We start from the raw sequence: 44450 nt of genomic DNA on the forward strand, positions 1-44450 counted from the left end.
CTGCCTGTATTGCTACGACGCGCCCTGCGTGAATGCCTGCCCGAGCGAGATCGACATCCCGTCATTCATCCGCAACATCCACCAGGAAAACGTCCAGGGCGCCGCGCAGAAAATCCTCTCGGCGAACATCCTCGGCGGCAGTTGCGCCCGGGTCTGTCCGACCGAAATCCTCTGCCAGCAAGCCTGCGTGCGTAACAACGCCCAGGAATGCGCACCGGTGCTGATCGGCCTGTTGCAACGCTACGCGGTGGACAACGCGCAATTCAGCGAGCATCCGTTCCAGCGTGCAGCGCCGACCGGCAAACGCATCGCGGTGGTCGGCGCCGGGCCGGCCGGGTTGTCCTGCGCTCACCGCTCGGCCATGCACGGTCATGATGTGGTAATTTTCGAGGCCCGGGAAAAGGCCGGTGGCCTTAACGAATACGGAATCGCCAAGTACAAACTGGTGGACGACTTCGCTCAGCGTGAGCTGGAGTTCCTGTTGGGCATAGGCGGGATCGAGATCCGCCACGGGCAGAAACTCGGTGACAACCTCAGCCTGACTGAACTGCATCAGCAGTTCGATTCAGTGTTCCTCGGCCTCGGTCTGGCTGCCAGCAAAAAACTCGGCCTGGCCCACGAAGACGCTCCGGGCATGCTCGCCGCCACCGACTACATCCGCGAGCTGCGCCAGGCCGATGACCTGACTCAACTACCCGTGGCCGATCGCTGCATCGTCCTCGGCGCCGGCAACACCGCGATCGACATGGCGGTGCAAATGGCCCGCCTCGGTGCGCGCGACGTGAATCTGGTGTACCGCCGCGGCCTGGAGGACATGGGCGCCACCGAACACGAGCAGCACATCGCCAAGGCCAATCAGGTCCGCCTGCTGACTTGGGCCCAGCCCGAAGAAGTACTGCTCGATGAGCAGGGCCAGGTCCGCGGCATGCGCTTTGCCCGCACGCGAATGGTGGACGGCCGTTTGCAGTCCACCGGCGAGACCTTCGAACTGGCCGCCGACGGGATCTTCAAAGCCATCGGCCAGGCCTTCGACGGCGCAGCGCTGAGCGACCCGTTGGCCCGTGAATTGAAGCGCCAGGGCGAGCGCATTCAGGTGGACGAGCAGCTGCGTACCAGTATCCCCGGCGTGTATGCCGGCGGCGACTGCACCAGTCTCGATCAGGATCTCACCGTCCAGGCCGTGCAGCACGGCAAGCTGGCCGCCGAAGCCATCAATGCCCAACTCATGCTCAATGTGGAGGCTGCGTAAATGGCCGATCTCTCGATAATCTTCGCCGGTATCAAAGCCCCCAATCCATTCTGGCTGGCCTCCGCGCCGCCCACCGACAAAGCCTATAACGTGGTCCGTGCCTTTGAAGCCGGTTGGGGGGGCGTGGTCTGGAAAACCCTCGGCGAAGATCCGGCGGCGGTCAACGTCTCGTCGCGTTACTCCGCGCACTTCGGCGCCAACCGTGAAGTCATGGGTTTCAACAATATCGAGCTGATCACCGACCGCTCGCTGGAAATCAATCTGCGGGAAATCACTCAGGTCAAAAAGGACTGGCCGGACCGCGCGCTGATCGTGTCCTTGATGGTGCCCTGCGTCGAAGAATCCTGGAAAGCCATTCTGCCGCTGGTGGAAGCCACCGGTGCCGACGGCATCGAGCTGAACTTCGGCTGCCCCCACGGCATGCCCGAGCGTGGCATGGGCGCGGCGGTCGGTCAGGTGCCGGAATACGTCGAGCAAGTGACCCGCTGGTGCAAGACTTACTGCTCGCTGCCAGTGATCGTCAAACTCACGCCGAACATCACCGACATCCGCCTGGCTGCCCGCGCGGCCCATCGTGGTGGCGCCGATGCGGTGTCACTGATCAACACCATCAATTCCATCACCAGCATCGACCTGGAGCGCATGGTTGCCCGTCCGATGGTCGGCAGCCAAAGCACCCACGGTGGCTACTGCGGCTCGGCGGTCAAACCGATTGCGTTGAACATGGTCGCGGAAATCGCCCGCGACCCACAAACCCGGGGCCTGCCGATTTGCGGCATCGGCGGGATAGGCAGTTGGCGCGATGCGGCGGAGTTCATCGCCCTGGGCAGCGGCGCGGTACAGGTGTGCACGGCGGCGATGCTGCATGGCTTTCGCATCGTCGAGGAAATGAAGGACGGTCTGTCACGCTGGATGGACAGTCAGGGCTACGCCAACCTGGACCAATTCTCGGGGCTGGCAGTGGGCAATACCACGGACTGGAAGTACCTGGACATCAACTACCAGGTCATCGCCAAGATCGACCAGGACGCCTGCATCGGTTGCGGCCGCTGCCACATCGCCTGCGAAGACACCGCGCACCAGGCCATCGCCAGCCTCAAGCAACCTGACGGCACTCATAAATATCAAGTGATCGACGACGAGTGCGTGGGCTGCAACCTGTGCCAGATCACCTGCCCGGTCCAGGACTGCATCGAGATGGTCGCCATCGACAGCGGCAAGCCGTTCCTGGACTGGAATCATGATCCGAGGAATCCGTATCACGTGGTGGTTTAATCAGAAACTCAGCTGAAATCAGGGTGTACCTGACAAGATCGCAGCCTGCGGCAGCTCCTACGGATCGGCGTAGATTCGCAACATCGCAGATGTACGCGCTCGGCGTAGGAGCTGCCGCAGGCTGCGATCTTTTCAGGCAACCACCACCTCAAGACTCCAACCCGATCCCCCGAAGAATCACACTGGTCACAGTCTGCACCGCCCGCTCGAACTGCATGTCCGACAGCGGCTGGTGATCGTTGAGGATCATCACCTGGTGATCGAAGTCGGCGTAGTGCTGGGTCGAGGCCCAGATCATGTACAGCAGGCTCGAGGGCTCCACTGCGAGGATGCGTTTGTCTTCCACCCACTGACGAATCTTCGCTTCCTTCATCTTCGCCCAATCGTACAGGCTGGCATCCAGCGCCTCGCCCAGGGTCGGTGCACCGTGGATGATTTCATTGGCCCAGACTTTCGAGCCATAAGGCCGGCTGCGGGAATGGTTCATCTTGGCGCGGATATAGCTGCTGAGCACCACCCGTGGATCATCGAACAGCTCGAAGCACAGTGCGTCCTGCTTCCAGACTTCCAGCAAGTCGAACAACACCGCGCTGTACAACTCGCTCTTGGTGCTGAAGTAGTAATGCAGGTTGGAGCGCGGCAATTGGACTTCCCTGGCAATATCCGCCATCGCCGTGCTGCCATAGCCCTTCTCGGCGAAGATTTTTTCCGCCGCCAGCAGAATTTTCTCGACGTTACTGCGACGAATCTCGATCTTGTGATTGCCCATGAGGACTCCCTGGCTACAGCGTTGATCAAGATTACCATCCGCTCTAGATCGGACGACAGGCGAAAACGAAACTTCGTACGCTAGACTTCCCCGCGAAAAGCCCAAGAGGCATTTCACTCCTCTCGCGCTTCATGCTCTATTAACGTTCCCGTTGCACTCATTGAAGGTGCCTACAATGATTATCAAAAAAATCCTGACCCGCGCGGCCTTGCTGGGCTCGCTGCTCGCCGCGTCTTCGGTGTTCGCCCACGCCCATCTGGAAAGCGCGACACCGGCCGCCGAGGGCACCGCTGTTGCGCCCAAGGAATTGCGCCTGATGTTTTCCGAAGGGGTTGAAGCGACCTTCAGCAAAGTCAGTCTGAGCAAGGATGGCGCTGAAGTGCCGATCAAAGGCATCGCCACCGAAGCCGCTGACAAAAAGACCCTGATCGTGACCCCGGCAGAACCACTGACTGCTGGTGAGTACAAGGTCGAGTGGCACGCGGTATCGGTCGACACTCACAAAAGCGAAGGTAAATACAGCTTCAAGGTCGGCCAATAACCCATGTCGGACATGCTGGTGCTGTGCCGTTTCCTGCATTTCGCTGTGGTGTTGATGCTGTTTGGCGCCTGGGTCTTCCGGCCCTTGCTGTTGGACCGGGCGCCGCTTACCGATGCGCTCTCAACTCTGGATCGACGCCTCGCCAGCGTGACAAAACTACTCGCATTGTTGGCCCTGATCAGCGGGCTCTGTTGGTTGCTGCTGATCACCGCCAGCATGGCCGGGTCATGGCCGGCGGCGTTTGATCTGCCGACCGTGCAATTAGTCTTGAGCAAAACTTTTTTCGGACAGGTCTGGAGCTGGCACCTGCTGTTCAATCTGTTGCTGGTCGTGTGCCTGATGACTCGACTGCAAAGCGCATTTGCGTTACGCCTTATCCTGACGAGTCTGCTATTGGCCACGCTGGCGCCAGTCGGCCACGGCGCCATGCTCGACGGTCTCGACGGCCAGCTATTGATCCTCAATCAGCTGATTCACCTGGCCTGCGTCGGCGCCTGGCTCGGCGGGTTGATGTTGCTGGTGTTGATCCTGCTACAACCGGCCGGCCAGCCGATCGGCGCGATACTGCGCCGCTTCAGCGGTATCGGTTATGGACTGGTGGCCGGTTTGCTGGTCAGCGGATTGATCAATGTCCGGGTCCTCACCGGAGTCTTTTGGCCGACGCCATTGCTCTCCGGTTTTGCGCTGATCCTGCTGATCAAGGTCGCCCTCGTCGGCGCCATGTTGCTGCTGGCGCTGTTCAATTGGCTGCGGGTGAACGACTGTGAACAGCGCCTGTCGACCCTGCGCACCAGTGTGATCATCGAGTGGCTGCTGGGCGTTGCCGCGGTGGCGGCGGTTTCGTTGCTGGGGACATTGCCGCCGATGGGGGGTTGAGTCAGGCGCGAAGATCAAAAGATCGCAGCCTGCGGCAGCTCCTACAGGGGATTTTCGGACACCTGTGATGCCAAGGTGAATACGATCCTGGCGGTCTTGCTTGCGTCAAGGCAGCTAGCGCAGTGGTTTCGCCGCAACGATGGTTTTTTTGCAAGAGCGCCCCAACTTATGCCTTGAACAGCATATAACCCGCCACAACGATGCAAATGCTCGCGAACCCCACCTGCAACCCCCTGGCCGGCACTCGGGATGACAGCCGTCGGCCCAGCAGCATGCCGACGATGCTCGCGACGATGAACATCCCGCCCGTGGCGTCAATGGAGACTCCGGCGTAGAACGCACCGATCACCCCTATCGCCGAAATCAGGCTGATCACCATCAATGAGGTGGCGACGATGCCGCGCATCTGTACATCGGTCAGTTGCTTGAAGGCCGGCACGATCAGAAAACCGCCTCCCACTCCAAGCAGCCCCGACACAACCCCGGTGACCGCGCCTAATGCGGCAAGCGTCGCCGAGCATTTCGCGGTCCAGGAGAAGCGCCCGGTCTGCTGATCGAGCATGCAGTTTTTCTGCCCCCAGGAAGCACTGCCATGGTCACTCGGCCCGGCATCCCGCGACTCGCGGCGCAACATCCGCCACGCCACGATGACCATCAGCAGGCTGAACAGCACCATCAGGGTCTTTTCCGGCAAACGATGGGCGAAGTAGATTCCCACCGGCGAGAACAAGGCCCCGAGCAAGGCGATCAGCAACGCCGCGCGGTACCGCACCAGGCCGTGTCGCAGGCCATCGATGGCACCCACCGCAGCGGCGCTGCCCACCGCGAACAACGCCACCGGTGCCGCCTGGGTCATGCTCCAGCCCAACCCCAGCACCAGTGCCGGCACCGCGAGAATGCCGCCGCCGGCACCGGTCAAGCCGAGGACCAGGCCCATTACCACGCCAAAAAATGTTGCCAGCAGCATAAAACGCTCTTGTTCTACTTGAATAAATCCGGAACAGACCCGGCCCTGGAATGGCGCCCACGATACAACTCCACAAAGGTTTGCATCATTTAAAATCACATCCAGACTAGTCAGTGTGCGGATAAAGTACTTAATCTGCGGCCACATCCCAAAAGGATCTGCCCCCATGCCAGCGTTGATTCAAGCCTTCCTGGACGAAGTATCATCGACCTACACCTACGTGATCTTCGAGCACGATGATGGGCACTGTGCGATTGTCGACCCGGTGCTCGACTTTGATCCTGTCGCAGGGCGCACCGCGACTGTCCACGCGGATCGGGTGATCGCCTTCGTCCGCGAACACCGCTTGCAGGTGCAGTGGCTGCTGGAAACCCACGCCCACGCCGACCACCTGTCCGCCGCCCCCTACCTGCGCCAGGAGCTGGGGGGCAAGATCGCCATCGGCGAATCGATCAGCAAGGTTCAGGAGGTGTTCAAGACCCTGTTCAACCTCGAGTCGGAATTTTCCGTCACCGGCACGCAGTTCGACCATCTGTTCGCACCGGACGAGGAATTCGCCATCGGCAACCTCAAGGCCAAGGCGCTGCACGTACCGGGACACACCCCGGCGGACATGGCGTACTTGATCGAAGACCAACTGATTCTGGTAGGCGATACGTTGTTCCTGCCCGATGTCGGCACCGCCCGCTGCGACTTCCCCGGTGGCAATGCGCAGCAGTTGTTCACTTCGATACGCAAGCTGCTCGCCTTCCCCGCCGAGACTCGCCTCTACGTCTGCCACGACTACCCGCCCGCTGGCCGTGAGCCGCAATGCCTGAGCAGTGTCGGCGAGCAGCGCAAAAGCAATATCCATGTGCATGACGGCGTCGAGCAGGCTGCGTTCGTCGCCATGCGCAACCAGCGCGACGCCGGGCGGGCTCTGCCGACGCTGTTGCTGCCGGCGATCCAGGTCAACGTGCGTGCAGGCAATCTGCCGCCGGCCGAGGACAATGGGGTGGTTTATCTGAAGATCCCGATCAATCAGCTCTGAATCCCCGGTCATGAGGTCAATGTCCGCGGGGGTCAGCGACAGTCGGCAATGCCCGGCGCTCTGAAGCGCCCGCCTCCGGACTCCGACATTTCCCAAAGCCATAGCTCAGCCACCGGGCGTAAGGTACCCGGTCTGACGAACACCGCCGAATAACAGGCTGTGAGATCTTCCGGCCGTAGCTCGCGTAACGCCTGTGCAGGGGTGATGCCCTTGGCAGCCGCCAACTGTAAAAATGCCTCCTCGTCGACCAGCCGTTGAAAAGCCCCGGTATTCACCACCGTCACGCTATGGGTGTTGCTCAACGGGACCTTCCACCTGGACTCCCAGCGATGGGTATGCCCATAGACAAACAAGTCGAATGGCCCCAGGGCCTCTTCGCGAGCCCTCAGGTGACGCTTGAAAATCGCCGTCCTGGGCACCAGCACGTCCACCACCAGCGCGGAGAGCACCGGGTTGCATGGGTTGATTTTGGTATACACAACGGCGTTGCGGCATAACATTTCCAGGTCTTCGGTCGACAGGGTCTTGAGCATCTCATCGAGTTCGCGGCGCAGTTCCTCGCCTTCCGGGTTGGTGTCCTGGAGTTGCTCCTTGAATGAGTCACCCTCCGGTAACGAATAGCTGAAAAGCCGATGCCCGACCTTCTCCGCCGCCGCGCGATTGAACGGCGGGTCATGGGCGCCATTAGTCGACAACGCACGGTATTTCTGGCCCGGAGTGGTTTCAAAAATGTTGAAGGCAATGAACCTGGCCAGGTCCTTGACGGTTCCACCCACACCCCGCTCGCTCATTCGATAGCGTGCTCCGGCGGTTTCCGGGTTGAGGTTATCGATCACCGGATAGCTCATCTCCTGCTCATTGAACAACTGCTGCACGAAGCGTTCTCCCCAGGAACGAATCATCAGCTGAGTGCCGTTGGAGTCGGTGGTGGTGACCTTCGGCCAATCGGCAAAGGCGTTCACATCACTGCCGATCTGCTGCCCGTGTTCGGCCACGATCCGCTTGTCTTCGGAGACCCACAGGCCACTTTCGACGAAAAACACCCGCCCGTTCTGCGCCCCGAGACGCTCGATCAACGGCGCCCGGACGGCGGGAATGAGCAAGGCCGCATCATGGTTGCCAGGCACCACATAGAGACGATTGCTGCCGCGGGTGGAAAAATCTTTCAAGGCCTGGAGATCGGCATCATGAGCCTTGATGATGCGCCGGCTCAGATCGACCAGCTCGGCGACCGAACAGCCTGCACCGGCTCCGCTGCCCTGGCAGTGAATGTCATTGGGCAACTGCCACAGTTCGAGGAAATCGCCGACGATGATCAGGTCGACCTGGTCATGTCCCTCTCTGGAAATCGCGGCCAGGAAACCTCTCAACGCCTGGCTCCACCTGAAATCCTCATAGGGATGCCAGTGCCCATCGGCAGTACGCCCCAGGCCGAAATGCAGATCGCTGACGAATACGCCAAGGCGCTCTTGCGCAGACCCTTCACCCACGACAAGCACACTGAAACACGCCAATAAAGCAGCATAGAGGCGACGCTTCATTGCGCACCTCCGGTGTGCGGGTTCGACGCGGTCGGGACAGCACACATGCGTAAGTCAGGATCACCGATGATCTGAAACTCCAGGGCCATATCCCCATAGCCGGAATCCTCGCCATAAGCATCGATGGTTTTCTGCAAGGCCTGATTGAAGATATCGATGACCCGTGCCGATGAACCGCTGGCCCGCAGCTGCCGAGCCACCTCGACAAAACTCACCGAAAGTCGGGTACCGAAATCGGAGTCCACCGGGAAAGGCGATGCCACCACCGCGCCCACGCCGCGACGCACCAGCATATCGACGAACGTCTGGCTGGCGGCCGAGATGCCCAGGGTCGAACAGGCTGCCAGAATCGCCACGCTACCCGGCGTGAAGCGCCTGCGCATGTCCGAGTCCAGGACCCGATCTGGAAGCCCCGAAGTGGAGAACGTGACATCCCCCTTGCCGTGATGGGCGAGCAGGACCAAAGCGCTGCTGGCTACGGAAGGTGGCTCGGCCTGGGTCATGAACTTGAGCAAGTCGGTGTTGTTCTGGTACCAGTTGACGCCACGTCCCTGCATCCGCCAGTCATCCTTCATCAACAGCTCTGCAGACTCGGCGCCCACGCCATCCAGGGCCTTGGGAATGGCAAAGTCCCAACCGCTGAAACAGGCGCCGGGCTGGAGCGTCGGAGCATCCTGTAATGGCTGGACCACGGTAATACGGTGAGTAAATAACTTGTCAGGCGCATCGGCTCCCAACAAGGCCAGCGGCAGATTCTGCATTTGCCCGAATGAGTCGAAATACCGCACCAGCATCACGGGGGCTTCAACACCTTGGGTCAGGCGCTGCATCGCCGCCCTTGCCCCATCGGCATTGCGCTGATCCGCCGGAGTACGACCATTAAACAGAACATTGTTGATCTGTCTGACGACCTCGGTATAAGGCTGAGGCGTCTTTAACTTCTGGCGAGTATTGGCGATAGAGGCCGGCAGCATGGAGTCCTGTCCCAGAAAATGCGGCAGATTGCCGGCAAGCTCCCACGCATAGACGGGTAACGTCTTGCCCTGACGCTGAGCCGCGTCAAACTCCGAGCGATCGACGAACACCGCCACCGTCGTTGCGTCCCCCTCGCCCTTCGGGATCGAGTCGAATAGATGCAAGGCCGCGTCTGTGGGCGAAGTTTGCCGCGCACTTTTCCCCACCTCCAGCAGTCTCTCCAACCCGGACACCAGTTCGCCGCCTCTGAGGCTGGTGTCGCATGCTTGCGAATCCTGCTGACCGACTTCGCCCACCGGCACGCTGACCACGATGTAGTCCAGAGGACGCAGCCCCGCAGCGTCCCAAATCGACAGCACAACCTGCGCGCACCCCGCCTGACGGGCAATAAGCGGCCACACCATGGGCTCATCGACACTCAACTCCTTGGCCAGGTCACTCAAGGTGATCAGGTGATTGCGCGCTTGTTCCCGCAGAGCCTGGTCATTGACCCTGGCCGGCAGGCGATCGCGCTGGACATTGAACCTGCGCGCGCGAAAATCCGTGCCCGGTGCCGGCTCGAGTATGCCGCCCATCAGCACCGGCCGAACCAGCAAGTGGATCTGGTCGCTGTCCGGCTGCGCAGTGATCTCTTCCTGCAGCAGGCTGCTGATCCCGCTACTCAATGCCCCGGGATAAATCCCCCGGCCAAGATCCAGCACAAAGTCATAGGGCTTGCCTGCAACCAACGATGTCTTGACCTGCTTTGGCGAGGATTGAAACCAGGCATTCCAGTTGATGGACCAGGGACTGCTCAGCACGCTGTAACTCAGGGTGGAGATCGGATTGATGCGCGCCTCGTACACCAGCGATCGACCAATCCTCTCGATCGCCGACGCCTGGCGCTCTGCCAATACCGTCTGCCATTGAGCTCGTACCCCCTCATCGACGCCCATCCAGGTTATTTTCGAAGACGCCTGCACCGCGTCCATGGCCTCGCGCTCACGCACGGCAATGGTCGAGGTGACATAGTCCTCGGCGTAGTTGATGACCTGGGTGATGCGTTGGCGGGTCGGCTCAGGCAATGCGGAAAAACGCGCCACCTGGTAGATGGCAATCAACCCGCTGAAGCGATGATCGCTTTGCGTGACGAATGCGGCATTGATTTTCGTCACCTGGTCCCAGGGCACCTCTGCCGCGTCAACCGCCCCGGAGGCCATGGCCGAAGCCATCAGGCTATCGGACATTTCGATGGACTCGGCACCGACGCCCGACAGATCCAGCAACCGCCAATCCTCGCTGGAAACCGCCACCCTGGTGCCCTTGAAATCCCGGGGGGAACGCCTGGGCAGTTGGCTGGCGATAACCCGCGTTCCGCCGTACCAGACGCCGCCCAACGCCCGTAATCCCTGGGCCTTGAGTTGATCGGCGAGTTGCGGTTGCAACTGTGATTTCATGAAAAATGAATAGGGTTTGATTTCCGGGAAGGTAAATGGCAGGCCGTAGATCCCGAATGTAGGGGCAAACTCACTCAAGGCCCAAACAGGGACGATGGCCAGATCCGTCTCCCCTTGCATGACACTTTTGATCAGGCTATTGGCAGACGCCACCTCACGACTTCTAACGCTTGCAACGCCCTCCAGAGCCTTCTGGATAGCAGCCGCTGCCTGGTCAAATGTCGAATTATGGGGAATGGCGATGTCAATCAGGACCGGTCGATCCTCGGCAACCACCACCAGCGAGGCGACGCATAACAACAGCGCCAGGAGCAACCTGTGCCAACCTGACCAGGAAGCTGCGCCCTTGCACTCGCAACGCTCCCTTTGGCCCATCACATCACCTCACGCTCGGCAACACTTGTCGGCATGCGCAGCCGAGGACGACTGACTCTCTTATGCACCTTTATGAATAAAGCACCACGCCGGTGTTACTGCAAAACCCCGTGATGAATGGAGCTACCCATCAAGGGAGCTACCCCGCCAGCGTCAAGCCATTGGCCGGCAACGGTAGCGCGGTCTTGTAGCGGACCTGCTTGAGGGCAAAGCTCGAACGGATATTCGCCACACCTGGAACCTTGGTCAGGAAATCCATCATGAACCGCTCCAAAGACTGGATAGTCGGCACCAGCACGCGGATCAGATAGTCCGGGTCGCCGGCCATCAGGTAACACTCCATCACTTCCGGGCGGTCGGAAATCGCTTCTTCGAAATGTTGCAGGGCTTCCTCGACCTGCTTCTCGAGGCTGACGTGGATGAACACGTTGACGTGCAGCCCCAGCAAGTCCGCATCGAGCAGTGTGACTTGCTCGCGGATCAGCCCCAGTTCTTCCATGGCCTTGACCCGGTTAAAGCAGGGTGTGGGCGACAGGTTGACCGAGCGTGCGAGGTCGGCGTTGGTGATGCGGGCGTTCTCCTGGAGGCTGTTGAGAATGCCGATATCGGTACGATCCAGTTTGCGCATGAGACAAAACCACCTGCTTTTTGTGTTTATGCAGATTTTTTATCCTCAAATAGCTTAAAGCGCAACGAAACAGAGAGAAATATTCTTCTGAGCGAGGCCTATGATTGTTGTAGGACAGGATTTCTTTTACCCAAAGAAAGATCGTCAGCTAGCGCGCCCACTACAAGAAATTCACAAGATCGAGCGTAGAAGCCATGAGCCAACCGTATGAACCGCTGCGCCTGCACGTTCCCGAACCTTCGGGCCGTCCCGGCTGTAAAACCGACTTCTCCTACCTGCGTCTGACCGACGCAGGCTTGGTGCGCAAACCCCCAATCGACGTTGAACCCGCCGACACCGCCGACCTGGCCAAGGGCCTGATTCGCGTGCTCGACGACCAGGGCAATGCCCTCGGTCCGTGGGCCGAAGGCGTACCCGTCGAGATCCTCCGTAAAGGCATGCGCGCCATGCTCAAGACGCGGATCTTCGACAACCGCATGGTGGTCGCCCAGCGCCAGAAGAAAATGTCGTTCTATATGCAAAGCCTTGGCGAAGAAGCCATCGGCAGCGCCCAGGCCCTGGCCTTGAACATCGACGACATGTGCTTCCCTACCTACCGTCAGCAAAGCATCCTGATGGCGCGGGAAGTGCCACTGGTGGACCTGATCTGCCAGTTGCTGTCCAACGAGCGCGATCCGCTCAAGGGCCGCCAGCTGCCGATCATGTACTCGGTACGCGATCACGGCTTCTTTACCATTTCCGGCAACCTCGCCACCCAATTCATCCAGGGTGTGGGTTGGGGCATGGCTTCGGCGATCAAGGGCGACACCAAAATCGCCTCGGCCTGGATCGGCGACGGCGCCACTGCCGAATCGGACTTCCACACCGCCCTGACCTTCGCCCACGTTTACCGTGCGCCGGTGATCCTCAATGTGGTCAACAACCAGTGGGCAATCTCCACGTTCCAGGCGATCGCCGGTGGTGAAGCCACTACCTTCGCCGGTCGTGGCGTCGGTTGCGGGATTGCTTCCCTGCGGGTCGATGGCAACGATTTCATTGCGGTCTATGCCGCCTCTGCCTGGGCCGCCGAACGCGCGCGCCGCAACCTCGGTCCGACCATGCTCGAATGGGTCACCTACCGCGCCGGCCCGCACTCGACTTCCGATGATCCTTCCAAATACCGTCCTGCCGACGACTGGAGCCACTTCCCGCTGGGCGATCCGATTGCGCGCCTCAAGCAGCATTTGGTGAAAATCGGTCACTGGTCCGAAGAGGAACACGCCGCCGTCAGCGCCGAGCTGGAAGCCGAAGTCATCTCTGCGCAGAAAGAAGCCGAGCAGTACGGCACCCTCGCCGGTGGCCAGACGCCAAGCGCCGCGACGATGTTCGAAGACGTCTATAAAGAGATGCCGGAGCACTTGAAGCGCCAGCGTCAGGAGTTGGGGATCTGACATGAACGATCACAACAGCAATATTCAGCTGGATACCGCCATGACCACCACCACCATGACCATGATCCAGGCCCTGCGCTCGGCCATGGATGTGATGCTTGAGCGTGACGACAACGTCGTGGTCTTCGGCCAGGACGTGGGCTACTTCGGCGGCGTGTTCCGTTGCACCGAAGGCCTGCAGAACAAGTACGGTACCTCCCGGGTGTTCGACGCGCCGATCTCCGAAAGCGGCATCGTCGGCGTCGCCGTGGGCATGGGCGCCTACGGTCTGCGGCCGGTGGCCGAGATTCAGTTCGCCGATTACGTCTACCCGGCGTCGGACCAGATCATTTCCGAAGCCGCACGCCTGCGCTATCGCTCGGCCGGCGAGTTCACTGCGCCGATGACCCTGCGCATGCCTTGCGGCGGCGGCATCTATGGCGGCCAGACTCACAGCCAAAGCATCGAGGCGATGTTTACCCAGGTCTGCGGCCTGCGCACCGTCATGCCATCCAACCCCTATGACGCCAAAGGCCTGTTGATCGCCTCCATCGAAAACGATGACCCGGTGATCTTCCTCGAGCCCAAACGCCTGTACAACGGCCCGTTCGACGGCCACCACGACCGCCCGGTAACCCCGTGGTCGAAACACCCGGCCGCGCAAGTGCCGGACGGTTACTACACAGTGCCACTGGACGTCGCCGCGATTGCCCGTCCGGGCAAGGATGTCACCATCCTCACCTACGGCACCACGGTCTATGTGTCGCAAGTCGCGGCTGAAGAAACCGGTGTCGATGCTGAAGTGATTGACCTGCGCAGCCTGTGGCCGCTGGACCTGGACACCATCGTCAAGTCGGTGAAGAAAACCGGACGTTGCGTGATCGTTCACGAAGCGACCCGCACTTGCGGTTTCGGCGCCGAACTGGTCGCCCTGGTGCAAGAACACTGCTTCCACTACCTGGAAGCGCCGATCGAGCGCGTCACCGGTTGGGACACTCCCTACCCGCACGCGCAAGAGTGGGCGTATTTCCCTGGTCCGTCCCGTGTGGGCGCGGCTTTGAAACGGGTTATGGAGGTCTGAATGGGCACGCACGTTATCAAGATGCCAGACATTGGCGAAGGCATCGCAGAAGTTGAATTGTCGGTATGGCACGTCAAGGTCGGCGACATGGTCGTCGAAGATCAGGTGCTGGCCGATGTGATGACCGACAAGGCGATGGTCGACATCCCTTCGCCGGTGAATGGCAAGGTCATTGCGCTCGGCGGTGTGCCCGGCGAAGTCATGGCGGTTGGCAGCATCCTGATCAGCATTGAAGTCGAAGGCGCGGGCAACGTTAAAGAGTCGGCTCAGCCTGCGGTCGCTGCCGTTAAAGAAGCTCCGGTTACAGCGCCGAAAGTTGAAGCCGTTGTTGAAAGCAAACCAGCTGTGGCCCCTCGCCCCGCTGCCGCGTGCCAAGGCCCGATGGTTGCTCGCGAGGCCGATGAGCGCCCGCTGGCCTCCCCGGCCGTGCGCAAACATGCGCTGGATCTCGGCATCCAATTGCGTCTGGTGCGTGGCACCGGCCCTGCCGGGCGGGTTCTGCACGAAGACCTCGACGCCTATCTGGCTCAGGGTCAGGCCCAGGGTCAGCAGCCGCAATCGACCGCTGCTGCCGCTTACGCCCAGCGTAGCGACGAAGAGCAGATCCCGGTCATCGGTATGCGCCGCAAGATCGCCCAGCGCATGCAGGAAGCCACCCAGCGCGCCGCCCACTTCAGTTATGTCGAAGAAATCGACGTCACCGCCGTGGAAGAACTGCGCGCGCACTTGAATGAAAAACACGGTGCAACCCGCGGCAAGCTGACCTTGCTGCCGTTCCTGGTCCGCGCCCTGGTCGTGGCCCTGCGGGACTTCCCGCAGATCAACGCCCGCTACGACGACGAAGCCCAGGTCATCACCCGCCTCGGCGCGGTGCACGTCGGCGTCGCCACGCAAAGCAACATTGGCTTGATGGTGCCGGTGGTACGTCACGCCGAAGCCCGCAGCCTGTGGGACAGCGCCGCGGAAATTTCCCGTTTGGCCACTGCTGCCCGTAATGGCAAGGCCAGCCGCGATGAGCTGTCCGGCTCGAGCATCACCTTGACCAGCCTCGGCGCCCTTGGCGGCATCGTCAGCACCCCGGTGCTGAACTTGCCGGAAGTGGCGATCGTCGGCGTCAACAAAATCGTCGAACGACCAATGGTGATCAAAGGCCAGATCGTGATCCGCAAGATGATGAACCTCTCCAGCTCCTTCGATCACCGGGTGGTCGATGGCATGGACGCGGCGCAATTCATCCAGGCCATTCGCGGCCTGCTCGAACAACCCGCCACCCTGTTTGTGGACTGATTATTAGTGGGGCATGCATGCAACAGACTCTGAACACCAGGCTGCTGATCATCGGTGGCGGCCCTGGCGGTTATGTGACGGCGATTCGTGCCGGTCAACTGGGCATCTCGACCATTCTGGTTGAAGGCGAATCTCTGGGCGGTACGTGCCTGAACATCGGCTGTATTCCGTCCAAGGCGTTGATCCACGTCGCCGAACAGTTTCACCAGACTCAACATCACAGCCAGCACTCGGCGTTGGGCATCAGCGTTTCGGCGCCGACCCTCGATATCAGCAAGAGTGTCGAGTGGAAGGACGGCATCGTTGATCGCCTGACCACCGGCGTTGCGGCGTTGCTGAAGAAAAACAAAGTCCAGGTCATTCAAGGCTGGGCGAAAGTGATCGACGGCAAGACTGTTGAAGTCGGCGACACGCGGATTCAATGCGAGCATCTGGTGCTGGCCACTGGCTCGAAAAGCGTCAACCTGCCATTGCTGCCGATTGGCGGGCCGATCATTTCCTCCACCGAAGCCCTGGCGCCTGATTCCGTGCCAAAACGGCTGATCGTGGTCGGCGGCGGTTATATCGGTCTGGAACTGGGCATCGCCTATCGCAAGCTCGGTGCCGACGTCAGCGTAGTCGAAGCTCAGGACCGCATCCTGCCGGCCTACGATGCCGAGCTGACGCAGCCTGTACAGGATGAACTAAAAAAACTCGGCGTGAAGCTTTACTTGAAACACAGCGTCGAAGGCTTTGATTCACAAGGAAATACCCTGAAAGTTCGTGATCCGAACGGTGACACCCTGAACCTGGAAACCGATCAGGTGCTGGTGGCCGTCGGTCGCAAACCCAACACCCAGGGCTGGAACCTCGAAGCCCTGAACCTGGACATGAACGGTTCGGCGATCAAGATCGACAACCGCTGCCAGACCAGCATGCGCAACGTGTACGCCATCGGCGACCTGAGCGGCGAGCCGATGCTCGCCCACCGGGCCATGGCTCAGGGCGAAATGGTTGCCGAGCTGATCAGCGGTAAAACCCGCGAGTTCAACCCGACCGCTATTGCTGCCGTGTGCTTTACCGACCCCGAGCTCGTGGTGGTCGGCAAGACTCCGGACGAGGCCAAGGCTGCCGGGTGGGACTGCATTGTTTCCAGCTTCCCGTTCGCGGCCAATGGCCGGGCGATGACCCTGGAGTCGAAAAGCGGCTTCGTGCGGGTCGTTGCGCGGCGCGACAATCACCTGATTGTTGGCTGGCAAGCGGTCGGTGTGGGCGTTTCGGAGTTGTCGACGGCGTTTGGCCAGAGCCTGGAAATGGGCGCTCGGCTGGAAGACATCGCCGGCACCATCCATGCACATCCGACTTTGGGCGAAGCGGTGCAGGAAGCGGCGATGCGAGCCTTGGGGCATGCATTGCACCTATAACCCCGTAGCAGCTGACGAGCAACGCGAGGCAGCGTTCGGCGGCGAAGCCGTCGCAAAACCTGCCACCGGGTTTTTTCAGACGAACCGCATCAGCCGGATTACGACGACTTCGTCGCCGAACGCAGGCTCGCGCTGCTCGCCAGCTGCTACGGATCGCTGCTACGGATCGCATTTACGGGCTGCGATTTAGCCCCAGAATGAAGTATTGTTGTACCCATCCAGAAAAACGTCAGAAGCCTTGAACCGTTGCGACGGTTGTTAAGCGATAGAGGGTGTCATGGGTAACGAAAGCATCAATTGGGACAAGCTCGGTTTTGACTACATCAAGACAGACAAGCGCTATCTGTCGCACTGGCGCGATGGCGCCTGGGACAAAGGCAACCTGACTGAAGACAATGTGCTGCACATCAGTGAAGGCTCCACTGCCCTTCACTATGGCCAGCAATGCTTCGAAGGGCTGAAGGCCTATCGCTGCAAGGACGGTTCGATCAACCTGTTCCGCCCTGACCAGAACGCCGCGCGCATGCAGCGCAGCTGCAGCCGTCTGCTGATGCCGCACGTGCCGACCGAAGACTTCATCGAAGCCTGCAAGCAAGTCGTGCGCGCCAACGAGCGCTTCATTCCGCCTTACGGCACCGGCGGCGCGCTGTACCTGCGCCCGTTCGTGATCGGCGTGGGCGACAACATCGGCGTGCGCACCGCGCCCGAGTTCCTCTTCTCGATCTTCTGCATCCCGGTCGGCGCCTACTTCAAGGGTGGCCTGACCCCGCACAAGTTCCTGATCTCCAGCTACGACCGCGCCGCGCCACAAGGCACCGGTGCGGCCAAGGTCGGTGGCAACTACGCCGCCAGCCTGATGCCCGGCTCCGAAGCCAAGAAGGCGCACTACGCCGACTGCATTTACCTGGATCCGATGACCCACACGAAAATCGAGGAGGTCGGCTCGGCCAACTTCTTCGGTATCACCCACGACAACAAGTTCGTCACGCCGAATTCCCCTTCGGTGTTGCCGGGCATCACCCGTCTGTCCCTGATCGAGCTGGCCAAATCGCGCCTGGGCCTGGAAGTGGTCGAAGGTGACGTGTTCATCGACAAGCTGTCCGACTTCAAGGAAGCCGGCGCCTGCGGGACTGCCGCAGTGATCACCCCGATCGGCGGCATCAGCTACAACGACAAATTGCACGTATTCCACAGCGAAACCGAAGTCGGCCCGATCACCCAGAAGCTCTACACAGAACTGACTGGCGTGCAAACCGGCGATATCGAAGCGCCAGCAGGCTGGATCGTCAAGGTCTGATCTGCCGGGGCCTGGCCCCATGCGGCACTCAGCCCACCCATCGCTTCGGCGGTGGGTGGGCTTTTTATTGCACGGCAATCGCCAATGCCGGGCTTGCCGGCACCTCAACACTCCGCGCTGCGGCGACCGTTAGTCGCTCTCAGGGTAATGCAGCCGGTCCCTGCACGAACATCATCTAGTCTGAGAGCAACACTCAGCTGGAGTTTGACCGATGTCGTTAGCTGATGAGCGCCTGCCCCACTCCGACCGAGGTAAGGAAACCCGGCTGTTCCTCTTCCTGGTTGCCTGCCTGTTCCCCATGCTCTCCATCGCTCTGGTCGGTGGGTATGGCTTCTTCATCTGGTTTATTCAAATGCTCTTCGGTCCACCCGGGCCACCCAACTGATAGCACCTTGTTTGAGTCTATTGGGAGCACGGACATGGATAAACCTTTGCATATTGCCAGCCTGGTGGTGCTTGCCCGTCCCGAACTGTTCGAGGCGGTGAAAGCCAACCTGCGCCTGTTGAAAGGCCTCGAACTGCATCAGGAAAGTCCTGCGGGCAAACTGGTGGTGGTGCTCGAAGCCGAAGATGAAAGCCAGATCCTCGACTGCATCCAGCAGATTGGCAACCTGCCGGGGGTACTCAATGCCGCGTTGATCTATCACGAAGTTCTCGAAGACACTGGAGAGGTCGTATGAGCATGACTCGCCGGGAGTTCGTCAAGGCTCAGGCCGCCGCTATCGCCGCCGCCGCGGCCGGTCTGCCGATTGTCACGTCCTCCAGCAACCTGATCACCGACGCCGAGATGGTCACCCTGGACTGGAACAAGGCGCCCTGTCGTTTTTGCGGTACCGGCTGCAGCGTCATGGTGGCCACCAAGAATAACCGCGTGGTTGCTACCCACGGCGACGTCAAGGCCGAGGTCAACCGCGGACTGAACTGCGTCAAGGGCTACTTCCTGTCAAAGATCATGTACGGCGTCGACCGCCTGACCCAACCGCTGCTGCGCATGAAGGACGGCCAGTACGACAAGCAGGGCGAGTTCCAGCCGATTAGCTGGGATCAGGCCTTCGATATCATGGAGTTGAAATTCAAGGCGGCGCTAAAAGCCAAAGGCCCCGAATCCGTGGGCATGTTTGGCTCCGGGCAATGGACGGTGTGGGAAGGCTACGCCGCCAACAAACTGATGAAAGGCGGCTTGCGCAGCAACAATATCGACCCCAATGCGCGCCACTGCATGGCCTCGGCGGTGATGGGCTTTATGCGTACTTTCGGCATGGACGAACCGATGGGCTGCTACGACGACATCGAAGCGACCGATACCTTCGTGCTGTGGGGCTCGAACATGGCCGAGATGCACCCGGTGCTCTGGAGCCGGGTCACCGATCGCCGGCTGAGTCAGGCGCATGTCAAAGTGGTAGTACTGTCGACCTTCGAACATCGCAGCTTCGAACTGGCCGATATTCCAATGGTGTTCAAGCCGCAGACCGACCTGCTGATCCTCAACTACATCGCCAACCACGTCATCGAAAGCGGCTCGGTGAACCAGAGTTTCGTCAGCAAGCACACCCGCTTCGCCAAGGGCACCGATGATATCGGCTACGGCCTGCGCCCGGACGATCCGCGAGAAATGCAGGCGAAAAATGCCGCCAAGGCCAACACCTGGACCGATATTTCCTTCGAACAGTTCGCCGACTTCGTCAAGCCTTACACCCTGGAACGCACAGCCAGGGAAACCGGGGTTTCCACCGAACGCCTCAAGGCCCTGGCAGAGCTGTATGCCGATCCCAAGCGCAAGGTCGTGTCATTCTGGACCATGGGTTTCAACCAGCACACCCGCGGGGTCTGGGCCAACAACCTTATCTACAATATCCACCTGCTCACGGGCAAGATCAGCGAGCCGGGCAACAGCCCCTTCTCACTGACCGGCCAGCCCTCGGCGTGCGGTACCGCCCGTGAGGTCGGGACTTTCTCCAACCGCCTGCCCGCCGATCTGGTGGTGACTAATCCCAAGCACCGCGCCACGGCGGAAAAAATCTGGAAGCTGCCGGCCGGGACCATCCAGGAGAAGGTGGGTTTTCACGCCGTGGAGCAGAGTCGCATGCTCAAGGATGGCGTGCTCAACGTCTACTGGGCGATGTCCAGCAACAACATGCAGGCCGGGCCGAACATCATGCAGGAGGTCCTGCCGGGGTGGCGCAATCCGGAAAATTTCGTGATCGTCTCGGACGTCTACCCCACCGTGTCCGCCCAGGCCGCGGACCTGATTCTGCCCAGCGCGATGTGGGTCGAAAAGGAAGGCGCCTTTGGCAATGCCGAACGGCGCACCCAGTTCTGGCACCAACTGGTCAGCGCGCCGGGCGACGCCAAATCCGATCTGTGGCAACTGCTGGAATTTTCCAAACGCTTCACCGCCGATGAAGTCTGGCCCGCCGACTTGCTCGCCAAGGCACCTGAATACAAGGGCAAGACCCTGTTCGAGGTGCTGTACAAGAACGGCCAGGTCGACCAGTTCCCGATCGAGCAACTGGAAGCCGGATACAAGAACGATGAAGCCAAGGTTTATGGTTTCTACCTGCAAAAAGGTCTGTTCGAGGAATACGCCCAGTTCGGCCGAGGACACGGCCATGACCTTGCTGATTTTGACCGTTACCACAGCGAGCGCGGGTTGCGCTGGCCCGTGGTAGACGGCAAGGAAACCCGCTGGCGTTACCGCGAGGGTTATGACCCTTACGTGGAAAAAGGCAGCGAAGTGCAGTTCTACGGCTATCCGGACAAGAAGGCGATTATTTTCGCCCTGCCCTATGAGCCGCCAGCCGAGATGCCGGATGACGATTATCCGTTCTGGCTGAGTACCGGTCGGGTGCTGGAGCATTGGCATACCGGGAGCATGACCCAGCGCGTCGAGGAACTGTACAGGGCGGTGCCGGACGCGCTGGTCTACATGCATCCGGAGGATGCCAAGGCCTTGAATGCGCGGCGTGGCAGTGAAGTAAAAGTGATCAGCCGACGCGGTGAAATGCGCGGTCGCATCGAAACCCGCGGGCGCAACAAGCCGCCGCGCGGCCTGGTGTTCGTGCCGTTCTTCGACGCCAACAAGCTGATCAACAAGGTCACGCTGGATGCCACCGACCCGATCTCCAAGCAGACCGACTACAAGAAGTGTGCGGTGAGGATCGAGCTGATCAGCGCGGCCTGAGGAGGACCTTCATGAGTTACCGCTTGCTACCCGTGCTGTTGCTCGCCACCTTCGGCCTGGCGGTCGCGGCCCAGTTCGACTACCCGCTGGACGCTCCCGGGCCGGACGGCCGTCGACCCGGCGGAATACTGACGCAAAACCAGCCAACGCCACCCATCGCGAACGACGAGAACAAGGACCTCAAACGCGAGCGCAATTACCCGGACCAGCCGCCGACCATTCCCCACACCATCCGCGGTTATCATATCGACAAGAACAGCAACAAGTGCCTGTCCTGCCACAGCCGCGCCAACAGCGCGCGCAGCCAGGCACCCATGGTCAGCATCACCCACTATATGGATCGCGACGGCCAGGCACTTGCCGCGGTCTCGCCGCGCCGCTACTTCTGCAATCAGTGCCATGTCCCGCAAAAAGAGGTCGCGCCCCTGGTGGGCAACAGTTTCGAGAACATCGACAAAGTATTGCAAGACGAAGCCAGTGCGCCAGCGAAACCCTGAGGAGAGGTCATGAAATCATTGCTCGCCCTGCTCAAGGACTACTGGGGCGTCCTGCGTCGTCCCAGCGTCCATTACAGCCTGGGGTTCCTCACACTCGGCGGGTTTATCGCCGGGGTCATCTTCTGGGGTGGCTTCAACACCGCGCTCGAAGCGAGCAATACCGAGAAGTTCTGCACCTCCTGCCACGAAATGCGCGACAACGTATTTGTCGAACTGCAGGAGACCATTCACTACAGCAACCGCTCCGGCGTACGCGCCACCTGCCCGGACTGCCACGTGCCCCACGAATGGACCCACAAGATCGCGCGCAAGATGCAGGCCTCCAAAGAGGTCTGGGGCAAGATTTTCGGCACCATCAGTACCCGCGACAAATTCCTCGGGATGCGCCGTGAACTGGCCGAGCACGAGTGGGCCAGGCTCAAGGCCAATGATTCGCTGGAGTGCCGCAACTGCCACAACTTCCAGTTCATGGACTTCACCCGCCAGAGCAAGCGCGCCGCGAACATGCATTCCACGTCCCTCGCCGCTGGCCAGGCGACCTGTATCGACTGCCACAAGGGCATCGCACACAAACTGCCGGATATGAGTGGGGTCAAGGGCTGGTAAACAGCTGCCGGTCACCCGATATGGCCAGGGTCTACAGGCTCATCGCTGGTTTTCCCGGGAACCCGGCCGTCGAGGCGCAACACTCATGAATCAGCGTTACACGGCCACCGCGATTGCTTTCCACTGGCTGATGGCTCTGGGGCTGATCGGCGCCTTCGCGATTGGCTTCTATATGCCCGATCTTGCGCTGTCGCCGACCAAGCTGAAGCTCTACTCATGGCACAAGTGGGCCGGCGTGACCCTGTTTCTGCTGGTGCTGCTGCGTCTCGCCTGGCGCTTGCTGTATCCCCCTCCACCGTTGCCGACGAGCATACCCGCGGTATTACGCTTCACCTCCGTGGTCATGCACTGGCTGCTGTATGCACTGATGATCGCGATTCCCCTCAGCGGCTGGCTGATGAGTTCGGCACAAGGTTTCCAGACTGCCTGGTTCGGGGTACTGCCGCTGCCGGACGTGCTGGACAAAGACGCCGCACTGGGTGAACGTCTGCAGGAGCTGCATGAGGTGCTTAACTACCTCTTGGTGGGCTTGGTGATCGTCCATACGAGCGCTGCGCTCAAGCATCACTTCATCGATCGCAACGACGTGCTCACGCGCATGCTGCCGCTCAGGAACAAGGGCTGACCCAGGGTATTTCAGTTAATGAAGCTCGTGCTCCGACCGGAGAGTTCTATGAATGATCGGTTCCTGCGTTCTGCCGCCCTGGTCGCCGCGCTCATGCTCGGGCCCCAGACCGGTGCCCAGGCGGTCCACTACAAGCAAGTGAATCCCGTTGCCAGCCAGATTTCCTTCACCTATACCCAAATGGGTGCGCGGGTGTATGGCACGTTCGGCAAGTTCGACGCCACACTCGACTTCGACTCGGCCAACCCCACGGCGGCCCACGCCGAGCTGACCATCCAGCTCGACAGCATCGACGCCGGCACCAGCGACGCCAACAGCGAGCTGCAGAAACCCGCCTGGTTCAACACGGCGGTGTATCCGCTGGCGAAGTTCGAATCGAGCAGCGTCAAGGTACTCGACAACAACCGCTATCAGATTAGCGGCAAACTCGCCCTCAAGGGCCGCACCCGCGACGTCAAGGCGCTGGTGGTTTTGAAACCGCAGCACTCCATCGGCGTATTCAGTGGCGAGTTCATCCTCAACCGCGCCGATTTCAGCATTGGTGAAGGCGAATGGGCGGATATCGGGATCATATCCAATGAAATCCTGATCAAATTCCGCGTCGTCGCCCCGGAGCAATGAGCTCTTTTCCATCTCCTCGATGGGTATAGGTATCTACACAACATTGGCTGAGTTCGTAGCAGCTGCCGAGCCTGCGAGGCTGCGTTCGAGCCGGGGTCGCGCTCGACCGAAGTCCTCGCAAAGCCTGCGTACGCGGCTTGCTCGAAAGAACCCGTTGCCTGATTTAACGACCCGTAGCAGCTGCCGAGCCTGCGAGGCTGCGTTCGAGGACGAAGTCCTCGCAAATCTTGCGTACGCGGTTTGCCTGAAAGAACGCGCTGCCTGGTTTAACGACCGCTTCGCGGCCGAACGCAGCCTCGCAAGGCTCGGCAGCTGCTACGAACGTGTAGATACCGATCAATCGTCCCGGGTCAGCACTTCCAGCAACTCGATTTCGAAGGTCAGGTCCGAATTGGGCGTGATCGCGCCCATCGAGCGTACGCCGTAGGCCAGATGCGCCGGCACCCAGAGTTTGCGCTTGCCGCCGACTCGCATGCCCATCAGTCCGAGGTCCCAGCCCTTGATCACCCGACCGGTGCCAATCACGCACTGGAACGGCTTGCCGCGCTCATAGGAGGAGTCGAACGGGGTGCCATCCTCGAGAAAACCGCGGTATTGGGTGGTAATCAAGGCGCCTTTGACCACTTCTTTACCGTCGCCCAGTTGAATGTCTGTCACCTGCAATTCGCTGCTCATTGCTCACTCTCGTTGATTCGGTAGCCCTGGATGGCTCCAGATGCAGGGTTTTCCCAGAATTTTCGCGGGTTGGCAACCTTCATGAGCGCCACAACTGTTTCGCGGCTTTCGGGAAAAACCTGTTGTACTCCAGGGTGTGGATTAAGATAGCCGACAGCCATTACTCCCAGAGTTTCAATACACCATGTCGTTTTCACTCACATGACCTATGCCTGGCTCAGCCTTTGCGCGGTTCTCCTGATACTGGCGGCAGTTGCCGTATGGGTTCGTCACGAGCGCAGCCTGCAACATCGTCTGGCCCAGTATCGGGAACTGCTCGAAAGCCTGCCGGACGGGGTGATCCTGGTCAATGCCGATGGCCTTATCCAGCAGCAGAACAGCGCGGCAGCACGACTGCTGGATAGCGACGACGCTCTCCTGGTCGGCTCGCCTCTGTCCAGTTGGTTGCCGCACTTGAATGAAACCCTGGAGCAACGTCAACGCACCCTCGCCACCCGCGCCAATGGCCAACAGCGGGCGATCGAGGTCACTCGCTTGCCCGCGACCGACAGCGCCAATTCCATCGTGCTGGTTCATCGCAGCAAGCAGTACGGTCACTCGCCAGAGGATGCCGAGCGCTATAAACGCAGCCAGTATTTCGCCCGCATCGGCACTTGGGACTGGGATGTCGATACCGAGCAGCTGTATTGGTCAGAGGCGATCTACGGCATGTTCGGCTACAAGGTTGGCGAAGTGACGCCCTCCTATGAACTGTTCTGCAGCTGCGTGCACCCGGAGGACCGGGCTCAGGTGCGGGCCGGTGAGTTGCGCTGCCTTGAAACTGGCGATAACCACGACGAGGAATACCGGGTCATCTGGCCGGACGGCAGCATTCATTGGCTGCGGGAAACCGGCAACGTGGTGAAAAACACCGACGATTCGACGGTAAAAATGATGGGCGTGGTCCGCGACATTACCGAGGAAAGGGCCTCGGCCAGCCAACTCCAGCACTTGGCACACTTCGATCTGCTGACCGGACTGCCCAACCGCCTGGCCCTCGAGGCCCGCTTGTCCAAGGCCCTGGAACAGGCACGGCTGAACGATACACGGGTGATACTGGTGTTTGTCGACCTCAACAGTTTCAAAGAAATCAATGACCATTTCGGCCACGCCGCCGGAGACCGGGTGCTGGTTACCACCGCTACCCGCCTGAAGAAAATCCTCCGTTCAACCGACACCGTCGCCCGCATCGGCGGCGACGAGTTCGTGGTCATTCTCGAAGGCCTGCCCCAGGGCAAGAGCCTGCAAGACGAGGCCCACAGCATTTGCGAGAAAATCTTCATCGAACTATCGCCCCCCGTCACCATTGGCAATGACCAGCGGCACATCGGCACCAGCCTCGGTGTCGCGGTGTTCCCCGACCATGCCCCGAGCATGGACAAACTCATCCACATCGCCGACTTGGCGATGTACGAGGCCAAGCGCAGCGGGAACAACCAGTATCGGTTGGGTTGTAGGAGCGAGCTTGCTCGCGATGGACTCAAGGGCAGCGCGTTTATTCAATAGATACGCGTTATCGTTAACGTCCATCGCGAGCAAGCTCGCTCCTACAACCCGCTGCACTATCCCCCCTACCCCGGTAGAATCCGCACTCAACCAGGACTGGCCGCGCCAGTCTGCATCAATTGTGCGAAACACCCAGGAGTCAGTCATGCCCCATGAAGGCAACCTATTGCAAGCCGCCGTGGTTTTTCTGTTTGCGGCGGTGCTGGCCGTTCCCTTGGCCAAGCGCCTGCAATTGGGGGCGGTGCTGGGCTATCTGTTCGCCGGGGTGATCATCGGCCCGTCGGTGCTGGGGCTGATCGGCAACCCACAAAGCGTCAGCCATATCTCCGAACTGGGGGTGGTGCTGCTGCTGTTCATCATCGGCCTGGAGCTCTCGCCACGACGGCTGTGGGTGATGCGCAAATCGGTGTTCGGCGTGGGCCTGGCGCAGGTGTTGCTGACCGGGTCGGTGATCGGCGTCCTGGCTTTGTTCGTCTTCGGCCAGCCACTCAACAGCGCCATCGTGCTGGGCCTGGGCCTGGCATTGTCGTCCACCGCGTTTGGCCTGCAGAGCCTGGCCGAGCGCAAGGAGCTGACCAGCCCTCACGGGCGACTGGCGTTCGCCATTCTGCTGTTCCAGGACATCGCCGCGATTCCCTTGATCGCCATGGTGCCGCTGCTGGCCGGCGGTGATCACAGCACCACCGCCGCCCAGGACTTGAATCACGGCCTGCAGGTGCTCGGCAGCATCGCCGTGGTGGTGATCGGCGGGCGTTATCTGCTGCGCCCGGTGTTTCGCGTGGTGGCCAAGACCGGTCTGCCGGAAGTCTCCACCGCCACCGCGCTGCTGGTGGTGATCGGCACGGCGTGGCTGATGGACCTGGTGGGTGTCTCCATGGCACTGGGCGCGTTCCTCGCCGGTTTGCTGCTGGCCGACTCGGAATACCGACACGAACTGGAAGCGCAGATCGAACCCTTCAAGGGATTGCTGCTGGGGCTGTTTTTTATCAGCGTCGGCATGGGCGCCAACATCAGCCTGTTGTTCAGCGCACCGGCCGCGGTATTGGGGCTGACTGTGTTGCTGATCCTGATCAAATTGCCGTTGCTGTTCGTTGTCGGACGGCTGGCCGGCGGACTGGGTCGAGTCAATGCCATACGCCTGGGCATCGTGCTGGCGGCCGGTGGTGAATTCGCCTTCGTGGTGTTCAAGATCGGCCGCGATCAGGGCCTGTTCGAGCCCCATCTGTACGACCTGCTGGTGCTGACCATTACCCTGTCCATGGCCCTGACGCCACTCTTGCTGCTGTTGTGTGCGCGGCTGGTCAAGCCGGCAGTCAAACCGCTGAGCATGCCGCCGGAATTCCGCGAAATCGAGACGGATGCGCCGCGGGTGGTGATCGCCGGCATGGGCCGCATGGGGCAGATCGTCGCGCGGATCCTGCGGGCGCAGAACATCAAGTTCGTGGCCCTCGACACTTCGGTGGAGACCATTGAACTGTCCCGCAGTTTTGGCGGGGTGCCGGTGTTCTACGGCGACCCGATGCGCCCGGAGATTCTCAAGGCCGCCAAGGTCGAGCAGGCGGAATTTTTCGTGATCGCCACCGACGACCCGGACACCAATATCAAGACCGCCGAACTGGTGCGCAAACTCTACCCGCACATGAAAATCATCGCCCGCGCGCGCAACCGTCAGCACGTTCATCGGCTGGTGGATGTCGGCGCGCAAGCGGTGCGGGAAACCTACTATTCGAGCCTGGAAATGAGTCGGCGCACCCTGGTCGGGCTCGGCCTGAGCCAGACCCAGGCCGATGCCCGCATCAAGCGCTTCACCCACCACGACGAACAGGTGCTGGAGGCCCAGCATGCAGTCTATGACGATGCCGCCAAGGTCCAGCAAACCGCCCAGGAAGCCAGGGGCGAACTGGCGCGGTTGTTCGAAGCGGATCAGCTGGAGGAACAGTCCAAGGGGTGAGCAAGGGTTTGATGGTGGATATGAGGGCCTCATCGCGAGCAAGCCCGCTCCCACATTCTGTGCAGGATGCAGAATGGGTGACAAATAGAGATCCAGTGTGGGAGCGAGCTTGCTCGTGATGGACGATGACGCGGTCTATCAGGTAACAAACAACCAAGGACTCCACCGGCATTTACTGCAAAGCGACTTTGAGCGCGCCCTGGCGCTGATGAACCAGTGGTCGCTGGACGACAACGAGCATGTCCGGCGCCTGGCCAGCGAAGGCTCGATTACGTCAAAGCCTCAGGCAGCACCTCGGCGAAAGTCTTCAAACTCAAGGGCCTGACCCTGGCTGCCAATGCCAGGGAAAACATCAGCCGGGCCCAGCACATTCGCCAGCTGACCACCCGCAAGCACTATGCCGGCAAGCACGCCGTGCACATCCTGGTGAACGGCGAACGCTTGCCAGCAGCGCGTTCGAGATTCTCGACTGAGGCCCTCGACGGCTGAAACGCAGCGGTGTTTTCAAGGCGTAATGGCGACCTTCAGCACGCCATCGCGCTGGCTGGCGAACAGCTCGTAAGCCGCTTCGATGTCATCGAGTTTGAAGCGATGGGTCACCAGGGGTTTGAGATCGACCTGGCCACAGGCAACCACTTCCATCAAGCGCCGCATGCGTTCTTTCCCGCCGGGGCACAGCGTGGTCACGATGCTCAGGTCGCCCAGCCCTGCGGCGAATGCATCGAGGGGGATGCGCAGGTCCGACGAATAGACCCCAAGACTCGATAAGGTACCGCCGGGGCGCAACACCCGCAGCGCCGATTCGAAGGTGCCCTGGGTTCCCAGGGCTTCAATGGCCACATCAACCCCGCGACCATGGGTGATGGCCATGATGCGCTCGACCACATTGCCGTCCTTGAAGTCGACAGTATGGGTCGCGCCCAACTGGCGGGCGACACCCAAGCGTGCGGGCAAGGTATCGATACCGATAATGGTGGTGGCGCCCATGAGCCGTGCACCGGCGATGGCACACAGGCCGATGGGACCCAGGGCGAACACGGCGACCGTATCGCCAATCTCGACCTTGCCTCTTTGCGCGCCGGAAAAGCCTGTGGACATGATGTCCGGACACATCAGCACTTGTTCATCACTGAGGTTGTCGGGAATCGGGCACAGGTTGGCAATGGCATCCGGCACCAACACATATTCCGCCTGACAGCCGTCGATGGTATTGCCGAACTTCCAGCCACCGGCGGCACGAAAACCGTGGCGAGTCCCCGCACCGTCCTGAGACGAACAACCGCAGAGGCAGGCATAGCTTTGGCCGCTGGGGGTGATGGCACCGGCAATCACCCGTTGCCCTTCGACGAATCCAACGACCTGCGAGCCGAGCTTTTCGATCACGCCCACCGGTTCATGGCCGATGGTCAGTCCCTTGGCCACCGGGTACTCGCCGCGCAGGATATGCACATCGGTGCCGCAGATGGTGGTGGTGGTAATACGTACCAGTGCGTCCAGCGGACCCACCTCGGGAATCGGTTTGTCGTCCAGCACGATGCGGTTTTTCTCGACGAAGATCGCCGCTTTCATTTTTGCCATTGTGTTGACTCCTGTCCTTTAAATCTGCGCAAGGCGTTACCGACAGTCACTTGCCAAGATCGAGTTCATGGATGATTTCGCTAAACCCCTCGCTGGGATAGCGGCTGGTGAAACCAAGGTTTCTCGCCAGGCAATGCATGCCGTAATTGGTCGCCATATCGGTCGAGGCCATGATCTTGAACCCGTTGCGCCGCGCGGCATCGATCAAATGCCCGCCCAACAGGGTTCCGAGGCCCAGACGCTGCCATTCATCGGCGACCGTTATGGCGCATTCGCATTGGCCCGCACCGGGTGTCGAGGCGTAACGGCTGACGCCGATTTCCAGCAACTGGCCATCCCTGTGCACCAGCGCGACGTAGGCCATGCGCTTTTCATAGTCCAGGTCCATCATGCGGTCCATCAGGGGCCCATCCGCCTCACTGAAGGTCCCCATAAAACGCAGGCGGCGAGATCCGGCAGACAACTGCTTGATGAACTGAAACTCGCGCTCACGATCCTGCTCCTGAAGCGGGCGGATAAGCACGTGAGCGCCGTTTTTCAGCGGTTCGATCCAGTGTTCTTCAGCATCGTCTGGACAGAAGGTGGCCAGTTTTATGGCGGTTGATTGACCAGTGATCATATTTTTCTCCCGGGCCGTAAGTCAAAATGCTCGCAAGGCCTGGGAGTGTTGTACGGCGGGTAGCGTTTGCCGAGCTGATCTGGATCAATGTTTAGGTGTATTGAGCAGCCTTTACCCACGCAGCCCATAACGCGCCTGATCCAGGCCGAGCAGCAGAGCCTGTTCGCGCTCACACAACTCCACCACATAATCCCACAACACCCGCAACCGCACCGACTTGTGCAATTCGCGCCGGGTGCTGATCCAGTAGCTGCGCTGAATGCTCTCGGCCGGCAGCAACGGAATCAGATCCGGGTCATTGCTGGCCATGTAGCACGGCAACACGGCTATTCCCAAGCCCGAGCGCGCAGCCTGGTGCTGGGCGATCACACTGGTACTGTGGAACACCACCTGCGGGCTGCGGCAGAAGCTGTTGAGGAACATCAATTCCTGGCTGAACAGCAAGTCATCGACGTAGCCGATCCAGGCATGCTGCGCCAGGTCTTCGCGACTGTGCAGCGGTGGCGCACGGTCCAGGTAGGCGCGGCTGGCATACAGCGCCAGGCGGTAGTCGGTGAGTTTGCGGGTGACCAGCATGTCGACGGTCGGGCGCTCGAGGTGAATGCTGATTTCCGCTTCGCGGTTAAGGATGCTGACGAAGCGCGGCACCGCTACCAACTCCACTTCAAGCCCGGGATAGCGCTCGAACAGGCCGTTCATGCGGCTGGCCAGGAACATGATGCCCAGGCCTTCGGTCACCCCGAGACGGATTTTGCCCTGGGGCGCACTGGACCGGGTGATTTCCTCCTGTGCCAGCAAGGCCACGTTTTCCATGGCTTCGGCGTGTTTGAGCAGCGCCTCGCCGGCCGGCGTCAACTGGTAGCCCTGCGCGTGCTGGACGAACAGCGCGGTGCCGAGGCTTCTCTCGATGGCCTCGATATGCCGGGCCACGGTGGCATGGGTGGTGTTCAGCCGCCGTGCCGCGGTGAGCAAACGGCCGCTACGTTGTAACTCGAGAAAAAACCGCAGGTCATTCCAATCGAACATGAGTCTTCCTTGAACGCGCCGCGGGGTACAGCTGTCTAAAAACGCACAGCCACTGAGTAAAAACTAACATTCTTTAAGCGAAAGCTAACAACTAGGATGAATCACAACAAGAACAACAACAGAAGAGGTCATGGATGCAGCCTGTCGTTGATGAATATGACTATGTGGTAGTGGGCGCCGGGCCGGCCGGTTGTTTGCTGGCCAATCGTCTGTCTGCCAACCCTGAGCATCGGGTGCTGCTGCTCGAAGCCGGTGGCCGCGACAACTACCCGTGGATTCATATCCCCGTGGGTTATCTGTTTTGCATCGGCAACCCGCGCACCGACTGGTGCTTCAAGACCGAAGCGCAACCCGGCCTGCAAGGTCGCAGCCTGAACTACCCGCGGGGCAAGGTACTGGGCGGCTGTTCATCGATCAATGGCATGATTTACATGCGCGGCCAGGCCAACGATTACGACAGTTGGGCCGCCGACGGCAATCCTGGCTGGGCCTGGAAGGATGTACTGCCGCTGTTCCGCCAGAGCGAAAACCATTTTGCCGGCGACTCGGAGTTTCATGGCGCTGCCGGCGAATGGCGGATCGAGCGGCAGCGGCTGTCGTGGCCGATCCTCGATGCCTTCCGCGAGGCGGCCGAACAAAGCGGCATTGCCAGCATTGACGACTTCAACCGGGGCGACAACGAAGGCTGCGGCTACTTCCAGGTCAACCAGAAGGCCGGCGTGCGCTGGAATGCCGCCAAGGCTTTTCTCAAGCCGATCCGCAACCGACCCAACCTGACGGTACTGACCGATGTCGAAGTCGACCGCGTGCTGCTGGAAAACGGCCGGGCTTCGGCAGTCAGTGCCCGCTGGCAGGGCCAGCCAAGAACCTGGAAGGCGCGGCGGGAAATCGTCCTCTGCGCCGGCTCCGTCGGTTCACCGAGCATCCTGCAACGTTCCGGGATCGGCCCGCGTAGTTTGCTGCAACGCTTGGGAATTGGCGTCGCTCATGAACTGCCCGGCGTCGGCGGCAACCTGCAGGATCACTTACAGCTGCGGCTGATCTACAAACTGCAAAACGCCCGCACCCTGAACCAGATCGCTGGCAGCCTGTGGGGCAAGATGGGCATGGGTTTGCGCTATCTGTATGACCGCAGCGGCCCGCTGTCCATGGCGCCGAGTCAACTGGGGGCGTTCGCCCGTTCGGGACCGGAGCAGACTTCAGCCAACCTCGAATACCATGCGCAGCCACTGTCGCTGGAGCGCTTCGGCGAGCCATTGCATGCATTCCCGGCGTTTACCGCGTCGGTCTGCGACCTGCGTCCACAGAGCCGCGGCCTGGTGGAAATCCGCTCCACCAATCCCCAGGAGGCACCGCTGATTCAGCCGAACTACCTGAGCCACCCTGAAGACCTTCGGGTCGCCGCCGACGCCATTCGCCTGACCCGGCGCATCGTTGCGGCGCCGGCCCTGGCGCAGTTCAAGCCCAGCGAATACCTGCCGGGCGACGCCTTGCAGACCGACGAGCAACTGTTTGACGCGGCGGCGCGGATCGGCACGACGATTTTCCACCCGGTCGGCACCTGCCGCATGGGCAACGACAAGGACTCCGTGGTCGACGCCCAATTGCGCGTCCACGGCATTCCCGGACTGCGCATCGCCGACGCCTCGATCATGCCGCGCATCACCTCGGGCAATACCTGTTCACCGACCCTGATGATCGCCGAGAAAGCCGCCCAGCTGATACTCGCCCCCAACACAAGGAGCCTCGCCCCGGAAGAAGAACTGCTCACCGAACCGCACGTGTAGGAGCTGCCGCAGGCTGCGATCTTTTCAACGGTCACCACGGTGCCGGGACTGGCGCGAAGATCAAAAGATCGCAGCCTGCGGCAGCTCCTACACAGGCTGCGATCTTTTCAGCGGTCACCACGTTGCCAGGACTGGCGCGAAGATCAAAAGATCGCAGCCTGCGGCAGCTCCTGCGCAGGCTGCGATCTTTTCAGCGGTCACCACGTTGCCAGGACTGGCGCGAAGATCAAAAGATCGCAGCCTGCGGCAGCTCCTACACAGATTTCATCAGGCAATACCGACATCGTGGCGCCGAACATCGCGGCGACAGTGGAACAACAAAAACAATCACTGTAAGGGATACCGATATGTCAGAACATGCTCAACCCCTGGACGCGACACTTGGCGCGACCACCAGCAAGGAAACCCAGAAAGTCATCTTCGCCTCGTCCCTGGGGACGGTGTTCGAGTGGTATGACTTCTTCCTCTACGGCGCCCTCGCGGCGGTCATCAGCAAACAGTTTTTCGCCGGGGTCAACGACACCACCGCGTTCATCTTTGCCTTGATGGCGTTCGCCGCGGGCTTCATCGTGCGGCCGTTCGGTGCGCTGGTATTCGGCCGCCTGGGGGACATGATCGGGCGCAAGTACACCTTCCTCGCGACCATCATCCTCATGGGCCTGGCCACCTTCTGTGTCGGCCTGCTACCGACCTATTCGAGCATCGGCATCGCCGCACCGATCATCCTGGTGGTGCTGCGCATGCTCCAGGGCCTGGCCCTGGGCGGTGAATACGGCGGCGCGGCAACCTACGTCGCCGAGCACGCTCCGGCCGGCAAGCGCGGATTCCACACCAGCTGGATTCAGTCCACCGCGACCCTTGGCCTGCTGCTGTCGCTGCTGGTGGTGCTCGGTTGCCGCTACTTCACCGGCGATCAGTTCGAAGTCTGGGGCTGGCGCATCCCTTTCCTGTTTTCGATCGTGCTGCTGGGGATTTCCACCTGGATTCGCCTGAGCCTGCATGAGTCGCCGGCCTTCCTGAAAATGAAGGAAGAAGGCAAGATCTCCAAGGCGCCGATCCGCGAGTCCTTCGGCAAATGGGAAAACCTCAAGATTGTGCTGATCGCGCTGTTCAGCATCAACGCAGGCCAAGCGGTGACCTTCTATGCCGCACAGTTTTACACGCTGTTCTTCCTCACCCAGTTCCTGAAAATGGACCCGGCCCTGGCCAACGGCCTGCTGATCGTCAGCGTGGTGATCGGTGCGCCGTTCTTCATCTTCTTTGGCTGGCTGTCGGACAAGGTCGGGCGTAAGCCGATCCTGATGCTCGGCCTGTTGCTGGCGACCGTGTTGTACTTCCCGATCTTCAAATCCATTGCCCACTACGCCAACCCGGCAATCGATCTGGCCAGCCGTCAGGCACCGATCACCGTGCTGGCCGACCCGGCCACCTGCACCTTCCAGTTCGACCCGGTGGGCAAGGCGCGTTTCGACAGCCCGTGCGACAAGGTCAAGACCTTCCTGGTTAAACAGGGCCTGCCCTACAGCAGCGCAGCGGCACCGGCCGGCAGCGGTGTCCAGGTGAGCATCGGTGACGTGCGCATCGACGGTTACGACGAAGCCGCACTGCGTGGCGCAGTGACCCTGGCGGGTTATCCGCAACGGGCGGACACCCAGCAGGTCAACAAACCGATGATCGTCGCGCTGATGGTCGCCCTGACCTGTATCGCCGCCATGTGCTACGGCCCGCTGGCGGCGCTGATGGTCGAGCTGTTCCCGACCCGCATCCGCTACACCTCCATGTCCCTGCCCTACCACATCGGCAACGGCTGGTTCGGCGGCTTCCTGCCCACCGTGTCCTTCGCGCTGGTGGTGTACACCGGCGATATCTTCTACGGGCTGTGGTACCCGGTGGCGATCACCGGAGTGAGTTTGATCGTGGGCATGGTCTGCCTGCGGGAAACCAAAAACGTCGATATCGACAAAAACTGAGAACCTTGCCCCTGGGGTTGCATCTGTCTAACAAGCACCTCAGGGGCGAGGCCGAGGCTACGCGGGGCTTTTATGTAGTGCATAAAAATATTCACTACAAAAGCATTGACGACTCGGTTGTCGTTTTGCATTATCGACTCGTCTCTCGGATCGGGAGAGCTGGCATGGGATTACGAACACGCTCGACAGACCGCCGAGCTGTTCCTTGATATGTACTGCCCACAAGGCAGATTGATGAAGCTGATCTGGCAGGACCGTCCAGTACAGGGACGAGAAGCGCTGGCGAGACGTCCTCATGATGCTTGTGGCTGACCTTGTAACGGTCAGCACGGGCATCCGGATTTACGCTGCTTCTCCTCGTTGTGACGGTACCCCGTAGTCGCTTTTCATCAATGCTACATCCATCAAGCCCAAGGCTGGATCTGCACCTGACGGGCACCCTGCCCCGATTGTGCTTCAGGAAACGATTGGCTGATTTGGCAACATCTTTTCAGCGAACCAACCAGACAAGATCAACGAGTGGTCAAGGGGCTTACCAATGAATCTGAACAATCAACCCACTATTGATGAACTGGCTCGACTGTTCGCATCGCACAAAGACAACCACGATAGCCACGTACTGTGGATCTGCAAGTCGGGTGAAGTGCATATCGATTGCCTCGCGCCCCACTCGCAGGAAAGTGAATTCGAGAAGGCCCATCAAAGCATGCTCGCCCGTCTCAGAATGTATCGTCGAGGCCAGGGCTATGTCGGCAAGAAAGCGGCAGCGGACAAGGACTTCATAGGCCAGGTCTTTCAGACCCTGAGCCAGGAATGGAAACTGCTGCAGAATCAGTCCGGCGTGAATCTGCTGGACCGCTACTGCTGAGTACCCTTGCAGTATCGCTGGTCACTTGAGCGTCAGGCTGGCCAAAGACACCCGCACCTGAGAACCCCCAAAACGGCGGCCGCTTTCATTTGAATGAAAGCGGCCGCGCTGTTTTGACCTCCTGCCGGTTATCCCCTGCCATGGGCATTCGGTTATTGTCGAGCCTGGAGCGAATTCAAATCCACATAGAACCCAATCAATAATGAATCATCAGTGTTAAGTGCACGATACAAGTTGTATCAACTCTTTTGCACAATAGACACTTATAACAATACTTTTTCAGCCCTTGGTCAATTCAACTGACCTCGCCTGCCATTTGCACGAGCTAGTATTTAAATACTGGACCCAACAACACTCTCACTTATTACTTATAACAAAAGTGAGGCACAAAATGGCAATATTAAAATTAACTCCGGCACTGCGGGCTGAATATCAAACGCTGTTCAATAACTGCCTGATCCGGCCGGATCGCATGGCCATCGTCAATACCTTGGTCGAGCGCCTGAATCAGCACCGAGACACTTACCAAAGCGTTGCCAACGAGGTCGGCGTCCCCTGGGGCTTTGTGGCGGTCATTCACAACATGGAGGCCAGCCAGCGTTTCGACGGACACTTGCATAATGGCGACCCGCTCACGGCCCGTACCTTTCATGTTCCGGCAGGCCGGCCGGCCAAGGGCAATCCGCCGTTCAAGTGGGCTGAAAGCGCAGCCGATGCCTTGCGCATGAAAAAGCTCGGCCCCGCGACCGACTGGACGCTGCCTGGCACCTTGTTTCAACTGGAACTGTTCAACGGCACAGGTTATCGGCGTTTTCATCCGCACGTGTTGACGCCTTACCTATGGAGTTTTTCCAATCACTACAAAAGCGGCAAGTACATTGCCGACGGCACCTGGTCGGAAACCGCAGTCTCGGCCCAATGTGGTGCGGCCGTATTGTTGCGGCGCATGGCGGAGAACGGATTCCTCGACTTCGAAGATCAGCCGACCCCTGTTGAAGGTGCCCGGCCAATCATCGTGAATCACTCCAACAAGAAACCCACCGATCCCGCCGAACTGGCAAAAGCCATCGCCTTGCAGAACTGGTTGAATACTTTCCCGGGGATCTTCGTCAAAGTCGACGGCGCCCCCGGTGATCGCACGTCAGCGGCGTTTTTCAAAGTGACAGGGCGGTTTCTGCCGGGAGATCCCAGGGGGTAGTAAGGTTTGGGGTGAGGCCTGCGAGGGCCATGCTTGGGCGCACCGGGCAATTCCAAATCATTTGCCGGTCACTGCCGGCCGCAAGACCCAGCGATTCAGGGGAGTCCCAAACCAACACACCCAGGATCACACCGGTCAGCAACAGCAGGCCAACCAACACACCCATCCCTACAGAGCGTCGAAACTGCATTCGAGATTCCTATTTCGAAAGTGGTGACACAGGCATCAACACCGTGCCCCAGAGTCCGGCCGTGGCAGGGCCACCACCGCTGAAAATGAATTGTGGCCCGGCGCCGCGCTCAATCGTCTGCACCGCAGCGCCGATGGCGAGCCAAGGTGATGCTTTCCCCGGATGCCCAAGCAACGCATCGAGGTTGCACAAACCCCGCGGCTGCTTGACCGGCATGGGGACGTCAATCAACACGGTCGCAATGGCGGCATGACGTTGTGGATCGATACCCACCCGCCAGGCCTGCTCGATTGACTTCGCTTCAAGCGGCACCCAGTCGAGAGCTTGACGCGTGGCGTAGAGCAGATCAGCGTCGGTGGGCTTGCGCTCTTGCTCAGGACGGTGGAGGTAGGCGATCGGCGCCAAGGTGGTTTGCGTCAGACGATTGCCGAACAACAAGCCGACGGCGACTTCTGCCGTGCCCTCGAGCTTTTCCGGTGCAAGCTGCACTGCCAGCACCAGCAGCAAGGCCTGATCCCCGATGCGCTGGTCGAGCCACTGATCCACCGCGGCCAGTCCACTGCCCTCGACAGGTACCGTCGATTGGCGGATGCCGGACTCTCGCCATATCTTTCGCCACGCCGGGCGCCACTGGTCTTCTGGTAACCTGCAGTCGACCTCCAGTAGCAGGGCCAAAGGTTTATCGTCAGACACTTGCGCCAGGATCGGCGCCAGGTCAGCGAGCCTCTGCTCCAATACACTCAACAGCACCGCTTCCAGGTCTTCACCTGAGTCATCAATTAAGCGGCTGTGACTCACAGTTGCACCGTCCATCCTGGACGGTTGCGTCTTCAGCGCCTCGGTCCCGCTCAGCAAAGCTTCGAGTTGTGCGGTTGGCTCGTCCGCTAAATCATGCAAGGCGGTATGCAAGCTCACACCCAACACCTGCTGCGAGCGTCGCCCATGACGAATCTTGCGGATCATGTCTTCTTCGCGGGCTTCATCCCAGCCATCGGCGGCAGACTGTTCGCCGATGTGAAATAGCACTCGCACGAAACCCAGCACACACCAACCGAGGATCGGCAGGCCTAAGGCCAAGCTCCAGAAATCAACAGGCCTCTGGCGCAATGGTTGAGCGCCGAACAATAACGTCCCTCCCACACCCAGCAATAAACACAGCAACAGCAAGACGAGCCAAAGCCAGATGCGAGGTCGGCCAGGACGCAGCGCGAGAGCAGGTACTTTATCCAGTCTGACTGGCATGACTAACTCGCCCTCGCTTCAGACAATGAGGAAATTAATGCACAATCACAGGCACAAAAATGACCGTCAAATGCAACCGGAATACCGATGCCTTTACACACTGGATGCCCTTCTGCGATCACCGTACGGCCATGGCCAGGAATCGGGCACAGCACCGGATCTCCCTCACGAACCACACGGATACTTGCAAACTTCACCACAACCGAACCTGAGAAAACGGTGCGGCCGCTGGTTGTTATGTCACCAATATGGATGATGCCTTTCATGCTTTATCCCTATTCAAAAAACTCAACTCCGTGTTTGACCACACAGCTTTCCCACACCTTCTCGGCGAGTTATCAATCCCCAGCCCCGTGCTCACTCAATGTAGTTCGAAAGGATTGGAACAATGGAGGCTGCTCATTTTCCCGTTTGCGATTGGGATGGAGCATTTTCGTAGCTGCTCTCCCGTAGGCTCCAATATAAATAAAGGTCTCGCCATCACTATATTTTTCCTCTTACTTATTTCTAATGCTCCAATTTTTCTACCTACATACCCTGAAATTTCATTCGAGCTCGACAGAGCTTTCCTTCTTCCGCATGAACAAGGCCTGTCAGCTCACAATTTTTTTCATAATATTCAGCCTCTTCAGGATACTGGTCCACGCTTTCAATGTACGACAGGATTTCCTCCCTTGTTTTTGATGAAACACTACTCATGATTGAAAGTGCATTGTAGAAACCATCACCATTTGCTCCTGTCTCCAAATAAACCAACTCCACCAATCTTGATGAGGTCAAGGTAATAAGACACCCTATTTTCTCAATTCCAGACTCATCACCTGGGTATACAGAATCGTAAACATTATTGCAGTGAGCGTCTCTGTATTTAATCCACGCCCGCTCCCCTTCCAAAAGTAAGTTTTTATTAGGAAATTTAGGGTCTGATACCAGTATTCCGTATTGTTCATTAAGCTTCTTGTCAACTCGCTTATATGAAGAGGTCGCGCACTCTAAAATATCCCTAGTGACAGGACTATTTGGATTGCAATCACTGTTAGCAACAACGAGTGGAACCCAAAAAAAGCTAGAGAAATATGCCATTAATCCCAGCAGTCGCATTTTAAACCCTTTTCAAAAAGTCTAGCCTCATCTTCTCGGCGAGTTACCAACCCCCCGAGCCCCGCTTTTCCTACCCAAAGTCTTTTCATCGAGCGAAGCCTAGATGGAATGTTTTCTGGACTAAAATCCAATAAGTCATCATTTATTTGTTTCATCTCCAAACGGGAATCGGTATTTGGCTGCGTAAAAGAATTGCCCCTGTTAACCACAAGTGATAGCAGTGCACCTTGGCAATGTGGATGCAAGCCCATTACTCCGGGGTAAGTATTGATTACCAACTGCGCATAACGTTTTTTCATTATTATAGCAAGGGTGATGGAATCTTCTTTGCTTATTGATATATGACTGACAGAGCTCAAGACATTTCTCGCTTGGTCACCTTGTTTTCCAACGGCAACTATCAGAGCTTCAATATCTGGCTGACTATAGATTTGGGCAAGATCATGACGAACTTGAGCTATCGTTTGCTGCCCCAAGTCATACCCATATCCAACAGTAACTCCGCTCGCCCCAGCTGGCACATAGGGATATTTACTATATCCTTCCTTTTCCAGAATCAATTCAAATGACTCTTTAGAGACAACAAGGGAACCAGTGGTGCTCTCCAGCTTGTAGGTTTCAACAATACACTCTTTAGGGCATTCAACATTAAACCTCACTACCAAGCCAATTGGATGAAAGTGATACGCCTTTCCCCACGACGGCAATCCCACTTTCTCCGCGACCTCACTCCACCAACTCAGTTGCTCGATCCGCTGCTTCTCCGCCAACCAATTCAAGTGCGGAGTCGAGCCGCTATGGCCGAGTAATTCATCCAGCGCGTCCCACTTCTGCGGCTGGTGAAACCACTCGCTTTCTTTACGGATGATCAATTGCGAGATCGCTTGCGCGTGGGCCGGTAGGCGGAGGGCCGCCTGCAGTTCTTCGGCGGTCATCTTGCCGTCGCGGTTGCGGTCGATAATGTCGTACAACCGGCTTTTCATCGGTCCCTGGTCGTCTTTGTCGGCCAAGGGACGGTAGAGCTCGCGTTGCGCTTCACTGAAACGGTCGACGGCACTAAGGAACGAGGCCATGGCGTGTTTGGGCCTGCTGTAGTCGATAATGAGGTCATAGCCTTCCCATGACCACGGACTGACCCAAGGAGTGACGCCCACCTCTTCGCGCACCCAGCCGTCGAGCAGGTTGTGGTCCGCGTCGTTCAGCAGCCCACCCAGGCGATACCAGTTGCTGGCTTTGCGGCTATCGCTCGCGGCCACCTGGATTTTTCTGTTGGCCGGCAGACCATCAAGCCAGCTTTTGGGGACTAACAAGTCGGCAGCACTGAGTGGGCTGGCTGCACTCAACATTTTCAGTTGTGCGGCAGTGGCATTTTCTTGATGAGTCACCACAGCGGTGCCTTGGGCGAGCTTCAACCAGGTTCTGTCTTTCTCCGGCAGGCGCTGGGCCCAGGCTCGACTGGCTTCGATGAATGAATCGACGTCATCGCCACTGAACACTTCCAGATGCAGCTTCTCTTCTGGCTGGTCCGCGCCGCCGTCCTGATACCGGCCAAGGTGGCCGATCAACTCTCCGGCCTTGATCGGGATGGGCCGGTCGAGCACCACCACCCGATCCTGCGCCAGCGGTTCCAGGGCGCCTTGCAGCGATTTGAAATGCACGTACTGGTCGATGCGTTCCAGCTTGCGGTAGTCGCCTTCACCGCTGACCGTGACTTGCGTGCCATCCGGGAGTTTCTCGAGAACGGCGCTGTGAAGGCTCGGTTCGGCGTAGACATCGAGCGAGCCCCAGCGTGTCGCGACGTGATATTGGTCACCGGCAATCTGCCTCAGATCGCTGATGGAAACATAGCCGCGTAGCGAGCCCTCGGCGTTGGTCAGCTTGGCCGGTCCGAGGGTGTTCTCTAGCTTGCGGTAATCACCGTCGCCGCTGACCGTCACCTCCGCCCCCCGTGGCAGGAGGTCGAGCACCTTGCCCTGCCGCCGCGCCTGGTTGCGCACGTTCAGGCCGCGTTGCTCCGGGTCGCCGGGGCGTACGTCGTTCACCGTCGCCTTGACCCGACGGACCACTCCCTCGGGCCAGAACGCCGGGCGAACCAGTGCGGCACCCGCCTGGTAAACCGCCCAGTCCTGCAGGTGCAGGTACAGGCTGTAGAAGGTCAGGCTCGGCGGTGTGTCCGGGCTGCCCTCGAGCTTCGGCGCTTGCAGGCGATGGCGGACCAACACGAAATTGCGCGAGAAGGGTTTCTTTACGGACAGCTTGTGGACCCAGTAGGCCGTGGTCGGCGAGTGCTGGTCGATGCGGTAAGCCACCACCTCTCCATCGGCCAGGCACTGCACGCTGGATTGATCCAGGCCGTCGGCGGTGCCGCTGTCGAAATGCACGCCGCCGTGCCAGAGGCCATTGATCCCCAGCGGATAATAGCCCGCCGTCGCCTTGGCCAAGTGGGTCAACTGCTGCAGCGGGTTGCGCGGGTCCTTGAACGGATGGCTCCAGTTTTTCAGCGGTTGCAATGCGTCGGTACTGGATTCCGGAGACAACTGGACGGGCCGGGTGTCGGGCGTCGGCAAGATCGGGGCATCGCGCACATCAAACCGAGAGTTCCGGTCACTGGAGCGCCGTCCAAAAAGCCAAGTGAACAAGTTACTCATGTAGTGTTTCGCTCCTTGCAAAGGGGGTCAGCCAGAGATATCCGTACGCCTTAGAGACTCGGTTTCATGCTCGGTCAATTGAGGCAACGGCGGCATTTCCAGCGCCTGCCTGGCTGCTCCGCTGTACTCGAAATGCGCCGCCTTGACGGTGTAGTCACCCTCCGTCCCGGATTCGATGCTGTAAGGATCCAGAGTGATGTAACTGCCGCCGGCGTTGAGGGTGATTTTCTTCTTGGCGGTGATGTGGATTTCGTCTTCGGTGCTGGTGATCTGCAGCCCATGCCGGGCCATCAGCTCCAGCGTGTCGTTCTGCGCCTGCACCCTCACCGGTCCCTGATTAGCGATCAGCTTGATCCCAAGCTTGCGCACGAACAGGCTGACCCCCTGCCCCACGCCGATGAACAGACGCTTGACCACGCTGAGGTCAGCTTCGCCGCCGGCGTTGAGCATCAGGTTGTTTTGCGCCGCCAGTTGCAGATGGTTGCCGCTGCTCAGCGCAATGCCCTGGGGCGCACTGAGCAGCAGGACGGACGACTTGAGCTGCTCCAGGTCTTGCTTGAGCAGGTTCAGTTGCGCCTGCACATCCGCCGGATCGGCCTGGCTCGCCTGGGCATCGGCGGAGAGGTTTTGCAGTTGGTCGCCGGCCTGTTGCAGGCGGCCCATGGCCGCGCTCATGTCGAGCACCTGGCCTTGGGCTTTGGGCTGTTCATCGGCACTGATGAACAGGCCCTTTCCGCCCCTTATGGCCCCCCACTCATCAGTCCGCAGTTCAAACCCTTCGCCACGTTTCTGCTTCTTGGCATCCACCACATGCCCCAGGTTCAGCTGGCTCTTGCCGCCATACTCAGTACTGAGCTTGATGTGTTCCTGGCCGCGGTTGTCCTCCAGGCGCAGTTTGTTGTTGGCCGGGGTGCGCAGTACGTTGCGGGTGTAGTCACGTTTGCCCAGGGTCACGTGATCGGGGTGCTGGCTGTCGTGCAGGGCGTGGGCGATGTAGGGGCGGTCCGGGTCGCCTTGTTCGAAGGCCACCGCGACTTCGGTGCCGGCGATCAGTGGCAGGTGCAGGCCGTGGGTGTCGCCGGCGTAGGGTCGGGCCAGGCGCAGCCAGGCGCTTTCCCGGCCGGCGGGCCACTGATCGCGGTCGAACAGGAAGTGCACCCGGTAGCGCCCTTGCAGGTCGATCTCGGCGTAAGGATCATGTTTCTGCGGGCTGCTGACGCGGGCCGGCAGGGTCCCGGCGATTTGCGGCTTGGCCAGCAACGGCGGGCGGAAGCACACGTTTTCCGAGTAGGGAATGGCCTCGAAACGGGCTTCGAAGCTGGCATCGCGCGCGGCGTGGGTCGTTAGCCGGGTGATCACCGCGCCGGGGGCGAAGGCCTGCGGTGCACCGCCGGCGATTTTCAGCACCTGGCCGGGAGCCAGGCTGGCGCTGCTGCTGACCCCGCTGAGCTGGGTCTGGCCGTTGAGGTAGCGCTCGTGGCGCAGGCGTGCGTAGAAGTAGCCGCTTTCGCTTTGCAGGTCTTCGTCCAAGGCCAGGGGATCGCCGAGCACGCTGTAGGGTTCGGCGTAGTGGTAGGCCTCGCCGTAGGTGGTCTTGGCGCCGCGGCTGTGGTCGATGTCACCGTCGAGCCAGGCGCTGGCGTCAAGGGGCTGGTAGGCGCGGATGTTGACGTGCTGCTCCACCACCTGGTGGTGGGTCTGCAGGTGCCACACGCCATCCTGGCCGCTGCTCAGTCCGGCGGGCGGACGGTACGCCAGTTCGACGTCGAACTGGTAGGCGCGCTGGTCGTCGTGGAACTCGACCACGTCGATGTTCAGGCGTTCGTCGCTGGTGAAGCGGTACCAGATGCCGACCTCGGCCAGCAGCCGGGCGATGAAGGCCAGGTCGCTTTCGCCGTATTGCATGACCTGTGCGCGTTTGGGGTATTTGCGGTGCAGGTCGAAGAAGAAATCCTGGCCCCGGAAGTCGTGGCGGCGGCGCAGGATCTGGTCGACGATCTCCGGCACCGACTGGTGCTGGTACAGGCGAAATTGCCGGCCGCGACCGAGCAGGGCCAGGCGCGGTTCGAGGGTGATTTCGTAGCGGGCTTCGTCGTTGGAGCCGGACAAGCGCTTGAAGCTACTGATCACCCCGTGCAGCGTGCGCAGCGGCTTGACCTCGGGCACACTCAGGCCGAGGAACGGCAGCTTTTGCGGTACGGCGTGCAGGCTGAAACGGGCGTCCTTGCCGAGCAACTGGTGGGCGGCCAGGTCGTGCTCGGGGCAGGTGAATTCCACGCGGTAGTGGAACGGTTGGCTCAGGCCTTCTTCGCCGTGGAAGGTCAGGACGTCGAGCGCTGCGTCGACATTGCGGACCCAGAGGGTGTGCCGGCTGTGGTCGAAG

38 protein-coding genes and 1 pseudogene (1 of these 39 cut by a window edge) are annotated in these 44450 nt (G+C 59.9%); 24 read left to right on the forward strand and 15 right to left on the reverse strand.

What is annotated here, in order from left to right:
* On the forward strand, window positions 1–1249 hold the 3' portion of the coding sequence (locus F8N21_RS04185) for an NAD(P)-dependent oxidoreductase (protein ID WP_150640925.1). The gene continues 119 nt to the left of window position 1, outside the view; only the last 1249 of its 1368 coding nucleotides appear in the window; the start codon falls outside the window, past its left edge; it ends in the stop codon at window positions 1247–1249.
* On the forward strand, window positions 1250–2524 hold the full coding sequence (gene preA, locus F8N21_RS04190) for an NAD-dependent dihydropyrimidine dehydrogenase subunit PreA (RefSeq protein ID WP_150640926.1): 1275 nt from the start codon (window positions 1250–1252) through the stop codon (window positions 2522–2524). It abuts the gene before it with no gap.
* A gap of 148 nt (window positions 2525–2672) precedes the next feature.
* Here the strand turns inward: preA and F8N21_RS04195 are convergent, their stop codons facing one another.
* Window positions 2673–3293: a TetR/AcrR family transcriptional regulator gene (locus F8N21_RS04195; RefSeq protein ID WP_150640927.1), complete on the reverse strand. Its 621-nt coding sequence runs from the start codon at window positions 3291–3293 to the stop codon at window positions 2673–2675.
* 175 nt (window positions 3294–3468) lie between these two features.
* Between F8N21_RS04195 and copC the strand changes: the two genes are divergently transcribed.
* The gene (gene copC, locus F8N21_RS04200) at window positions 3469–3834 is read left to right on the forward strand and encodes a copper homeostasis periplasmic binding protein CopC (RefSeq protein ID WP_150640928.1); all 366 of its coding nucleotides are present in this window, start codon (window positions 3469–3471) and stop codon (window positions 3832–3834) included.
* Window positions 3835–3837: 3 nt separating this feature from the next.
* Window positions 3838–4710: a copper homeostasis membrane protein CopD gene (gene copD, locus F8N21_RS04205; protein ID WP_150640929.1), complete on the forward strand. Its 873-nt coding sequence runs from the start codon at window positions 3838–3840 to the stop codon at window positions 4708–4710.
* Between the two features lie 166 nt (window positions 4711–4876).
* On the opposite strand, the gene F8N21_RS04210 is transcribed toward copD, so the two are convergent.
* Entirely contained in the window at window positions 4877–5677 is an 801-nt protein-coding gene (locus F8N21_RS04210; RefSeq protein ID WP_150640930.1) for a sulfite exporter TauE/SafE family protein, read from the reverse strand.
* A gap of 166 nt (window positions 5678–5843) precedes the next feature.
* On the opposite strand from F8N21_RS04210, the gene F8N21_RS04215 reads away from it, so the two are divergent.
* A complete protein-coding gene (locus tag F8N21_RS04215; protein ID WP_150640931.1) occupies window positions 5844–6707 on the forward strand; it encodes an MBL fold metallo-hydrolase in 864 nt (287 codons plus the stop codon).
* A 32-nt stretch (window positions 6708–6739) separates the two neighbouring features.
* On the opposite strand, the gene F8N21_RS04220 is transcribed toward F8N21_RS04215, so the two are convergent.
* From F8N21_RS04220 to bkdR, 3 genes are all read right to left on the reverse strand, one after another.
* Entirely contained in the window at window positions 6740–8248 is a 1509-nt protein-coding gene (locus F8N21_RS04220) for a metallophosphoesterase (RefSeq protein WP_150640932.1), read from the reverse strand.
* On the reverse strand, window positions 8245–11034 hold the full coding sequence (locus tag F8N21_RS04225) for a TRAP transporter substrate-binding protein (protein WP_150640933.1): 2790 nt from the start codon (window positions 11032–11034) through the stop codon (window positions 8245–8247). Before F8N21_RS04225 ends, F8N21_RS04220 begins: the two co-directional genes overlap by 4 nt.
* 139 nt (window positions 11035–11173) lie before the next feature.
* Window positions 11174–11662 (reverse strand): Bkd operon transcriptional regulator BkdR, encoded by a 489-nt coding sequence (gene bkdR / locus F8N21_RS04230; protein WP_018929722.1) that lies wholly within the window; start codon window positions 11660–11662, stop codon window positions 11174–11176.
* A gap of 194 nt (window positions 11663–11856) precedes the next feature.
* On the opposite strand from bkdR, the gene F8N21_RS04235 reads away from it, so the two are divergent.
* The 12 genes from F8N21_RS04235 (at window position 11857) to F8N21_RS04290 (ending at window position 23669) form a co-directional block, all read left to right on the forward strand.
* Window positions 11857–13092 (forward strand): 3-methyl-2-oxobutanoate dehydrogenase (2-methylpropanoyl-transferring) subunit alpha, encoded by a 1236-nt coding sequence (locus tag F8N21_RS04235; RefSeq protein ID WP_150640934.1) that lies wholly within the window; start codon window positions 11857–11859, stop codon window positions 13090–13092.
* A 1-nt stretch (window position 13093) separates the two neighbouring features.
* On the forward strand, window positions 13094–14152 hold the full coding sequence (locus tag F8N21_RS04240) for an alpha-ketoacid dehydrogenase subunit beta (RefSeq protein ID WP_150640935.1): 1059 nt from the start codon (window positions 13094–13096) through the stop codon (window positions 14150–14152).
* Window positions 14153–15439: a dihydrolipoamide acetyltransferase family protein gene (locus tag F8N21_RS04245; RefSeq protein WP_150640936.1), complete on the forward strand. Its 1287-nt coding sequence runs from the start codon at window positions 14153–14155 to the stop codon at window positions 15437–15439.
* A gap of 17 nt (window positions 15440–15456) precedes the next feature.
* Window positions 15457–16842, forward strand: coding sequence for a dihydrolipoyl dehydrogenase (gene lpdA / locus F8N21_RS04250; protein WP_150640937.1), 1386 nt, complete (start codon window positions 15457–15459; stop codon window positions 16840–16842).
* A 277-nt stretch (window positions 16843–17119) separates the two neighbouring features.
* The gene (locus F8N21_RS04255) at window positions 17120–18139 is read left to right on the forward strand and encodes a branched-chain amino acid aminotransferase (protein ID WP_150640938.1); all 1020 of its coding nucleotides are present in this window, start codon (window positions 17120–17122) and stop codon (window positions 18137–18139) included.
* A 211-nt stretch (window positions 18140–18350) separates the two neighbouring features.
* On the forward strand, window positions 18351–18524 hold the full coding sequence (locus F8N21_RS04260) for a periplasmic nitrate reductase, NapE protein (protein ID WP_150640939.1): 174 nt from the start codon (window positions 18351–18353) through the stop codon (window positions 18522–18524).
* A 34-nt stretch (window positions 18525–18558) separates the two neighbouring features.
* A complete protein-coding gene (locus F8N21_RS04265; RefSeq protein ID WP_150640940.1) occupies window positions 18559–18819 on the forward strand; it encodes a chaperone NapD in 261 nt (86 codons plus the stop codon).
* Window positions 18816–21320, forward strand: a complete 2505-nt coding sequence (gene napA / locus F8N21_RS04270; protein ID WP_150640941.1) for a nitrate reductase catalytic subunit NapA — start codon at window positions 18816–18818, stop codon at window positions 21318–21320. Before F8N21_RS04265 ends, napA begins: the two co-directional genes overlap by 4 nt.
* 11 nt (window positions 21321–21331) lie before the next feature.
* On the forward strand, window positions 21332–21817 hold the full coding sequence (locus F8N21_RS04275; protein WP_150640942.1) for a nitrate reductase cytochrome c-type subunit: 486 nt from the start codon (window positions 21332–21334) through the stop codon (window positions 21815–21817).
* Window positions 21818–21826: 9 nt separating this feature from the next.
* Window positions 21827–22423, forward strand: coding sequence for a cytochrome c3 family protein (locus F8N21_RS04280; protein WP_150640943.1), 597 nt, complete (start codon window positions 21827–21829; stop codon window positions 22421–22423).
* 85 nt (window positions 22424–22508) lie between these two features.
* Window positions 22509–23048 (forward strand): cytochrome b, encoded by a 540-nt coding sequence (locus F8N21_RS04285; RefSeq protein ID WP_150640944.1) that lies wholly within the window; start codon window positions 22509–22511, stop codon window positions 23046–23048.
* A gap of 48 nt (window positions 23049–23096) precedes the next feature.
* Window positions 23097–23669: a YceI family protein gene (locus F8N21_RS04290; RefSeq protein ID WP_150640945.1), complete on the forward strand. Its 573-nt coding sequence runs from the start codon at window positions 23097–23099 to the stop codon at window positions 23667–23669.
* A 336-nt stretch (window positions 23670–24005) separates the two neighbouring features.
* Here the strand turns inward: F8N21_RS04290 and F8N21_RS04295 are convergent, their stop codons facing one another.
* The gene (locus tag F8N21_RS04295; protein WP_150640946.1) at window positions 24006–24344 is read right to left on the reverse strand and encodes an FKBP-type peptidyl-prolyl cis-trans isomerase; all 339 of its coding nucleotides are present in this window, start codon (window positions 24342–24344) and stop codon (window positions 24006–24008) included.
* Window positions 24341–24541, reverse strand: a complete 201-nt coding sequence (locus tag F8N21_RS04300; protein WP_150640947.1) for a hypothetical protein — start codon at window positions 24539–24541, stop codon at window positions 24341–24343. Before F8N21_RS04300 ends, F8N21_RS04295 begins: the two co-directional genes overlap by 4 nt.
* 4 nt (window positions 24542–24545) lie before the next feature.
* Between F8N21_RS04300 and F8N21_RS04305 the strand changes: the two genes are divergently transcribed.
* From F8N21_RS04305 to F8N21_RS04315, 3 genes and pseudogenes are all read left to right on the forward strand, one after another.
* Window positions 24546–25889 carry a sensor domain-containing diguanylate cyclase gene (locus F8N21_RS04305; protein ID WP_150640948.1) on the forward strand — a complete coding sequence of 448 codons (1344 nt, stop codon included), beginning with the start codon at window positions 24546–24548 and terminating at the stop codon, window positions 25887–25889.
* A gap of 145 nt (window positions 25890–26034) precedes the next feature.
* Window positions 26035–27840: a monovalent cation:proton antiporter-2 (CPA2) family protein gene (locus F8N21_RS04310; protein WP_150640949.1), complete on the forward strand. Its 1806-nt coding sequence runs from the start codon at window positions 26035–26037 to the stop codon at window positions 27838–27840.
* A 264-nt stretch (window positions 27841–28104) separates the two neighbouring features.
* A pseudogene (locus tag F8N21_RS04315) lies at window positions 28105–28313 on the forward strand (DNA alkylation repair protein); the annotation flags it as partial.
* 31 nt (window positions 28314–28344) lie between these two features.
* Here F8N21_RS04315 and F8N21_RS04320 read toward each other — a convergent pair.
* The 3 genes from F8N21_RS04320 to F8N21_RS04330 form a co-directional block, all read right to left on the reverse strand.
* A complete protein-coding gene (locus tag F8N21_RS04320) occupies window positions 28345–29418 on the reverse strand; it encodes an NAD(P)-dependent alcohol dehydrogenase (RefSeq protein WP_150640950.1) in 1074 nt (357 codons plus the stop codon).
* Between the two features lie 46 nt (window positions 29419–29464).
* Complete coding sequence (locus F8N21_RS04325) at window positions 29465–30037, reverse strand: GNAT family N-acetyltransferase (RefSeq protein ID WP_150640951.1); 573 nt, start codon at window positions 30035–30037, stop codon at window positions 29465–29467.
* A 111-nt stretch (window positions 30038–30148) separates the two neighbouring features.
* A complete protein-coding gene (locus F8N21_RS04330; RefSeq protein WP_150640952.1) occupies window positions 30149–31063 on the reverse strand; it encodes a LysR family transcriptional regulator in 915 nt (304 codons plus the stop codon).
* A gap of 134 nt (window positions 31064–31197) precedes the next feature.
* On the opposite strand from F8N21_RS04330, the gene F8N21_RS04335 reads away from it, so the two are divergent.
* The 4 genes from F8N21_RS04335 (at window position 31198) to F8N21_RS04350 (ending at window position 36886) form a co-directional block, all read left to right on the forward strand.
* Window positions 31198–32850, forward strand: coding sequence for a GMC family oxidoreductase (locus F8N21_RS04335; protein ID WP_150640953.1), 1653 nt, complete (start codon window positions 31198–31200; stop codon window positions 32848–32850).
* Window positions 32851–33197: 347 nt separating this feature from the next.
* Window positions 33198–34820: an MFS transporter gene (locus F8N21_RS04340; protein WP_150640954.1), complete on the forward strand. Its 1623-nt coding sequence runs from the start codon at window positions 33198–33200 to the stop codon at window positions 34818–34820.
* 538 nt (window positions 34821–35358) lie between these two features.
* Window positions 35359–35688 carry a hypothetical protein gene (locus F8N21_RS04345; RefSeq protein WP_150640955.1) on the forward strand — a complete coding sequence of 110 codons (330 nt, stop codon included), beginning with the start codon at window positions 35359–35361 and terminating at the stop codon, window positions 35686–35688.
* A 391-nt stretch (window positions 35689–36079) separates the two neighbouring features.
* Entirely contained in the window at window positions 36080–36886 is an 807-nt protein-coding gene (locus tag F8N21_RS04350) for a hypothetical protein (RefSeq protein ID WP_150640956.1), read from the forward strand.
* 199 nt (window positions 36887–37085) lie between these two features.
* Here the strand turns inward: F8N21_RS04350 and F8N21_RS04355 are convergent, their stop codons facing one another.
* The 5 genes from F8N21_RS04355 to F8N21_RS04375 all read right to left on the reverse strand — a co-directional run.
* The gene (locus F8N21_RS04355) at window positions 37086–38153 is read right to left on the reverse strand and encodes a hypothetical protein (protein WP_318184088.1); all 1068 of its coding nucleotides are present in this window, start codon (window positions 38151–38153) and stop codon (window positions 37086–37088) included.
* Window positions 38154–38320: 167 nt separating this feature from the next.
* Entirely contained in the window at window positions 38321–38584 is a 264-nt protein-coding gene (locus F8N21_RS04360; RefSeq protein ID WP_150640958.1) for a PAAR domain-containing protein, read from the reverse strand.
* A gap of 262 nt (window positions 38585–38846) precedes the next feature.
* Window positions 38847–39419, reverse strand: coding sequence for a lysozyme inhibitor LprI family protein (locus F8N21_RS04365; RefSeq protein WP_150640959.1), 573 nt, complete (start codon window positions 39417–39419; stop codon window positions 38847–38849).
* Window positions 39401–42067: a hypothetical protein gene (locus tag F8N21_RS04370; protein WP_150640960.1), complete on the reverse strand. Its 2667-nt coding sequence runs from the start codon at window positions 42065–42067 to the stop codon at window positions 39401–39403. Before F8N21_RS04370 ends, F8N21_RS04365 begins: the two co-directional genes overlap by 19 nt.
* Window positions 42068–42094: 27 nt before the next feature.
* Window positions 42095–44450, reverse strand: a 2356-nt coding sequence (locus F8N21_RS04375) for a type VI secretion system Vgr family protein (RefSeq protein ID WP_150640961.1), incomplete at its 5' end; no start/stop codon positions are given.

This window comes from Pseudomonas fluorescens (assembly GCF_902497895.1).
GTDB lineage: Bacteria > Pseudomonadota > Gammaproteobacteria > Pseudomonadales > Pseudomonadaceae > Aquipseudomonas > Aquipseudomonas fluorescens_BP.

Bases quoted from the DNA above. Each gene is read 5' to 3' on its own strand.
- lpdA (WP_150640937.1), top strand. From the start codon at position 15,457: ATGCAACAGACTCTGAACACCAGGCTGCTGATCATCGGTGGCGGCCCT.
- bkdR (WP_018929722.1), bottom strand. From the start codon at position 11,662: ATGCGCAAACTGGATCGTACCGATATCGGCATTCTCAACAGCCTCCAG.
- copC (WP_150640928.1), top strand. From the start codon at position 3,469: ATGATTATCAAAAAAATCCTGACCCGCGCGGCCTTGCTGGGCTCGCTG.
- copD (WP_150640929.1), top strand. From the start codon at position 3,838: ATGTCGGACATGCTGGTGCTGTGCCGTTTCCTGCATTTCGCTGTGGTG.
- napA (WP_150640941.1), top strand. From the start codon at position 18,816: ATGAGCATGACTCGCCGGGAGTTCGTCAAGGCTCAGGCCGCCGCTATC.
- F8N21_RS04220 (WP_150640932.1), bottom strand. From the start codon at position 8,248: ATGAAGCGTCGCCTCTATGCTGCTTTATTGGCGTGTTTCAGTGTGCTT.
- F8N21_RS04285 (WP_150640944.1), top strand. From the start codon at position 22,509: ATGAATCAGCGTTACACGGCCACCGCGATTGCTTTCCACTGGCTGATG.
- F8N21_RS04320 (WP_150640950.1), bottom strand. From the start codon at position 29,418: ATGGCAAAAATGAAAGCGGCGATCTTCGTCGAGAAAAACCGCATCGTG.
- F8N21_RS04360 (WP_150640958.1), bottom strand. From the start codon at position 38,584: ATGAAAGGCATCATCCATATTGGTGACATAACAACCAGCGGCCGCACC.
- F8N21_RS04345 (WP_150640955.1), top strand. From the start codon at position 35,359: ATGAATCTGAACAATCAACCCACTATTGATGAACTGGCTCGACTGTTC.
- F8N21_RS04290 (WP_150640945.1), top strand. From the start codon at position 23,097: ATGAATGATCGGTTCCTGCGTTCTGCCGCCCTGGTCGCCGCGCTCATG.
- F8N21_RS04235 (WP_150640934.1), top strand. From the start codon at position 11,857: ATGAGCCAACCGTATGAACCGCTGCGCCTGCACGTTCCCGAACCTTCG.
- F8N21_RS04275 (WP_150640942.1), top strand. From the start codon at position 21,332: ATGAGTTACCGCTTGCTACCCGTGCTGTTGCTCGCCACCTTCGGCCTG.
- F8N21_RS04310 (WP_150640949.1), top strand. From the start codon at position 26,035: ATGCCCCATGAAGGCAACCTATTGCAAGCCGCCGTGGTTTTTCTGTTT.
- F8N21_RS04325 (WP_150640951.1), bottom strand. From the start codon at position 30,037: ATGATCACTGGTCAATCAACCGCCATAAAACTGGCCACCTTCTGTCCA.
- F8N21_RS04295 (WP_150640946.1), bottom strand. From the start codon at position 24,344: ATGAGCAGCGAATTGCAGGTGACAGACATTCAACTGGGCGACGGTAAA.
- F8N21_RS04210 (WP_150640930.1), bottom strand. From the start codon at position 5,677: ATGCTGCTGGCAACATTTTTTGGCGTGGTAATGGGCCTGGTCCTCGGC.
- F8N21_RS04340 (WP_150640954.1), top strand. From the start codon at position 33,198: ATGTCAGAACATGCTCAACCCCTGGACGCGACACTTGGCGCGACCACC.
- F8N21_RS04225 (WP_150640933.1), bottom strand. From the start codon at position 11,034: ATGGGCCAAAGGGAGCGTTGCGAGTGCAAGGGCGCAGCTTCCTGGTCA.
- F8N21_RS04280 (WP_150640943.1), top strand. From the start codon at position 21,827: ATGAAATCATTGCTCGCCCTGCTCAAGGACTACTGGGGCGTCCTGCGT.
- F8N21_RS04255 (WP_150640938.1), top strand. From the start codon at position 17,120: ATGGGTAACGAAAGCATCAATTGGGACAAGCTCGGTTTTGACTACATC.
- F8N21_RS04245 (WP_150640936.1), top strand. From the start codon at position 14,153: ATGGGCACGCACGTTATCAAGATGCCAGACATTGGCGAAGGCATCGCA.
- F8N21_RS04265 (WP_150640940.1), top strand. From the start codon at position 18,559: ATGGATAAACCTTTGCATATTGCCAGCCTGGTGGTGCTTGCCCGTCCC.
- F8N21_RS04195 (WP_150640927.1), bottom strand. From the start codon at position 3,293: ATGGGCAATCACAAGATCGAGATTCGTCGCAGTAACGTCGAGAAAATT.
- preA (WP_150640926.1), top strand. From the start codon at position 1,250: ATGGCCGATCTCTCGATAATCTTCGCCGGTATCAAAGCCCCCAATCCA.
- F8N21_RS04335 (WP_150640953.1), top strand. From the start codon at position 31,198: ATGCAGCCTGTCGTTGATGAATATGACTATGTGGTAGTGGGCGCCGGG.
- F8N21_RS04370 (WP_150640960.1), bottom strand. From the start codon at position 42,067: ATGAGTAACTTGTTCACTTGGCTTTTTGGACGGCGCTCCAGTGACCGG.
- F8N21_RS04260 (WP_150640939.1), top strand. From the start codon at position 18,351: ATGTCGTTAGCTGATGAGCGCCTGCCCCACTCCGACCGAGGTAAGGAA.
- F8N21_RS04240 (WP_150640935.1), top strand. From the start codon at position 13,094: ATGAACGATCACAACAGCAATATTCAGCTGGATACCGCCATGACCACC.
- F8N21_RS04350 (WP_150640956.1), top strand. From the start codon at position 36,080: ATGGCAATATTAAAATTAACTCCGGCACTGCGGGCTGAATATCAAACG.
- F8N21_RS04215 (WP_150640931.1), top strand. From the start codon at position 5,844: ATGCCAGCGTTGATTCAAGCCTTCCTGGACGAAGTATCATCGACCTAC.
- F8N21_RS04365 (WP_150640959.1), bottom strand. From the start codon at position 39,419: ATGCGACTGCTGGGATTAATGGCATATTTCTCTAGCTTTTTTTGGGTT.
- F8N21_RS04330 (WP_150640952.1), bottom strand. From the start codon at position 31,063: ATGTTCGATTGGAATGACCTGCGGTTTTTTCTCGAGTTACAACGTAGC.
- F8N21_RS04305 (WP_150640948.1), top strand. From the start codon at position 24,546: ATGACCTATGCCTGGCTCAGCCTTTGCGCGGTTCTCCTGATACTGGCG.